Annotated in this window: 55 protein-coding genes and 1 riboswitch (2 of these 56 cut by a window edge); of the genes, 52 read left to right on the forward strand and 3 right to left on the reverse strand. The window is 45.5% G+C overall.

What is annotated here, in order from left to right; genetic code table 11:
* The 7 genes in view from V8G47_RS09275 to V8G47_RS09305 are tightly spaced (at most 38 nt apart) and all read left to right on the forward strand, a layout consistent with a single transcriptional unit that may run on beyond the window.
* A protein-coding gene (locus V8G47_RS09275) for an ABC transporter permease (RefSeq protein ID WP_336199860.1) crosses the window boundary here: on the forward strand, positions 1–796 show its 3' portion. It extends 110 nt beyond the left edge of the window; the window shows 796 of its 906 coding nt (coding positions 111–906); its start codon lies off the left edge, out of view; its stop codon occupies positions 794–796.
* A 19-nt stretch (positions 797–815) separates the two neighbouring features.
* On the forward strand, positions 816–2,348 hold the full coding sequence (locus V8G47_RS09280; protein ID WP_442970818.1) for a glutathione ABC transporter substrate-binding protein: 1,533 nt from the start codon (positions 816–818) through the stop codon (positions 2,346–2,348).
* A gap of 8 nt (positions 2,349–2,356) precedes the next feature.
* The gene (locus V8G47_RS09285) at positions 2,357–3,364 is read left to right on the forward strand and encodes an ABC transporter ATP-binding protein (protein WP_336199862.1); all 1,008 of its coding nucleotides are present in this window, start codon (positions 2,357–2,359) and stop codon (positions 3,362–3,364) included.
* Positions 3,330–4,331 (forward strand): ABC transporter ATP-binding protein, encoded by a 1,002-nt coding sequence (locus V8G47_RS09290; protein ID WP_336199863.1) that lies wholly within the window; start codon positions 3,330–3,332, stop codon positions 4,329–4,331. The genes V8G47_RS09285 and V8G47_RS09290 overlap by 35 nt, the downstream gene beginning before the upstream one ends.
* The gene (locus V8G47_RS09295) at positions 4,328–5,941 is read left to right on the forward strand and encodes a gamma-glutamyltransferase family protein (RefSeq protein WP_336199864.1); all 1,614 of its coding nucleotides are present in this window, start codon (positions 4,328–4,330) and stop codon (positions 5,939–5,941) included. Before V8G47_RS09290 ends, V8G47_RS09295 begins: the two co-directional genes overlap by 4 nt.
* Positions 5,942–5,979: 38 nt before the next feature.
* Entirely contained in the window at positions 5,980–6,540 is a 561-nt protein-coding gene (locus tag V8G47_RS09300; RefSeq protein ID WP_336199865.1) for a chromate transporter, read from the forward strand.
* Entirely contained in the window at positions 6,537–7,070 is a 534-nt protein-coding gene (locus tag V8G47_RS09305; RefSeq protein WP_336199866.1) for a chromate transporter, read from the forward strand. The genes V8G47_RS09300 and V8G47_RS09305 overlap by 4 nt, the downstream gene beginning before the upstream one ends.
* Positions 7,071–7,203: 133 nt before the next feature.
* Here V8G47_RS09305 and V8G47_RS09310 read toward each other — a convergent pair whose 3' ends face one another.
* Positions 7,204–8,061 (reverse strand): DUF1206 domain-containing protein, encoded by an 858-nt coding sequence (locus tag V8G47_RS09310; RefSeq protein ID WP_336199867.1) that lies wholly within the window; start codon positions 8,059–8,061, stop codon positions 7,204–7,206.
* Positions 8,062–8,262: 201 nt separating this feature from the next.
* A riboswitch (cyclic di-AMP (ydaO/yuaA leader) is annotated at positions 8,263–8,400 on the forward strand.
* A gap of 120 nt (positions 8,401–8,520) precedes the next feature.
* On the opposite strand from V8G47_RS09310, the gene V8G47_RS09315 reads away from it, so the two are divergent.
* The 6 genes from V8G47_RS09315 to V8G47_RS09340 all read left to right on the forward strand — a co-directional run bounded on the left by V8G47_RS09315 (position 8,521) and on the right by V8G47_RS09340 (position 14,318).
* The gene (locus V8G47_RS09315) at positions 8,521–9,177 is read left to right on the forward strand and encodes a potassium channel family protein (protein ID WP_336199868.1); all 657 of its coding nucleotides are present in this window, start codon (positions 8,521–8,523) and stop codon (positions 9,175–9,177) included.
* A gap of 2 nt (positions 9,178–9,179) precedes the next feature.
* A complete protein-coding gene (locus V8G47_RS09320; RefSeq protein WP_336199869.1) occupies positions 9,180–10,502 on the forward strand; it encodes a TrkH family potassium uptake protein in 1,323 nt (440 codons plus the stop codon).
* Between the two features lie 207 nt (positions 10,503–10,709).
* Entirely contained in the window at positions 10,710–11,789 is a 1,080-nt protein-coding gene (gene serC / locus V8G47_RS09325; RefSeq protein ID WP_336199912.1) for a 3-phosphoserine/phosphohydroxythreonine transaminase, read from the forward strand.
* 2 nt (positions 11,790–11,791) lie between these two features.
* Positions 11,792–12,967, forward strand: a complete 1,176-nt coding sequence (locus tag V8G47_RS09330; RefSeq protein ID WP_336199870.1) for a phosphoglycerate dehydrogenase — start codon at positions 11,792–11,794, stop codon at positions 12,965–12,967.
* 406 nt (positions 12,968–13,373) lie between these two features.
* On the forward strand, positions 13,374–14,015 hold the full coding sequence (locus V8G47_RS09335; protein WP_336199871.1) for an HD domain-containing protein: 642 nt from the start codon (positions 13,374–13,376) through the stop codon (positions 14,013–14,015).
* A gap of 72 nt (positions 14,016–14,087) precedes the next feature.
* Positions 14,088–14,318, forward strand: coding sequence for a CsbA family protein (locus tag V8G47_RS09340; RefSeq protein WP_034764322.1), 231 nt, complete (start codon positions 14,088–14,090; stop codon positions 14,316–14,318).
* A 44-nt stretch (positions 14,319–14,362) separates the two neighbouring features.
* Here the strand turns inward: V8G47_RS09340 and V8G47_RS09345 are convergent, their stop codons facing one another.
* On the reverse strand, positions 14,363–16,378 hold the full coding sequence (locus tag V8G47_RS09345; RefSeq protein ID WP_336199872.1) for an N-acetylmuramoyl-L-alanine amidase: 2,016 nt from the start codon (positions 16,376–16,378) through the stop codon (positions 14,363–14,365).
* A gap of 591 nt (positions 16,379–16,969) precedes the next feature.
* Here V8G47_RS09345 and uvrB point away from each other — a divergent pair.
* The 21 genes from uvrB to trxB all read left to right on the forward strand — a co-directional run bounded on the left by uvrB (position 16,970) and on the right by trxB (position 38,160).
* Positions 16,970–18,952, forward strand: a complete 1,983-nt coding sequence (gene uvrB / locus V8G47_RS09350; RefSeq protein ID WP_224521925.1) for an excinuclease ABC subunit UvrB — start codon at positions 16,970–16,972, stop codon at positions 18,950–18,952.
* 7 nt (positions 18,953–18,959) lie between these two features.
* Positions 18,960–21,833: an excinuclease ABC subunit UvrA gene (gene uvrA / locus V8G47_RS09355; protein ID WP_336199873.1), complete on the forward strand. Its 2,874-nt coding sequence runs from the start codon at positions 18,960–18,962 to the stop codon at positions 21,831–21,833.
* A gap of 411 nt (positions 21,834–22,244) precedes the next feature.
* Positions 22,245–22,559: a DUF4870 domain-containing protein gene (locus V8G47_RS09360; protein WP_336199874.1), complete on the forward strand. Its 315-nt coding sequence runs from the start codon at positions 22,245–22,247 to the stop codon at positions 22,557–22,559.
* Positions 22,560–22,581: 22 nt separating this feature from the next.
* A complete protein-coding gene (locus tag V8G47_RS09365; protein ID WP_336199875.1) occupies positions 22,582–23,712 on the forward strand; it encodes a DUF4097 domain-containing protein in 1,131 nt (376 codons plus the stop codon).
* Positions 23,713–23,733: 21 nt separating this feature from the next.
* Positions 23,734–23,937, forward strand: a complete 204-nt coding sequence (locus V8G47_RS09370; RefSeq protein WP_061810172.1) for a PspC domain-containing protein — start codon at positions 23,734–23,736, stop codon at positions 23,935–23,937.
* Positions 23,937–24,293: a phage holin family protein gene (locus tag V8G47_RS09375; RefSeq protein WP_034764302.1), complete on the forward strand. Its 357-nt coding sequence runs from the start codon at positions 23,937–23,939 to the stop codon at positions 24,291–24,293. Before V8G47_RS09370 ends, V8G47_RS09375 begins: the two co-directional genes overlap by 1 nt.
* 151 nt (positions 24,294–24,444) lie before the next feature.
* On the forward strand, positions 24,445–25,380 hold the full coding sequence (gene hprK, locus V8G47_RS09380; protein WP_336199876.1) for an HPr(Ser) kinase/phosphatase: 936 nt from the start codon (positions 24,445–24,447) through the stop codon (positions 25,378–25,380).
* Between the two features lie 31 nt (positions 25,381–25,411).
* On the forward strand, positions 25,412–26,248 hold the full coding sequence (gene lgt, locus V8G47_RS09385; RefSeq protein WP_336199877.1) for a prolipoprotein diacylglyceryl transferase: 837 nt from the start codon (positions 25,412–25,414) through the stop codon (positions 26,246–26,248).
* Between the two features lie 19 nt (positions 26,249–26,267).
* Complete coding sequence (locus V8G47_RS09390; protein WP_336199878.1) at positions 26,268–27,233, forward strand: nucleoside recognition domain-containing protein; 966 nt, start codon at positions 26,268–26,270, stop codon at positions 27,231–27,233.
* Positions 27,205–27,855, forward strand: a complete 651-nt coding sequence (gene ppaX / locus V8G47_RS09395) for a pyrophosphatase PpaX (protein ID WP_336199879.1) — start codon at positions 27,205–27,207, stop codon at positions 27,853–27,855. Before V8G47_RS09390 ends, ppaX begins: the two co-directional genes overlap by 29 nt.
* The gene (locus V8G47_RS09400; RefSeq protein WP_336199880.1) at positions 27,852–28,391 is read left to right on the forward strand and encodes an acyltransferase; all 540 of its coding nucleotides are present in this window, start codon (positions 27,852–27,854) and stop codon (positions 28,389–28,391) included. The genes ppaX and V8G47_RS09400 overlap by 4 nt, the downstream gene beginning before the upstream one ends.
* A gap of 390 nt (positions 28,392–28,781) precedes the next feature.
* Entirely contained in the window at positions 28,782–29,969 is a 1,188-nt protein-coding gene (locus tag V8G47_RS09405; protein ID WP_336199881.1) for an ATP phosphoribosyltransferase regulatory subunit, read from the forward strand.
* Positions 29,966–30,589, forward strand: coding sequence for an ATP phosphoribosyltransferase (hisG, locus tag V8G47_RS09410; RefSeq protein WP_034764282.1), 624 nt, complete (start codon positions 29,966–29,968; stop codon positions 30,587–30,589). Before V8G47_RS09405 ends, hisG begins: the two co-directional genes overlap by 4 nt.
* 169 nt (positions 30,590–30,758) lie before the next feature.
* On the forward strand, positions 30,759–32,033 hold the full coding sequence (gene hisD, locus V8G47_RS09415; RefSeq protein ID WP_336199882.1) for a histidinol dehydrogenase: 1,275 nt from the start codon (positions 30,759–30,761) through the stop codon (positions 32,031–32,033).
* A 58-nt stretch (positions 32,034–32,091) separates the two neighbouring features.
* On the forward strand, positions 32,092–32,676 hold the full coding sequence (gene hisB / locus V8G47_RS09420; RefSeq protein WP_201449617.1) for an imidazoleglycerol-phosphate dehydratase HisB: 585 nt from the start codon (positions 32,092–32,094) through the stop codon (positions 32,674–32,676).
* A 3-nt stretch (positions 32,677–32,679) separates the two neighbouring features.
* Entirely contained in the window at positions 32,680–33,315 is a 636-nt protein-coding gene (gene hisH / locus V8G47_RS09425) for an imidazole glycerol phosphate synthase subunit HisH (protein WP_336199884.1), read from the forward strand.
* Entirely contained in the window at positions 33,312–34,046 is a 735-nt protein-coding gene (gene hisA, locus V8G47_RS09430) for a 1-(5-phosphoribosyl)-5-[(5-phosphoribosylamino)methylideneamino]imidazole-4-carboxamide isomerase (protein ID WP_336199885.1), read from the forward strand. The genes hisH and hisA overlap by 4 nt, the downstream gene beginning before the upstream one ends.
* Positions 34,040–34,798, forward strand: a complete 759-nt coding sequence (hisF, locus tag V8G47_RS09435; RefSeq protein ID WP_336199886.1) for an imidazole glycerol phosphate synthase subunit HisF — start codon at positions 34,040–34,042, stop codon at positions 34,796–34,798. The genes hisA and hisF overlap by 7 nt, the downstream gene beginning before the upstream one ends.
* Entirely contained in the window at positions 34,795–35,424 is a 630-nt protein-coding gene (gene hisIE / locus V8G47_RS09440; RefSeq protein WP_336199887.1) for a bifunctional phosphoribosyl-AMP cyclohydrolase/phosphoribosyl-ATP diphosphatase HisIE, read from the forward strand. The genes hisF and hisIE overlap by 4 nt, the downstream gene beginning before the upstream one ends.
* Positions 35,425–35,548: 124 nt before the next feature.
* Positions 35,549–37,060 (forward strand): tetratricopeptide repeat protein, encoded by a 1,512-nt coding sequence (locus V8G47_RS09445; RefSeq protein WP_336199888.1) that lies wholly within the window; start codon positions 35,549–35,551, stop codon positions 37,058–37,060.
* A gap of 152 nt (positions 37,061–37,212) precedes the next feature.
* Positions 37,213–38,160, forward strand: coding sequence for a thioredoxin-disulfide reductase (gene trxB / locus V8G47_RS09450; RefSeq protein WP_034764251.1), 948 nt, complete (start codon positions 37,213–37,215; stop codon positions 38,158–38,160).
* 52 nt (positions 38,161–38,212) lie between these two features.
* Here trxB and fbpA read toward each other — a convergent pair whose 3' ends face one another.
* Positions 38,213–38,365, reverse strand: coding sequence for a Fur-regulated basic protein FbpA (gene fbpA, locus V8G47_RS09455; RefSeq protein ID WP_336199889.1), 153 nt, complete (start codon positions 38,363–38,365; stop codon positions 38,213–38,215).
* Between the two features lie 187 nt (positions 38,366–38,552).
* Between fbpA and V8G47_RS09460 the strand changes: the two genes are divergently transcribed.
* The 18 genes from V8G47_RS09460 to V8G47_RS09545 all read left to right on the forward strand — a co-directional run.
* Positions 38,553–38,876: a DUF3870 domain-containing protein gene (locus V8G47_RS09460; RefSeq protein ID WP_336199913.1), complete on the forward strand. Its 324-nt coding sequence runs from the start codon at positions 38,553–38,555 to the stop codon at positions 38,874–38,876.
* 242 nt (positions 38,877–39,118) lie between these two features.
* Positions 39,119–40,054 carry a glutarate dioxygenase GlaH gene (glaH, locus tag V8G47_RS09465; RefSeq protein WP_336199890.1) on the forward strand — a complete coding sequence of 312 codons (936 nt, stop codon included), beginning with the start codon at positions 39,119–39,121 and terminating at the stop codon, positions 40,052–40,054.
* A 27-nt stretch (positions 40,055–40,081) separates the two neighbouring features.
* On the forward strand, positions 40,082–41,299 hold the full coding sequence (gene lhgO / locus V8G47_RS09470) for an L-2-hydroxyglutarate oxidase (RefSeq protein ID WP_336199891.1): 1,218 nt from the start codon (positions 40,082–40,084) through the stop codon (positions 41,297–41,299).
* A 603-nt stretch (positions 41,300–41,902) separates the two neighbouring features.
* Positions 41,903–43,159 carry a group II intron reverse transcriptase/maturase gene (gene ltrA / locus V8G47_RS09475; protein ID WP_336199892.1) on the forward strand — a complete coding sequence of 419 codons (1,257 nt, stop codon included), beginning with the start codon at positions 41,903–41,905 and terminating at the stop codon, positions 43,157–43,159.
* A 217-nt stretch (positions 43,160–43,376) separates the two neighbouring features.
* Entirely contained in the window at positions 43,377–44,807 is a 1,431-nt protein-coding gene (locus V8G47_RS09480; protein ID WP_336199893.1) for a sigma-54 interaction domain-containing protein, read from the forward strand.
* Positions 44,808–45,189: 382 nt separating this feature from the next.
* Positions 45,190–46,338: an acyl-CoA dehydrogenase family protein gene (locus tag V8G47_RS09485; protein ID WP_226676206.1), complete on the forward strand. Its 1,149-nt coding sequence runs from the start codon at positions 45,190–45,192 to the stop codon at positions 46,336–46,338.
* A gap of 55 nt (positions 46,339–46,393) precedes the next feature.
* A complete protein-coding gene (locus tag V8G47_RS09490; RefSeq protein ID WP_336199894.1) occupies positions 46,394–48,022 on the forward strand; it encodes a long-chain-fatty-acid--CoA ligase in 1,629 nt (542 codons plus the stop codon).
* On the forward strand, positions 48,009–48,890 hold the full coding sequence (locus tag V8G47_RS09495) for a 3-hydroxyacyl-CoA dehydrogenase family protein (protein ID WP_336199895.1): 882 nt from the start codon (positions 48,009–48,011) through the stop codon (positions 48,888–48,890). The genes V8G47_RS09490 and V8G47_RS09495 overlap by 14 nt, the downstream gene beginning before the upstream one ends.
* Positions 48,891–48,931: 41 nt before the next feature.
* On the forward strand, positions 48,932–49,783 hold the full coding sequence (locus tag V8G47_RS09500) for a 3-hydroxyacyl-CoA dehydrogenase family protein (protein ID WP_336199914.1): 852 nt from the start codon (positions 48,932–48,934) through the stop codon (positions 49,781–49,783).
* Between the two features lie 17 nt (positions 49,784–49,800).
* Entirely contained in the window at positions 49,801–50,949 is a 1,149-nt protein-coding gene (locus V8G47_RS09505; protein WP_336199896.1) for an acyl-CoA dehydrogenase family protein, read from the forward strand.
* Positions 50,950–50,971: 22 nt separating this feature from the next.
* Entirely contained in the window at positions 50,972–52,159 is a 1,188-nt protein-coding gene (locus V8G47_RS09510; protein WP_336199897.1) for a thiolase family protein, read from the forward strand.
* A gap of 22 nt (positions 52,160–52,181) precedes the next feature.
* Positions 52,182–53,345 (forward strand): thiolase family protein, encoded by a 1,164-nt coding sequence (locus V8G47_RS09515; protein WP_336199898.1) that lies wholly within the window; start codon positions 52,182–52,184, stop codon positions 53,343–53,345.
* A 27-nt stretch (positions 53,346–53,372) separates the two neighbouring features.
* Positions 53,373–54,155: an enoyl-CoA hydratase/isomerase family protein gene (locus V8G47_RS09520; RefSeq protein ID WP_336199899.1), complete on the forward strand. Its 783-nt coding sequence runs from the start codon at positions 53,373–53,375 to the stop codon at positions 54,153–54,155.
* A 17-nt stretch (positions 54,156–54,172) separates the two neighbouring features.
* A complete protein-coding gene (locus V8G47_RS09525; protein ID WP_336199900.1) occupies positions 54,173–54,577 on the forward strand; it encodes a PaaI family thioesterase in 405 nt (134 codons plus the stop codon).
* Positions 54,578–54,684: 107 nt separating this feature from the next.
* On the forward strand, positions 54,685–55,947 hold the full coding sequence (locus V8G47_RS09530; protein WP_336199901.1) for an MFS transporter: 1,263 nt from the start codon (positions 54,685–54,687) through the stop codon (positions 55,945–55,947).
* A 30-nt stretch (positions 55,948–55,977) separates the two neighbouring features.
* On the forward strand, positions 55,978–56,970 hold the full coding sequence (locus V8G47_RS09535; RefSeq protein WP_336199902.1) for an NAD(P)H-dependent flavin oxidoreductase: 993 nt from the start codon (positions 55,978–55,980) through the stop codon (positions 56,968–56,970).
* Positions 56,971–57,094: 124 nt separating this feature from the next.
* On the forward strand, positions 57,095–57,409 hold the full coding sequence (locus tag V8G47_RS09540; RefSeq protein ID WP_336199903.1) for a MerR family transcriptional regulator: 315 nt from the start codon (positions 57,095–57,097) through the stop codon (positions 57,407–57,409).
* A 258-nt stretch (positions 57,410–57,667) separates the two neighbouring features.
* On the forward strand, positions 57,668–57,671 hold the 5' portion of the coding sequence (locus V8G47_RS09545) for a hypothetical protein (RefSeq protein ID WP_336199904.1). Its footprint extends 131 nt past the window's final position; the window shows 4 of its 135 coding nt (coding positions 1–4); the start codon lies at positions 57,668–57,670; its stop codon lies beyond the right edge, outside the window.

The raw sequence follows: 57,671 nt of genomic DNA on the forward strand, positions 1-57,671 counted from the left end.
AGTAATGGGATTGATCATTATTACTCTACAAATATTCCTGGCTCTAGCAGCACCACTTATTACGATCCACGGACCGCTTAAACAGAATCTGGCGGCAAGTGAATTGCCGTTATTCTCGGAAGGACACTGGTTGGGAACAGATAACTACGGCCGTGATATGTGGAGCAGGATCGTTTATGGGGCGAGAATCTCCCTTGTTGTAGGGATCACGGCTGTAAGTCTGGGTCTGATTGGAGGGGTAACTCTTGGTCTCCTCTCGGGTTATTACCGCAAGCTGGATGGGTTCATCATGAGGATTGTGGATTTACTCTTTGCTTTTCCTGGAATCCTCCTCGCTATGCTTATCATCGCCGTTCTTGGAACAAGTCTAGTGAACGTGGCGATTGCGATTAGTATTTGGTCCATACCTACATGTGCCCGTATCGTAAGGGGATCAGTATTATCGGTGAAGAAGCAAGAGTATATTCTAGCGATGAAATCACTTGGGGCGAGCGATCTCCGTATCATGGTGAAACATATTCTGCCTAACTGTATAGCCCCCATCATTGTTTTCGCGACCATGAGAATGGCAACGGCCATCTTATCAACGGCTGCCCTCAGCTATCTGGGGTTAGGGGCACAGCCGCCAACACCCGAATGGGGCGCAATGATTGCCCAAGGACAGAATTTCATGTGGACATCACCGCATATGACGATCGTACCGGGAATTGCCATCATGCTGATCGTATTCGCATTTAATGTGGTCGGAGACGGTTTAAGAGATGCACTTGATCCAAATATGAATATAAATCAATAAAAATAGAGGGGGAAATATGATGAAGAAGTGGCTTATTACATTGGTAGGATTATTAGTAGTTTTTACGACAGCATGTTCAAGCAGTTCAAGTGGAAGTGGTGACAAAAGTAGCGGGGAAGTCTCTCAGGAGTTGACGTACGCAACAACCTCTGATGTTGTGGGTCTTTCGCCAATATTAACAAACGATTCGGTTTCCTCAAACGTCATTGAACAAGTCTATGAAACTCTCTTTACGAGGAATCCGGAGACAATGGAAATGGAGCCGCTGCTGGCTGAATCCTATGAAACACCTGACGATAAAACGTGGGTTATTAAACTAAAAGAAAATATTAAATTCCATGATGGAACGGACTTTAATGCAGAAGCAGTTAAATATACATTCGATAAATTTATGGATCCTGAAACAGCTGCACCCCGTGCGTCACTCTTGGAGCCCATTGAATCAGTGAATGTTGTAGATGAATATACAGTTGAAATTAAAACCAAATATCCATATGGCCCATTATTGGCAGCGTTGTCACATACAAATTCATCAATTGTCAGTCCGGCAGCAGATGAATCTCAAGATTTAATGAAGGAACCTGTCGGAACCGGCCCCTTTAAATTCGTAAGTTGGACACCGGGAGATCAGGTTGTAATCGAGAAAAATGAAAATTATTGGCAGGATGCACCAAAGCTTAAGAAAGTCGTTTTCAAAGTGGTACCGGAAGTGACGACGGCAATTTCTATGCTCCAAACAGGGAAGGTTCAATTTATTGATGCCATTCCTACAGAGCAATTGCAACGTGTTGAGTCTTTAAAAAATGTAGAGGTCTCGAAACAGGAAGGGACACCTGTTTACTATATGGGATTCAATATGGAAAAAGAGCCGATGAACAATCCCGAGTTTCGCCAAGCGGTTGCCTATGCACTCGATCGTGAAGCATACGTAAAAAAGTTGAATGGACTTGGCATTGCAGGGAACAGTGTAATCGGTCCAAAGGTCTTCGGATATGATGAGTCAGCAAACGAAGCAGGGTATCAACATGATTTGGAAAAAGCGAAGGAGCTCGTGAAAAAGAATAACTTTGGAGATAAAGAGTTTACGATATTAGTAGCAAATCGTGATAGTTATATGCTAATGGCAGAGATTGCCCAATCTCAGCTCCAGGAGGCTGGTTTAAAAGTATCTATTGAGACAATGGAATGGGGAACGTTCTTAGATACAGCCCGTGATGGTAAATATGATATGACGTTCCTGGGCTGGTCTAATACAACGTCAGATGGAAGTGAGCTGTTGTATCCAAACTTTCATTCGGATAATGTAGGTTCGTCCAATCGAGTCCGATACAGTAATCCTGAGTTCGATAAACTCGTTAATGAATCGAGAGAAAATGTTGATCAAGATGTACGTGCTGAGAAACTCGACGAAGCAAATAAATTAATTGTCAAGGATGCACCGGTCATCGTCATGAATCATGGAGTGGTAACGGCAGCGACGGATCAATCAGTAAAAGGTCTTACATTAGATCCGACTGGTCAATGGTCGTTATACAACGTTTACAGAGAGTAGGGGTAAGGATGACAACAGATCTATTATCTGTAAAGAACCTGGTCACAGCTTTTCGAACATCAGAAGGTGAAGTGTCTGCAGTTCGGGGGGTATCGTTTTCGATTAAAAAAGGGGAGACCCTGTGTGTCGTAGGGGAGTCTGGATGTGGAAAGAGCATTACCTCACTTTCCGTAATGGGTCTCCTGCCAAGCAACGGTTTCATCAAGGAAGGGAGCATTGAATTTAAGGATCGCCATTTAAACAGGCTGTCTCCAGAGGAGTTAAGGAAAGTTCGGGGTAAAGAAATATCGATGATTTTCCAGGAACCGATGACGGCTCTTAATCCTGTGTTAACAATTGGATATCAATTGAGAGAACCGCTCATTTTACATCATAAGCTAAATAAATCAAAGGCTCATATACAGGGCATTGAATTGTTGAAACAAGTAGGAATCCCTTATCCTGAAAAAAGAATGAAACAATATCCCCATGAGCTGAGCGGGGGTATGAGGCAGAGAGTCATGATTGCCATTTCACTCGCTTGTCATCCCCAGTTACTCATAGCGGATGAACCTACTACTGCGCTGGACGTTACCATTCAAGCTCAAATCCTGGACTTGATACAGGACTTGAAAGATAAGCTTGGCATGGGTGTCATGATGATTACCCATGATATGGGGGTAGTGGCAGAGGTTGCAGATCGTGTGATGGTCATGTATGCGGGGGGAAAAGTAGAGGAGGGATCAGTAGAATCCATCTTTGAAAACCCGCAGCACCCCTATACAAAAGGATTATTGAATTCTGTACCCAATTTGGATGAACCCGACTTTGAACTTGAGGCGATCCCCGGTTCACTACCAAATATTAATGAAGAAATCAATGGATGTCGCTTTCATCCTAGATGTCCTTATGCGATGGAAAAGTGTGCCGTCCAAATTCCGAATGATGTTGAATTGCCCGGAGACCACAGAGTGAAATGCTGGCTACAGGAGGTAGACGAAGGTGCCGACAACCGTCAAAAAATCGTCCATACTTAAGTTAGAAAGTGTAAAAAAATATTATCCCATCAAAGGTGGATTACTCAAAAAAGTTCAAGGCCATGTCAAAGCAGTAGAAGATGTCAGTTTAGAAATGTTTGAGGGTGAGAGTTTAGGTGTAGTCGGGGAATCAGGCTGTGGAAAATCTACATTAGGCCGAACTGTCCTGGGATTGGAGCCTGTGACGGAAGGGAAGGTGATTTTTCGCGAACAGGAGCTTCAGCATTTATCTGACCGTAACCGGCTGCCCTTCAAGAGGCAAATGCAAATGATTTTTCAGGACCCATATGCTTCCCTCAATCCAAGGCAGCGTATAGGGGATGCTCTTGAAGAAGTGTTTATCATGCATACGAAGTTGTCCAGCAAGAGTCGTAAAGAAAAGGTAACCGAGTTGCTTAAAGAGGTAGGGTTGAAAGAAGAGCATTATGATCGATATCCACATGAATTCAGTGGGGGACAGCGCCAAAGGATAGGAATCGCGCGTGCCATAGCATTGAATCCTTCTGTTGTTATTTGTGATGAAGCCGTTTCTGCCCTGGATGTATCCGTACAGGCGCAAGTTCTGAAACTATTAAAGACTCTTCAGTCCAAATACGGGCTGACCTATTTATTCATCTCTCATGATCTCGGGGTGGTACGTTATTTCTGTGATCGGGTAATGGTCATGTATTTAGGGAACACTGCTGAACTGGCGACTGCCAAACAGCTTTATGAAAACCCATTGCATCCTTATACGAAAGCACTCTTATCATCCATCCCCCGACCCTCGATCGAGAGGAACCGGAAGAGGATCCGTTTGGAAGGGGAAATCCCGAATCCTGCAAATCCTCCTACTGGATGTACATTCCATACACGTTGTCCGATTGCCTCAGAGATATGTAAGCAAAAGAAACCCGTTTGGCGTGATATGGGAGATCAACATTATGTAGCATGTCATCATGTCGAAAAAGGAAGGGAAGTTCTATGAAAATGGATCATTTATATCAACCGTATTCTTCTATACGGAATACCGTTTTTGCAAAGAAGGGAATGGTGGCAACTTCTCAGCCGCTTGCATCTCAGGCAGGACTGGAAATCTTACAAAATGGCGGAAATGCGATAGATGCTGCGATTGCAACTGCGGCTGCGCTGACAGTCGTTGAACCTACATCCAATGGAATTGGCGGTGATGCCTTTGCATTGGTTTGGGTAAAGGGAAAACTTCATGGTTTAAATGCAAGCGGACCTTCTCCAAAAGGTATTTCCATTGAAGATGTTAAGAGGAAAGGGCATGACGGAATGCCTGTCCATGGAGCTGTCCCTATAACCGTTCCAGGTGCCCCTTCAGCATGGGCGGAGCTTTCAAGCAAATTTGGTAAGCTTCCATTAAATGAGGTGCTGGCACCAGCGATTCGATATGCTGAAGAAGGGTATCCAATCAGTCCTGTGCTAGGGAAGTATTGGGGGTTGGCTTATAAGAAATTCAGGGAACTGTTTAAAGATGATCAAAAATTCCAGCCCTGGTTCGATACATTTGCCCCTAATGAGAGGGCTCCTCATATTGGAGAGGTATGGTCATCACCAGGTCATGCCCGGACTCTCAGGTTGATTGCAGAGTCGAATGGAGAGAGTTTCTATAAGGGAGAGCTCGCTGAAAAGATTTCTTCCTATGTCGAGAGGTGTGGCGGTTACCTTTCCAAGGAAGATCTTTCCGACTATAAAGCCGAATGGGTGACTCCGATATCGACCAACTACAAAGGCTACGATGTTTGGGAGATTCCTCCTAACGGTCAAGGGCTTGTGACCTTAATGGGACTAAATATCGTGCAGGGTTTCCATTTATCAGAAAAAGACGCCGTTGATACATATCACAAACAAATCGAATCCATGAAACTTGCCTTTACTGATGGAAAAGCCTTTATCACAGAAGAAAAAGAAATGCCGGTTTCTGTGGAACACTTGTTATCTGAAGACTACGCAAGCTCGCGGCGGGAAATGATTCAAGAAAATGCGATCACCCCAAAAGAATATCAGCCCCAAAAAGGCGGAACGGTCTACCTGGCTACAGCTGATGAGGAGGGAAATATGGTTTCTTTCATTCAAAGTAACTATATGGGGTTTGGTTCAGGTATTGTGATTCCGGGTACCGGTATTTCCATGCAGAACAGGGGGCATGACTTCTCATTGGATGAAGAACATCCCAATGCACTCAAACCCGGAAAGAAAACATATCATACGATCATTCCAGGATTTCTGACGAAAGGAGAAGCGGCGATAGGCCCATTCGGTGTAATGGGTGGATATATGCAGCCCCAAGGACATTTCCAAGTAGTGATGAATACGGTTGATTTCCACTTGAATCCGCAAGCTGCACTGGATGCACCGAGGTGGCAATGGGTAAAGGATAAGGAAGTAATCGTTGAACCGGATTTCCCAAATCACATTGCACAGGCATTAGCGAGGAGGGGGCATCACATTCAAGTGGCGACAGATTCAGGGGCTTTCGGGAGGGGGCAAATCATTTGGAGAAATCCCGTTTCAGGGGTTCTGATGGGTGGTACCGAGTCGAGAACAGATGGAGCGATTTCAGCTTGGTGATTAATAATTATTGATTGAGTGGAAGAGGGGGTGGCATCATGAAGCAATTGCATATATTCCTTGCTTTTTTTCGAGTGGGAATGTTGGGATTCGGAGGGGGACCTTCCTCCATTCCTCTTGTACACAAAGAAGTGGTGGAGAAGTACAAATGGATGAATGATGATGAATTCTCGGATGTTCTGGCACTGGGAAATGCACTACCGGGTCCGATTGCAACCAAGATGGCGGGGTATATCGGATTTCGGGTCGGTGGGTACCTGGGGATGTTGAATGCCGTGTTAGCAACGATCATTCCCACCATTGTATTGATGGTTTTACTCCTTACGGTTCTGAACACCTATAAAAACAAGAACTGGGTGCAAGGGATGGCAAGTGCTGTGGTTCCAGTGGTAGGTGTGATGCTTGGAGTATTGACGTGGGAATTTGTGAAAAAATCTCAACAAAATATGGGGTGGAAAGTGACCATTGTTCTGCTGGCGGGAAGTGTACTATTACTCTCTATTTTAGGAGTTCACCCGGCTATCGTGATTGGTTCACTACTTGGATTTGCCCTGCTTGCCAGAAATCCAAGTAAGGAAAAGCAGGTGAAAGCATCATGATTTATATTCATATTTTCTTGGCCTTTTTCATTCCTGGAATATTGGGGTATGGAGGGGGACCAGCCTCCATTCCACTTGTGGAAAATGAGGTAGTCGATCGCTACGAATGGCTGACTGTTAACGAATTCAGTGAAGTCCTTGCGCTTGGAAATGCGCTTCCTGGACCTATAGCGACTAAAATGGCAGGTTATATCGGCTATCAGCAAGGGGGGATTCTTGGCGCAGGTATAGGGGTGTTTGCGACTGTTGCCCCATCCTTGATATTGATGATCATGCTTCTTGGATTATTAATGAAATACAAGGATTCACCAAAGGTAAAGCGGATGACAAGTTTGGTTCGTCCAACCATTGCCGTTTTGTTAGGAATCATGATGATTGGATTTTTCATGAATGCCTATGAGGGGATTGGAATTGTGCAAACCGGGTTGATAGCAGTCTGCAGTTATGTTCTGCTTCAGAAAATGAAAGTGAGTCCTGCTTATGTAATTGCAGGAGCATTACTTTACGGGGCATGCTTTCTCGGTGTTTAGAACAGACCGAACCACACTAATATATAAGAAGGAGCTCGGACATTTTCTTACACCAGGGCTGTTAGGTACCTGGAGTAAGTTGATAAAATGAATAGAGAAAAGGAGCTGCCAAATCGGCCGCTCCTTTTTAATCTTAATAAATCGTCATATGACGGTTTTTTCCCAATAATATTTGAAAGACTCCATAGAAGATGAGTCCGACTGCGACGATTCCCAGTAACCACTGACCGAAAGGCTGCTGCGCGAGTTTGGATAATGCCCCGTCGAGACCGTGGGTTTTATCAGGGTCTGCCGTGATGGCCGTCTGGATAAAAAAGTATCCAATCAGTAAGAAGACGAGGCCACGTGAAAATATTCCGAGTTTCCCCGTTTTTCTTCCTAGTTCCCATTCTTTATTGTTCATTTCATTGCGCTTGAACTTGTTGGTGTACTTCTCGGTATAGGCTTTATGAATTTCAAAGAGTGCGAATCCAATGATAATGAGTCCGACAATCCCGACGACCCATTGTCCAAATGGTTGTGCCAATAGTTTGGCTGACAAAGTCTGTTCGGAACCCGATCCTGAACTTTTAGCGTGTATGGCGATGGCAAAGGCGTTATACGCCAAGGACCCATAGGCAATTGCACTGATTGCATTTGTCAGTCTCCTAAATAGGGACTTCCCGCCGTTTTTCACATGATCGGGATCTTGGATGACCAGAATGAGACACCATAGGACAATCCCTATCAGCCCTATTCCAAGTAACCAGAGAAGGACTTCCCCAAACGGTTTGCTCGCCACGGCCGCAAAGGCACCGCTCGAGTCCGATGTACTCCCCCCTATCCCGAGTGCCGCCATCACAGCTAATGCCCCGATGAGCATATAGACAATCCCTCTTGAGATATAACCGATTCGTGCAAATCCCTTGATCCAGGGCTTTATATCATTAGATGAAACGGATGAACTTTCATTGCTTTCCGTTGATGAAGTAATGGATGAAATTCCTGCCATAAACGCTTCTTCCTTTCTGATTCAAATTTCGTATGACTTATGTATGCTATTCCCTCGATAACGAAAGAGCAAACCTATTTAACGAACAGTAAATGTTGGATGAATGAAGATAATTTTGCCTGTTTTTCCGGTAAGGATTTTTTACAAAAAACCTATTTACAACCCCTGTGTTGAGGAGTAATATATCTATCATCAAATGAATATTCTTTATCGCTTAATTCATTTATTGAAGCGGGGGACCCACAAGTTTCAGGGGTGAATCCTTTCCATTGAAAGGTAGGGCTACTTCCATGACCCGAATCCGTCAGCTAACTCCGTAAGCGTATTGGGAGAGGATGATACTTGTGATCTGGACGACCACAGGCTTAGTTCCTGGTGGTCTTTTTGCGTTGTTTAATATGGTAGTAAAGTCAGGCAGTAATTGGTTAAGCTATAAAAAAGGTTTTGGAGGATTTCATCATGAAAAAGCAGTTTGCCGTTATTGGATTAGGGAGATTTGGAGGGAATCTGGTTCAGGAATTGGCTGATCTGGATGTGGAAGTGCTGGCCATCGATATTCATCATGATGTCGTACAGCACTACATCGACATCGCCACACATGCGGTGCAGGCCAATGCCATGGATGAGTCGGTTTTGAAATCACTTGGTTTAAGGAACTTCGATCACGTGATCGTATCCTTCGGCGATAATATCGAAGCAAGTATCCTCACCACGCTCCTTCTCAAGGAACTGGGAGTCAAGGAAGTGTGGGTGAAAGCATCGAATTCTTACCATCAGAAAGTACTGGACCGGATCGGTGCCGATAAGGTCATTCATCCGGAACGGGACATGGCAAGAAGGATCGCCCACCATATCACGTCTGAAAAGATCATCGATTATATCGAGCTGTCGAAAGAACACAGCATCGTAGAGGTCTATGCTTCAAAGAAGGTAGCGAATAAAACGTTGAATGATCTCGACGTCCGGGCCAAGTTCGGCTGTAATATCATCGCCATCCATCGCGGGGAGGAAGTGATCGTCTCCCCTTCTGCCGATGAGGTGGTTGAAATAGAGGATCTTCTGATCGTCATAGGACACAACCGGGATATTAATCGATTTGAAAAAGAAGGTGTATAGGGATGAAGCAAAAGGTCATCCGGTTAAGTCCGCCGCAACTTCTTGTTGTGACCTTTCTATTTTTCATCATATTGGGAATGGGGCTGTTAAAGCTTCCGTTTGCCACCACTGAACATATCTCATGGCTCGACGCATTGTTCACGACCACATCCGCCATGACGGTGACGGGTCTTGCCGTGGTGGATACGGGAGGGGCTTTCACTCTGTTCGGGGAAGTGGTTGTCATGAGCCTGATCCAGATCGGGGGACTCGGCATCATGTCCTTTGCGGTATTAATCTTTCTGATGCTCGGTAAGAAGATCGGATTCAAAGAACGGTTGCTCCTGCAGCAGGCACTGAATCAGACTTCCGTAGGCGGGGTCATCAAGCTTGTGAAATATTTATTTCTCTTTTCCTTTATTGTGGAAGGGGTTGCCGTCATTCTTCTGGCTGCGGAATGGGTACCGGAGTATGGATGGAAAAAAGGCTTGTACGTCAGCGTATTCCATTCGATTTCGGCATTTAATAATGCAGGATTTTCCCTTTGGTCGGACAGTTTAACGGGGTATGTGGGAAATCCCGTCGTCAATTTGACGATTTCGTTTCTCTTCATCCTGGGAGGGATCGGTTTCACCGTTTTGGTGGATCTGTGGAAGTCGAAAACAATACGGAAATTGTCTCTCCATACGAAAATTATGGTGCTTGGGACCTTTTTCATCAACATCTTTGCCTTTATCATGATATTCATCATGGAGTATAATAACCCGAATACCCTGGCGCAGCTGCCCCTTCCGGATAAACTATTTGCTTCTTATTTTCAGGCGGTCACTCCCCGGACGGCAGGGTTCAACTCCCTTGATTATGGAAGTATGGAGCGGTCCACGCTTCTGCTGACGATCCTGCTCATGTTCATCGGGGCCGGGAGTGCTTCGACAGGTGGGGGGATCAAGCTGACCACCTTTGTTGTGATTTCATTAAGCGTGTTTGCATTTCTAAAAGAGAAAAAAGAGATTCGTATTTTCAGGCGTACGATTGATCAGACGTATATTTTTAAAGCACTGGCCGTATCGATGATCAGTGTACTCCTGGTGTTTACGGCTCTGTTTTTCCTCGACATGACGGAAAAGCACGCCTCATTCCTGTCCCTGCTCTTTGAAGTGGTCTCCGCTTTCGGTACGGTGGGTCTTTCCATGGGGATAACGGCCTCCCTTTCCGTGATCGGAAAATGGATCATCATCATTGTCATGTTCGTCGGGAAACTCGGCCCCCTCACCCTGGCGTTTTCCCTATCACGACCTGACAAAGAAAAAATCCGCTATCCAAAGGAAGATATATTAACAGGTTAATAGCTGTGTCATCGGCTTTCGTGCTTTGCCTTAAAGGTGAAGCGGGGAAGTCGATTTTTTTATAAAACCAGCAAGAATTCATCCATGACCACGCATGAGGCTAAAAACCATCTTATTAAGCGTTTTCATCATGGGTTACTGATATTGACGAAAGTCTTGCCCGGGATTATACTGTTGAAAAATTCTGAACTTTTGGTGGTGCTGTTGTTGAAGCGTGTGTATAACTTTTCTGCTGGTCCTGCTGTGTTGCCTGAGCCCGTATTGAAGAAGGTTCAAGACGAGTTATTGAATTACCGTGAAACGGGTATGTCTGTGATGGAATTGAGTCATCGGTCTGCCCCTTTCCAAAATATAATAGAAGAAGCACAAAGTTTATTGCGTGAACTGCTTTCGATTCCTGAGGATTATAGAGTGGTTTTCATGCAGGGGGGAGCTTCCCTTCAGTTCTCAATGATCCCTCTTAATCTTCTTGGTGAAGGAAAGGGAGCGGATTACATCGTGACAGGAAGCTGGTCGAAGAAAGCCGTTAAAGAGGGGGAGAAAGTCGGGAAGGTCCGAACGCTGTCTCTTACAGAACCCTTTGAAATCCCGACCTATACACCAGAAGATTTTTCACCGGAATCAAGCTATGTACATATCACCTCCAATAATACGATCGAGGGAACCCGGTTCGATCAGTATCCCGATACAGGAGGCATTCCCCTTGTGGCTGACATGTCATCCCACATCCTGTCTGAGAAAATAGACGTTTCCTCTTTCGGGTTCATTTATGCCGGTGCCCAGAAGAACCTGGGCCCATCCGGTGTGACCGTGGCCATCATTCACGACAGTCTGATCGGGAAAGCACCTGATTCTTGTCCGACCATGCTGAACTACGAAACGTATGTGAAGCATGATTCCCTATTCAATACGCCACCGACCTTTTCCATCTACGTTCTGAAACTTGTGCTGGAATGGGTGAAGAAGAACGGCGGAGTGGAAGGGATGCAGGAGCATAATGAGAGGAAAGCCGCTCTTCTTTACGACTGTATTGATGAATCATCATTATTCCACAATCCCGTTACGGAGAAAAATCGTTCCTTGATGAACATTCCTTTTTCGACGGGCAGTGATGAACTGGATGCGGATTTTTTAAAGGGAGCCAAAGCGGAGGGGTTTGAATTTTTAAAAGGTCACCGTTCCGTGGGAGGAATGAGGGCGAGTCTATACAATGCCATGCCACTTGAAGGAGTGGAATCGCTGGTCGATTTCATGAGGAAATTTGAATCTGATCGAGGAGGATGTTGAGAATGATTTCAATCAATACGTACAACGCCATCAGTCAAAGCGGATTATCACTGATCGAGGACGACCTGAACTATCATCTTAATGGGAACGGGGACCCGGATGGAATCCTCGTCAGATCGAAAAACCTTCATGATTACGATTTTCCCGCTTCCGTCAAGGCCATTGCCCGTGCAGGAGCAGGTGTCAATAATATCCCCATCGATCTCTGTACGGAAAAGGGGATTGTCGTCTTTAATACACCGGGGGCCAATGCCAATGCCGTCAAGGAGCTGGTCCTCGCCAATTTGATCGCTTCCTCCCGTAACCTGTATTCCGCAGTCGGCTGGACAAACTCGTTAAAGGAGTCGGAAGGAGATGTCCCGGGTGTCGTAGAAGCGAAGAAAAAGGAATTCGTAGGAAGTGAGATCAAAGGGAAGAAGCTCGGGGTCGTCGGCTTGGGGGCGATCGGTGTCCTCGTCGCAAACGATGCCCTTGCCCTCGGGATGGATGTAGTCGCCTACGATCCATTTATCTCCGTCGACGCTGCATGGCGTTTATCCCAGGATGTGAAGCGGGCCCATCACATTGAAGAGGTGTGGGCAGAGTGTGATTTTGTCACATTGCACATCCCTCTGACGGACAAAACGGCAAGCTTTGTAAGCGAAGAGGCCTTCGGGAAAATGAAAAAAGGTATGACGATCCTGAACTTTTCAAGGGGTGAGCTGGTGGAAGAGGATGCCATGGGCGGGGCGCTGGAATCAGAAGTCGTCCGGAAATACGTGACGGACTTTCCGAATAAAAGGGTCCTCGCCATGAAAAATGTCGTGCCGGTCCCTCATCTCGGTGCTTCTACCATCGAATCGGAAGAAAACTGTGCCATCATGGCCACCAAGCAGCTGAAAACCTATCTTGAAACAGGGAATATCAAGCATGCCGTCAACCTCCCGGACGTCGAGCTTCCGTACAGCGGGAAGATGAGAGTGACGGTCATGCATCAAAATATCCCGAACATGGTGGGACAAATCGCCACGGTCCTCTCAGGTTACGCCGTCAACATCGCCGATATGATCAATCGCAGTAAAAACACGTGGGCGTATACCATGATTGACCTTGACCAGAAACTGGCGGACGATGAACAGGCCGAAGTGAAACAAAAAATGAAAAACATCACCGGCGTCGTTTCCGTCCGTCTCATATAAAGTCACAAACACTCCCTCATGAGATGAGGGGGTGTTTTTATCACCCCATACTATCCTGAAAAAATGTGGACAAGCAATCCGCACGTATCATTCCACCGTAAAATACCATATTAGTAAGAGAAGTAGAACATCATACTGTAGAAAATAAGGTGGAATTATACGAATAGAATATCTACCTTGGATATAGTAAAATACTTACACTTAGAAAGTTGATTGAGGCGGAAGGGGCTCACCGCCAGCCCCGCGGAAAGCGAGCACCTGGAGCGGAAATCAACCACTACTCGCTTCATTATAAGCAACACTACATATGAAAAGAGCCATAGGATAAGCCACCAATCTTTGCATCGGCCGACTCTCCTTGATACTATTTTCATAAAGTAAACATAATCAGTGAGAGGAGAATACCATGGGAATTCATCATTATTTTAAAAGCCTATCAGATCTCGAGACCCTCATCCGGTGTCCGGGTCGCTTCAAATATCACGAGCATAATGTGGCCAGCCATTCCTTTAAAGTAACGAAAATCGCCCAGTTTCTTGGGACGGTGGAGGAACAGAACGGAAAAGAACTGGATTGGAAAGCCCTCTATGAAAAAGCATTGAATCATGATTACGCAGAACTGTTCACCGGAGATATCAAGACACCCGTGAAGTATGCTTCGGGGAAATTACGGGAGCTCTTCAGCCAGGTGGAGGATCAGATGGTGAATAAATTCATCACAACGGAGTTTCCTCCGCAATTCCAGGAAGTGTACCGGGAACGCTTTAAAGAGGGGAAGGATGAGACCCTGGAAGGAAGGATTTTATCCGTCGCAGATAAAATCGACCTTTTATACGAATCCTTCGGGGAAATCCAAAAAGGAAATCCTGAACCGTTGTTTATTGAAATCTACCAGGAGGCACTGACCACCATCGTCAAATTTAAGGACATGGAATGCGTCCGATACTTCCTTGAATACATCCTTCCTGATATGCTGTCCGAAAAATTCATCCCCCATCATGAGCTGAAAGAACGGACACAGAAACTGATCCGGGAGGCTGAAGAATAAGAACCCCCTTTCCAGATAGGGGAAACTTCGGTAGAATATGTGTTATTCCCTTATTTACAAGGAGAGTTGAACGTGTCCAAAATTATTTTAGGCTTATTTTTACCGGGATTGCTTGTCGTTCTGTTCACACGGGTGACGTATAATCATTATGTCGGCTTGATCCTGACCGTTGCCCTCATAGCGGCTTCGGTGTCGAAGGGATATACGGATTCCTGGTTGCTCATAGTCATAGACGCGGCATCGCTCACCGCCGGATTCTGGTATAGTGACCGGATGATGAAAAAAGCGAAGAGAAGTGCATAGGCACGACAAAAAACAAGGCCATCCTTTGGGACGGCCTTGTTTTTTTATCGTTTATGGTGATGCTGATGCTTGGAATTATCCACAACATCCACGTCTTCAGCTCTTACAAAGGCAAGGCGGTGATTCAGGTGAATCAGGTAAAATTCGTCGTCTCCCCAGACGATCTTGTGGGTCGTCTCAGGATTGTACGTATAAACAGGTGCGCTGTAGTAGCTTCCTTTCACCTTCTCGGTTGCGACATATTTCTGGCCCGGGGTGAGTTTATATTGAAGTACATCCATCCCTCTAACCGGAATGCCTTCAGGAAATGCTTCTGCTTCGGGATAAGCCAAACCGTAAACTGGGATTTCCGTTTTCCCTTCTTTCGGGGTGATGACGATCCCTGAACCTTTTGTGGTGTTTTTTCCTTTTGGATTATAGAACCACGCTTTTTGTGCTCCATACCAGATCGCTGTCCAGTCCCCTTGGTTTTCTGCCTTATAAAACGTTTGACCTGTCACTGCTTTATTTCCCCAATTCGACGCATCTAAAGGATGGGCATTTGGCAGTGCCGCGTCTTTGATAAGGGGAGCATCAAAGCTTGGCGCACTATACAGGTAGACGAAGTTTGCCGGTTGCTTTGGAACGGGTTCACCGGTCGGTGTCTGAAGATCCGGCATGTTCTTGTTGAAATTCGGATTGATCTGGACTACGTCTTTTTGCTTCTTGCCCGACTCTAGGGGTGCCCCCAAAATCTTCATATAGTGTGCCCAATCCCAGAATGGGCCCGGATCCCAGTGCATGGTGGACTGTCTGGCTGCGGATGTACCCGGCACTTCATCATGGGCGATGATATGGTCGCGGTCCAACGGGATATTGTACTCCCTTGATAGATGCTTCACTAAGCGTGCGGAGGCATGATACAGCTGCTCGTTGTACCAGTCTGCCCCTTCAATGGCGATTCCTTCATGTTCGATCCCGATACTCTTGGAATTGAAATACCAGTTGCCCGCATGCCATGCTACATCTTTATTATCGATCATTTGAGTAATATCGCCATCTGCAGAGCGGATCACATAGTGGGCGGAAGCCTGGGTGGTTTCCCGCTGAAACACGGTTTTGGTTAGATCATAGCTGATTTCTGTATCGTGGAGGACGATGTACTTGATCTCCTGGTTATCATGTGGACGATTGGCTTTGTCATAGTTGCCGTAAGACCACTCATAGAATGTCCCGTCATGATTGATTTTCTTGTAGGCTGCAGGGACATAATGGCAGGCAAGGCCTTTCGGACAATCGGCCTTGTTTTCTCCGTCATCTGATTTTAAGTGTAATGGCTTGATGGTTTCTTTATCCGGGGTGATCTGTTTTGGAGCGAGATGGATGGAAGAGCCATCTTCTGTCTGTTTCGCTGCTCCATTGTTGATCGTTTCAAACACTCGATCGGCAAAATCCCTTGCTCCTGTCTTGTCAGAAGAACCACTGTATTTGGCAACGGCCCCGTACCAATCGTCAAGGCCCGTCGGCGTTTTACCGACCGTCTGATCCGCATACTTTGCAAGTAATGCCGCAGCTCCGCGGATGTTTTGTTTTTTATCTTTTTTTAGATCCCCGGATGGGAGGGAGAGCAGGTCCGCCGCCGCAGTTAATGTGTGAAGGTTAGGATCTGAAAGAGAAATATCTGATTGCTTTTCAGTGTGTACAACACCCTGCATGGGAACGTCTTCTTTTCCTGAGAGAAACATATGAAGCGGAGCGTCCGTTGTGTCAGGGTCTTCCATACTATCAACATTGACATCCGTCAGATGCATCAGCCCGTATCCACCGGAAGCGCTTGGCTTTCCGTCATGATGCTCCCATAACGACATGTTATAACCCACTGCAAGGAGTATTTCAACGGGTACGTCAAATTCTTGCGCGGCTTGTTGGAATGCTTCCTGTAACTCGGACGAATCCACCGTGGCAGCACGTGCAATTCCTTGAGAAGAAAGGGATGGGGACAATAGTGTCATGGCGGATCCTAGTAAGAACCCCGTTAAACTGAGACTGCCTGCAACTTTTAACCATTTTGATTTTTTCATACATTCCTCCTGTGCTTATGTAGTTTTGCTGAATCTATTAAAAAGCTTATAGAATAATAGACTGAATAGTCAATCAATTATTGGATATATGCCTAGATGAATAATTCACGAAAAGGAAATGTGGGGAGAAATGATTGAATTGTGGATAAAGGGTGAATTATGTGAATAACACAACATCTCCAATGGTTATTCACAGTTTGAAATCGAATGCATAGGATTTGTTCACAAGAAATTTGACGAAATGTGTATAAGTTTACGTATTTTCCACAACTAATGATGACTTATGCACATAGTTATACACAGGTTGTGCATAGAAATGTTCGAATGATGTCGAAAAAAGACGGTCAAACTTCTTAGCTTTGTCGAATGTAAAATCATTTACTGTTTCTTGCTCAAAACGGAGAGTTATCCACAGTGTTGATAGATTTGGAGGTCCGTCCCTCAAAAAGGGAAAACGAACTTTTGTTCGCTTATTGTTGGTTAATAAGGAGGGAAATGTGGTAGAATGTGTATAAATGAATGTGCAGTGTTTAAGATGGGTATAAGTAGGTAAATACAAGGTAGCAGTCCTTTATTATAGGAGGTTTCACGGTGAAAGATCAATTCGAGCTCAAATCCAAATATAAACCAGAAGGGGACCAGCCCCTTGCCATAGAGAAGCTGGTACAGGGAATCAATGAAGGGAAACGGCATCAAACGTTACTTGGGGCGACAGGGACAGGAAAAACCTTCACCGTCTCCAATGTGATCAAGCAGGTTGAAAAGCCGACCCTCATCATTGCCCATAATAAGACATTGGCGGGACAGCTCTACAGTGAGTTCAAAGAGTTTTTCCCCGATAATGCCGTTGAATATTTTGTAAGTTACTATGATTATTATCAGCCGGAAGCATATGTTCCGCAAACGGATACCTTCATTGAAAAGGATGCCAGCATCAATGATGAAATCGATAAATTGAGACACTCTGCCACATCTTCCCTGTTTGAACGGAAAGATGTCATCATCATTGCCAGCGTGTCCTGTATTTACGGTTTAGGTAATCCGGAAGAGTATCGTGAGCTCGTCCTTTCCCTCAGGACAGGGATGGAAATTGAACGGAACCAATTGCTTCGTAAGCTTGTGGATATCCAATATGAACGAAATGATATAGACTTTCAGCGCGGGACTTTCCGTGTGCGCGGAGACGTGGTGGAAATTTTTCCTGCTTCCCGTGATGAACACTGTATGCGTGTAGAATTTTTCGGGGATGAAATTGACCGGATCCGTGAAGTGGATGCCCTCACCGGTGAAATCATGGGTGATCGTGACCATATCGCAATCTTCCCGGCTTCCCACTTCGTAACCCGTGAAGAGAAATTACAGGTTGCCATCAAGAATATTGAAAAAGAACTGGAAGAACAGCTGGCGATCATGAAGGAAGAGAACAAGCTGCTCGAAGCTCAGCGGCTGGAACAGCGAACCCGGTATGACCTGGAAATGATGAGGGAAATGGGGTTCTGCTCAGGAATCGAGAACTATTCCCGCCACCTGACATTGCGACCGGCAGGATCGACACCCTATACGCTTCTGGACTATTTCCCGGATGACTTCCTGATCGTAGTGGATGAGTCCCATGTGACGCTTCCTCAGATCAGGGGGATGTTTAACGGGGATCAGGCACGTAAAAAAGTGCTCGTGGACCATGGATTCCGTCTGCCTTCAGCCATGGACAATCGTCCTCTTCGTTTTGAAGAGTTCGAAAAGAAAACCCAGCAGCTTCTCTATGTTTCAGCAACTCCCGGACCATATGAGTTGGAGCATAGCCCTGAGATGGTCGAGCAGATCATCCGGCCGACGGGACTTCTTGACCCGGTCATCGAAGTGCGGCCGATCGAAGGCCAAATAGACGATCTATTAGGTGAGATCAATGAACGGATCGAGAAAAACGAACGTGTTCTCGTTACGACGCTCACGAAGAAAATGTCAGAGGATCTCTCTGCCTATCTGAAGGAAATCGGAATCAAAGTCCAATACCTCCACTCCGAAATCAAGACGTTGGAGCGTATTGAAATTATCCGGGATCTTCGTTTGGGAAAATACGACGTTTTAGTCGGGATCAACTTACTCCGTGAAGGTCTGGACATACCTGAAGTGTCACTTGTCACCATATTGGATGCTGACAAAGAAGGCTTCCTGCGTTCGGAACGTTCCCTGATCCAGACGATCGGACGTGCAGCACGTAACAGTAACGGAAGAGTCATCATGTACGCAGACAAAATCACCGACTCCATGCAAAAGGCACTGGATGAAACCGAACGTCGCCGGACGATCCAACAGGAATATAACGAAAAACACGGCGTGACCCCGACGACCATACAAAAAGAAATCAGGGATGTCATCAGGGCGACTCATGCCGCTGAAGAAGCAGGGGTTTATGAAGGAGAACAGACAAAGGTTTCGAAAATGTCTAAACCGGAGCGACAAAAACTTATTGCTAGCCTGGAAGTGGAAATGAAGGAAGCGGCCAAGGCACTGGACTTCGAACGTGCAGCACAGCTTCGTGATACCATTCTTGAGCTCAAGGCGGAAGGATGAACGAATTATGGCGCAGGATAAAATCATCGTACAAGGAGCAAGGGCTCATAATTTAAAAAATATAGATATCAACATCCCGAGGGATCAACTGGTCGTTTTGACCGGCCTGTCTGGTTCGGGGAAATCTTCCCTTGCCTTTGATACCATTTATGCAGAGGGACAAAGACGATATGTCGAATCCCTTTCTGCTTATGCCCGTCAATTCCTCGGTCAGATGGATAAGCCCGATGTCGACGCCATCGAAGGGTTATCACCGGCGATTTCCATTGATCAAAAAACGACGAGCCGCAATCCCCGTTCAACAGTTGGAACCGTAACGGAGATTTATGATTATCTTCGTCTGCTGTTTGCGAGGGTCGGAAAACCGATCTGTCCGAATCACGGGATCGAAATCACCTCCCAAACGATTGAACAGATGGTGGACAGGGTCCTTGAGTATCCTGAAAGAACGAAGCTGCAAGTACTTGCACCCGTTGTTTCGGGACGGAAAGGCACCCATGTAAAGACACTGGAAGACATCAAGAAGCAAGGGTTCGTACGTGTTCGCATCAATGGCGAAGTACAGGACCTTGGTGAAGAAATCTCATTGGAGAAAAATAAAAAGCACTCCATCGAAGTCATCATCGATCGGATCGTTGTGAAGGAAGGAGTGGCAGCCCGCCTCTCGGACTCCCTTGAAACGGCACTGAGACTGGCAGATGGTCAGGTGATCATCGATGTCATCGGGAAAGATGAGCTTCTATTCAGTGAACATCATGCCTGTCCATACTGTGGATTTTCCATCACGGAACTTGAACCAAGGATGTTTTCTTTCAATAGTCCATTCGGGGCATGCCCAAGTTGTGACGGATTGGGAACGAAGCTTGAGGTGGATAAAGAACTCGTCATCCCCAATTGGGACCGTACCCTCGATGAGCATGCGATCGCCCCGTGGGAACCGACAAGTTCTCAATATTATCCATCCCTGCTGAAAGCGGTCTGTGACCATTATGAGATTCCCGTGGATATCCCAGTAAAGGACATCCCGAAGCATCAAATGGATAAGATCCTATACGGATCGGGTAAGGATGAAATCTATTTCCGTTACGAGAACGATTTCGGCCAGGTCCGGGAAAACTATCTTCGCTTTGAGGGGGTTATTCCGAATGTGGAACGCCGCTACCGTGAAACGAGCTCGGATTATATCAGGGAGCAGATGGAAAAGTACATGGCGCAGCAGGATTGTCCTGCCTGCAAGGGCCATCGCTTGAAAGAAGAGAGCCTCGCCGTGAAAGTGGATTCCCTTCATATCGGCGAAGTTACGGCTTTTTCGATTGAAGAAGCCGAGCAGTTCTTCCATAAACTTGAGCTATCTGAAAAAGATATGAAGATAGCCAACCTGATACTCAGGGAAATTCGTGAACGCCTTGGTTTCCTTGTGAATGTAGGTCTTGAATACCTGACACTCAGCCGTGCGGCAGGGACGCTTTCAGGCGGGGAGGCACAGCGTATTCGCCTGGCCACTCAAATCGGTTCCCGTCTGACCGGGGTTCTTTATATCCTGGATGAACCGTCCATAGGCCTGCACCAGCGGGATAATGATAGACTGATTGATACGTTAAAGAATATGCGTGAAATCGGTAATACGTTGATCGTTGTAGAGCATGATGAAGATACGATGATGGCGGCAGATTATCTGATTGATATTGGTCCTGGAGCGGGGGTCCACGGTGGAGAAGTTGTTTCAGCCGGAACGCCACAGGAAGTGATGGATGATTCGAACTCATTGACCGGTCAGTATTTATCAGGGAAGAAATTCATCCCCCTTCCACAAGAAAGACGCAAGCCCGACGGCCGTTACCTGGAAATTGTGGGTGCGAAGGAAAATAACTTGCACAACGTCAAAGTCAAGCTTCCTTTAGGGATCTTCTCCGCAGTGACCGGGGTATCAGGATCAGGGAAGAGTACGCTGATCAATGAAATCCTTCACAAATCACTGGCTCAAAAGCTTCATAATGCAAAATCAAAGCCTGGTGAGCATAAAGAAGTGAAGGGCATAGAGCATCTGGATAAAGTCATTGATATCGATCAATCACCGATCGGACGTACGCCGAGGTCCAATCCGGCTACGTACACAGGTGTGTTCGACGATATCCGCGATGTCTTTGCCACCACAAACGAAGCAAAAGTTCGTGGTTATAAAAAAGGTCGCTTCAGCTTTAACGTCAAGGGTGGCCGCTGTGAAGCGTGTCGCGGAGACGGGATCATCAAGATCGAAATGCACTTCCTGCCGGATGTATATGTTCCGTGTGAAGTTTGCCACGGGAAACGGTATAACCGGGAAACACTTGAAGTGAAATACAAAGATAAAAATATCTCCGATGTCCTTGGAATGACCGTCGAAGATGCAGTGAAATTCTTTGAAAACATCCCTAAGATCAAACGTAAGCTACAGACCATCTTTGACGTAGGTCTTGGCTACATCACATTGGGTCAGCCGGCCACTACGTTATCGGGTGGGGAAGCTCAGCGTGTGAAACTGGCGTCTGAATTGCATCGCCGTTCGACAGGCCGCTCTCTCTACATCCTCGATGAGCCGACGACAGGACTTCATGTCGATGACATCGCCCGTCTCCTTGTCGTCCTTCAACGACTCGTTGAAAACGGGGACACGGTTCTTGTCATCGAGCACAATCTCGATGTTATCAAGGCAGCCGATTACCTTGTGGACCTTGGTCCGGAAGGCGGGGACAAAGGAGGTAAAATCGTCGCAACCGGCACCCCTGAAAAAGTGGCTGAAGTACAAGGTTCCTACACAGGTAAATACCTGAAACCCGTCCTCGAACGCGACCGTGAACGAATGAAAAAGAAAATCCGAGAAAAAGAAGAAGTCACCAATTAATCAAAAAGAGAGATGCACCGAGCATCTCTCTTTTTTTGAAAGAATGAATAGGGCAGTGTGTTTACTTCGTTTTTATTTTAGCAGGAAAGGGGATGCGGTCTTGTTAGATGGTGGTATATGACTGAGTTTAGGTTGGAGAAACAAGCTTGCAAGTTGATTGAAGCGGAAGGGGCTCAACTCACGCCCCACGGAAAGCGAGCACCTACAGCGGAAATCAACAACCACTCACTTCATTAAAAGTATCTGAATTTGTATCATCTTAAATAAAGAAAACACCTCCCTATACCTACCCAAACTCAGCCTCCAGATGGAGTCTAGACACACTTCCCATATGAGAAAATAAGATTATAACAAATGCATTGAAACTTTTTGCCCAGCGTATCGTAAATAATAGTAGAGGAGATGATGAAGATGGAGACCAATAAGGTACTGTCAGCTCTATGCTATTTTAGTATATTTTTTGCCGGCTTCCTTTTTCCCCTGATCGTCTATTTTGTATCCGATCATCCATACGTGAAAAAGGACGCCAAATCAGCGTTTTTATCTCACTTGTTACCGGTCATAGCGGTTCCCCTTGTGTTCGCAGGTTTGGTGATGGATATGGGGGTTTTCGCAAGTGGTGCAGGATTGCCTTTCTTTACCGTCATCATGATCGGTTTAGCCATATTACTTAGTGTTGTTGTAGTCATTTGGAATGTGTATAAGGGCATCAAAGTACTTTTATAATCAATGAAGGGGATGAAAGAGTATGAATGAAGAACGTAAACGCATTTTGGATATGTTGGAAAATGGAACGATTTCGGCACAGGAAGCTGTGGCATTATTGGAAGCACTTGAAGAAAAGCCGCATACATCGAAGCCCAAAAAAGAGAAGGATTTCCTTGATGAGTTTGTGTCGATTTTTCAAGATGAAAAAAAGGGTGAAAAAGAGCACTCATCCCATTCAGGGAATCCGAAAGATAAGCTCCTTGATTTCATGAATTCGGCACTCCATAAGATCAAGAGTTTCGACTTCGACTTTCAATGGAATCAATCGGTGGAGTTGTCCCATGTCTACCAACAGCCGAATACGGAGTTTGAAAAAATTGATATCGATGTGGCCAATGGGAAGGTGGAATTGATTCCATGGGATGGTGAAGAAGTCCGGGTGGAATGTGAAGCCAAGGTGTATCGCACGGAAGACAATGAAGAAGCGAGAAAGCAGTTCATGGAGAATACGTCCTTTGCCATCGACGGGGATACACTCTATTACTCGACGCAATTAAAGTGGATGAAGGTGGACTCCAAGCTATACATCCCGAAACATCAGTATAAAAGGATTTCTGTCCGTTTATTCAATGGTGGGTTAAAAGCGGGGGATCTAGAGGTTCAGGACCTCCGTGCCAAGGCAGCCAATGGGAAGATCCACATCGACCGCCTGACTGCTAAGAAAGCGGAAGTCGAAACATCCAACGGTGCGATTTCCATTTTGAACGCAAAAGCAGATCATGTGGAGGCGGAATCCATTAACGGCAAGGTGCATGTTGAAGGGGACATCTCCTACTCAGATGTTCAGTCCTTGAATGGGAATATCGTATGTGCCCTGACCGGGGAGAAATCCGATACGGTACATGCAAAAACAGTGACGGGCAATATCGATTTGTTTGTTCCTGAAAACATCAACATTTCCGGAGAAGCCAAATCGAATTTCGGTAGTTTCAAGGTGGAACTGCAGGGTATTGAAGTATTAGAAGAAAAAAATGAAGTGGTGCAGAAATCGATCCGTTTCAGCCGTAAGACTGATTCAGCCGATAAGCTTCATCTTTTTGCGGAAACAAAAGCGGGATCTGTCCTCATAAAAAAACATGAACGGAAGAATGTTAATAAGGACAACGCATAAGATGAGAAAGAAGGAATAACGATGAAAAAACGATTAGCACGATCAAGGTCTGACCGTAAGCTTGCCGGGGTGATTGGAGGATTGTCCCGTTATGTAGGGATTGATTCAACGATCCTTAGGGTGATCTTCATCATCCTGCTCATTCCAACGGGGTTTTTCCCACTGGCTGTCGTGTATGGTTTACTGGCCTTCGTGCTGCCACATGAGGAGGAAGCCATCAGATAATGAGATGGATTATTGGAATTTTAATCAATGCAGTGATCTTTATTGCGTTAGCCGGCTTTTTTGACGGGTTTGAGGTGTCGGGGATCGGAGCGGCGATTGGAGCGAGCTTTATCCTCTCGATTCTGAATGTGCTCGTGAAACCGATTTTGATCATCCTGACATTGCCGGTCACAATTTTATCACTGGGACTGTTTCTATTCGTCATCAACGCCATCACGTTATTATTGACGGATGGACTGATGGGAAGCAGTTTTGAACTATCAGGTTTCGGCATGGCCTTTCTGGCATCGATCATTTTATCACTTGCCAATTTGGTGATCCAGAAAGCGGTGCTCGACCCGATGAAAGAGAAATGAATATAAAAAGGACTCCGGTTTTCTCTAACCGGGGTTTTTTTATAGTTATTCCTCTAAGCAAGCCTCCTTGCGCTTTTCTCCATTATTGCTAAAATAGGTTAGAGTACGCTTATAAATATGAAGCGAGTGTAACGTGAAGGAGGAGCTACTTTTGGCTAAAGTTCGCACAAAAGATATCGTCGAGAAGTTTAAATTGGACCTTGTCGGCGGAGAAGAGGGTTTACATAGACCGATTACGACGAGTGATATTTCCCGTCCAGGACTTGAAATGGCCGGATATTTTAACTACTATCCCGCCGAACGCATTCAATTACTGGGGAAGACCGAATTGTCCTTCCTGGAATTGTTGGATGAAGCAGAACGCAAGCGCAGGATGGAAGCGCTTTGTACAGATATCACCCCTGGCATCATTATTTCGAGAGACCTGGAGATACCGGATGAACTGGTGGAAGCGGCGAATCGATTTGATGTCCCTGTCATGCGTTCATCCATGAAAACGACACGATTTTCTTCAAGACTGACGAATTACTTGGAAAGTAAGCTTGCTCCTACTACGGCCATCCACGGTGTATTGGTCGACATCTATGGTGTCGGTGTATTGATCACTGGAAAAAGCGGCGTCGGGAAAAGTGAAACCGCCCTTGAGCTTGTGAAAAGAGGGCACCGCCTTGTGGCCGATGATTGTGTGGAAATCAGACAGGAAGACATGGATACGTTGATCGGCAGCTCTCCTGAGTTAATCGAACATCTCCTTGAGATCCGTGGACTCGGCATCATCAATGTGATGACGTTGTTCGGTGCCGGAGCAGTGCGAAGCTACAAACGTATTACCCTGTGCATCAATCTTGAGCTGTGGGATAAAACGAAACAGTACGACCGTTTAGGGCTGGAAGAAGAGAAAATGAGAATCATCGATACGGATATTACGAAATATACCGTGCCGGTCCGTCCGGGACGAAATCTTGCCGTCATCATCGAGGTGGCTGCCATGAACTTCCGCCTCAAACGAATGGGCGTCAATGCAGCCGAACAGTTTACAAACCGTCTGGCTGATGTGATTGAAGACGGGGAGAATGAAGATATCTAAGCTTTACATATAATAAAAAAGGAGAGACACAATGAACGAGAATATTACGCCAATCGATCCTATTGCCATTTCCCTCGGCCCGATCCAGGTACACTGGTACGGAGTCATCATCGGACTTGGAATTGCACTGGGACTTTACTTAGTCATTCGTGAAAGCAAGCGTTTAGGTCTTCATCCCGATACCTTCATCGATTTGCTCGTCTGGGCGATTCCCATCGCCATTATTTGTGCCAGGATTTATTACGTTGCCTTTGAGTGGGACAATTATTATGCCGATCACCCGGGGGATATCATCAAAGTATGGAATGGCGGGATCGCCATCCATGGTGCGCTGATCGGATCGGTCATTACGACTCTTGTTTTTGCGAAAATCAAAGGTTTGTCTTTCTGGAAGCTGACGGATATCGCGGCACCAAGCATCATCCTCGGTCAAGCGATCGGACGCTGGGGAAACTTTGTGAATCAGGAGGCACATGGTGGTGAAGTGTCCCGTGCATTCCTTGAAAGTTTGAAGCTCCCTGAATTCATCATCAATCAAATGTACATCGACGGGGCGTATTACCAGCCTACCTTCTTATATGAATCTCTTTGGAGCTTCGCAGGGTTGATCCTGCTTCTTGTCCTGAGAAGAAAAGCCGACTGGCTGCGTCGGGGAGAATTGTTCCTCGTATATGTGATCTGGTATTCAATCGGGCGATTCTATGTAGAGGGGCTGAGGACGGATAGTCTGATGCTCGGGTCTTTACGGTTCGCCCAAGTGATTTCGATTATCCTGATCATTGCCGCGATTGCTGTGTTCTTTTACAGAAGAAAAGCGGGCCTTGCCCAAAAGGCATACGATGAAAAGACAGATACAGTGAACGCATAACAAAAAGGGAGAGGGAACTATGTGGATGTCATCTTTGAAAAATGGCGGACTCACAGGATTGAAAACAACGTGGTCCCTGGGGAAAGTCATTTTTCCTATCACGCTGATCGTCTTTTTGCTGCAATACACACCGGTCCTGCCGTGGATCATGGAGAAGATCTCGCCTTTCATGAGGCTTCTCGGTCTTTCGGGTAATGCGGCGATTCCACTGGTCCTTGGGAATTTCCTTAACCTTTACGCGGGGATCGGTGGGATTTTGTCTCTTGATTTAACGGTGAAGGAAGTATTCATCATTGCGGTGATGCTGTCTTTCTCACATAATCTGTTCATTGAATCGACGGTGGCGTCAAAAGTGGGCGTGAAGATCTGGCTGATTGTCACGGTGAGGATCGGACTCGCTCTCCTGTCCGCCGTCATCATCAATCTCGTATGGAGCGGGGGATCTGATATTGCCAAGTATGGGATGATGCCCCCGCAGCAGGCTGAGCCCGATGGATGGGGAGAGATCGTCTTGCTTGGCCTTGAAAAAGCAGGGTTCGGTGTCCTGCAATTGGCCCTTATCGTCATTCCTCTGATGATCATCATTCAGGTTATGAAAGACTTGAAATGGATGGACGCATTTTCCCGCTGGATGTCCCCAGCTACACGGGCCCTCGGGATGAATGAAAATACGTCGACCACGATGGTGGCAGGACTCGTCATCGGTCTCGCCTACGGGGCGGGTGTCATGATCCAGGCGGTCAAGGAAGATGGGGTCAGTAAGAAAGATGTCACGATCGCTTTCCTCTTTTTAGTGGCATGTCACGCAGTGGTGGAGGATACAGTGATCTTCATCCCCCTTGGCATACCTGTACTGCCGCTTCTTTTGATCAGGCTGGTGACTGCGATCCTGTTAACCATGCTGGTCGCTTATATTTGGAATAAAGTTGATGCTAAGAAAGAAAAGGAGCTGCATTATGAGCAGGATTACAACAATTCTATTTGACTTGGATGGGACATTGATCAACACGAATGATCTGATCATTTCATCCTTTTTGCATACATTGAATCATTATTATCCGGGGCAATACGGGGAAGAAGACGTTCACCCATTTATGGGCCCGCCTCTTGAAGAGTCCTTCGGCGGGTTGGATTCCGATAAGATGGAAGAAATGTGCGCTCACTACCGTGCCTACAATCACGAGCATCATGATTCCCTCGTGACAGAGTTTGAGGGAGTCTATGAAACCGTCAAGACCCTTTACGACAATGGATACAAATTAGCGATCGTGTCGACGAAGGTGCGTGATGTGGTATTGAAAGGATTGGACCTGATGAATCTTCGTCCGTTCTTTGACGTCATCATCACCCTGGATGAGGTGGAGAACGCGAAGCCCCATCCGGAACCGATCGAGAAAGCATTGGTGGCATTGGGATCTTCCCCTGGTGAAGCCATCATGATCGGAGACAACCACCACGACATTCTAGCCGGGAAAAATGCAGGCGTCCTGTCGGCAGGCGTTGCCTGGAGTGCCAAGGGAAGAGAACATCTGGCCCATTATGAACCGGATTTCATGCTTGAAAACATGAGGGATTTATTAGCGATCGTGGGAGTCCCGACTGCATGAGAAGGACGACCCGCTATCCTGTTGAAGGAGCAAATTCCCTCTGGCACGTATACAAAACCGTACCATTCGGGAAGGTCGTCAAGAATTTCATCGTCATCCAGCTCGCCCGTTACACACCGTTTTTAGGGATGAAGAATTGGCTGTATAAGACGTTTCTCGGAATGAAGATCGGGGAACACACGTCATTCGCCCTGATGGTGATGCTGGATGTGATGTTTCCAGAGAAGATTTCCGTGGGACGGAATACGGTCATCGGCTATAATACGACGATCCTTGCCCATGAGTATTTGATCAAAGAGTACCGCCTGGGTGATGTCGAGATCGGATCGGAAGTGATGATCGGTGCCAACACGACGGTTTTACCGGGCGTGAAGATCGGTGACGGTGCCATCGTTTCGGCAGGCACCCTTGTACATAAAGACGTGCCGGCAGGGGCGTTCGTCGGTGGGAACCCGATGAAAGTCATCTATACGAAAGACGAGCTGGCCGAACGATGGCGGGAAGATAGCATCTATGGATTGAAGAAAGAAGAATAAGGGAAAAGGCAAAGATAGAGTGGATTCTGTCTTTGCCTTTTTTTATTTTTGTGAAAGGGAGGGAGGAAGTGTGGCGGAATTTGTCGAATGGCAGATATATTGGATATTTGGCAGGTAAATGAAATTTTCCGCCGATATATTTCGGGAATGGCAGATATATTATGAAAACGGCAGATAAAACCGAGTAACGGCAGATAACCCAGCCACCGACCTCCCTCGACCATTCCCCCCTCAAAAACGGTTGACGAATAAAAAAAGAAACGCTACACTACAAATAACTTTATTTTATTAGCACATTAGCGAACTAAAGGATTTCTGAATAATCGAGAAGTAGTAACAATCCCTCATTAAGGGAAAAATAGATGAATTAATACGCCAAAGGTGGTTCTTATGACTAATTTATTTATGTTCGAGAAGCCATTGGGAATGAGAGATACATTTCCTGATTTATATGAGATCAAAGATCAGACGAGGAAGAAGATGGAACAGGCCATGAAGCTGTGGGGTTACCGGTTCATTGAAACCCCGAGCCTGGAATATTATGAGACCGTCGGGGAAGCATCGGCCATCCTCGATCAACAATTATTCAAGCTATTGGATCAACAGGGGCATACACTCGTGTTGAGGCCGGATATGACAGCTCCGATCGCGCGGATTGCAGCGTCAAAATTATTGAAAGAAGAAGCGCCTCTCAGACTAGCCTATTCCAATTCAGTCTTCAGGGCCCAGCAGCGGGAAGGCGGGCGGCCGGCAGAATTTGAACAGGTGGGGATCGAGTGCATCGGGGATGATTCCGTCAGTGCCGATGCCGAAGTGATTGCCCTTATGGTATCGGTCCTCAAAGAAGCAGGCTTGGAGCATTTCAAGATTTCCATCGGGCATATCGGGTTCGTTCAGGAACTGTTCACTCAAATCGTCGGAACCGAAGAACGGGCAGATACGCTAAGACGATATTTATATGAAAAAAATTATGTCGGCTATCGTCAGCATGTGAACGAACTGGCCCTGTCATCCATCGATAAAGAACGGCTGTTCAGATTCCTGCAATTACGGGGATCGGAGGATGTACTCGGTGAAGCCCATAGCCTCCTTGAAGGAGGAAAAGGACTCGGAGCACTTGAACAGCTGAAAGATCTGTGGAGTATTTTAAAAGATTATGAAGTGGAGAAATATGTGAAATTCGACTTGAGCCTTGTCAGTCATATGAGCTATTATTCCGGGATTTTATTTGAAGTGTACGGGGAGAATGTCGGGTTTGCCATTGGAAATGGCGGTAGATATAATAAGCTCCTCGAAAAGTTCGGTAAGAATTCCGGGGCGACAGGCTTCGGGTTGCGCCTTGACTATGTACTGGAAGCCATGCAGGTTGAATTATGTTCCACCCTTCAGCAGTGTGTACTGTTCAGTGATGAGCGCAGGAAGGAAGCCATCGGCCTGGCGCGTGACTTGAGGAAGGAAGGGGTCGAGGTTGTACTGCAAAACTGGAAGGGTGTAGGAGATGTGGACGAGTTCACGAAGGGGTTCAGCAACGTCCACTTCGTCGTGGGACAGGACCGGAAAGGCGGTGAGACATCATGAGTTCGTTAACCATTGCCATGCCTAAAGGCAGGATATTCGAAGAAGCAGTGGAACTATTAAGGAAGGCCGATTACAACCTTCCACCTGAATTCGATGATTCACGAAAGCTTATCATCGAAGTGCCCGAAGAGGATCTGCGTTTCATCCTAGCGAAACCGATGGATGTCCCGACCTATGTGGAACATGGTGTCGCTGACCTGGGGATTGCGGGGAAAGACGTCATGCTTGAAGAAGAAAGGGACGTATACGAGCTCCTCGATTTGCGGATCAGCGGATGCTATCTGGCGGTAGCGGGACTGCCGAACACGAAGATGAGTGATGTGGCGCCGAAGATCGCGACAAAATATCCGAATGTCGCTTCATCTTATTTCCGGGAGCAGGGGGAGCAGGTGGAAATCATTAAATTGAACGGTTCCATCGAACTCGCCCCATTGATCGGGCTTGCCGACCGCATCGTCGATATCGTATCAACGGGTCGGACCCTGAAAGAAAACGGCCTGGTCGAATACGAAACCATCGTCGGCATCACCTCACGACTCATCGTCAACCCCGTCAGCTACCGGATGAAAGACGAAAAAATCGAAGACCTCGTCACCCGGCTGACACGCATCATCGGGTGAGAGGGACGGACCTCTCTTGTTCGAGTCCGGAATGTAGCGTTGGCAGGAATTTAAGAAGCTTTTGGGACGGAATACCGCTGAAAATCGAGGTCCGTCCCTCTAAATAGAGATTACATATGGAGACTGGTCCTGATAACAGGTCCGTCCCTCATAAAGGTTGGTGAGTTCTGTGAAGATTATTAGGGATATAAGCGGGGCGTCGATTAAGCGTTCTGTGGATAGTGGTACGGAGGAGCAGCGCAGGGCGGTCCGGGGAATCATTGCTTCTGTTAAACAGGATGGAGACAGAGCCGTACGTGAGTATACAGAGAGATTTGATGGAATCCATTTGGAGAACTATAAAGTCACCGAGAAGGAGATAGAGGAAGCATTCTCCACTCTCGATCCGGAAATGGTCTCCATCATTGAAGAAGCGGCGGATAATATACGTGCCTTCCATGCAGAGCAAAAGAGGTCATCATGGTTCACAACGGATGAGGATGGAACGATGTTAGGTCAAAAGCTCACACCCCTTGATTCGGTTGGTGTGTACGTTCCCGGTGGGACTGCAGCCTATCCATCATCCGTCTTGATGAATGTACTGCCGGCACAGGTGGCAGGGGTAAAGAGAATTACAATGGTTTCACCTCCAGGCAAGGATGGAACATTATCTCCGGGGGTTCTCGTGGCCGCGAAGGTAGCAGGAGTGGAGGAAATCTTTAAGGTCGGTGGTGCTCAAGCCGTTGCCGCACTTGCATACGGGACGGAATCCATCTCGCCTGTGGATAAAATCACGGGACCGGGGAACATTTACGTTGCCCTGGCAAAACGGGAAGTGTTCGGTGATGTGGATATTGATATGATCGCCGGACCGAGTGAAATCGTGATCCTGGCTGACGGAAATCAGCGGGCAAATGAAATCGCTGCAGACCTTCTTTCTCAGGCAGAGCATGATGCGCTTGCTTCAGCAGTTCTGGTGACCAATTCTTCGGCTCTTGCGGAAGAGGTATCCGCAGAGGTTGAGCGTCAATTGGCTACTCTTCCTCGTGAAGAGATTGCCCGTCAATCCATCCTCGATTTCGGTGCCATTTATGTGACGAGAGATTTAGAGGAAGGAATTGAGCTCGTCAATGAGCTCGCCGCCGAGCATCTGGAAATCTTGACGGATAAGCCCTTTGAAACGATGGCGAAAATCCGCCACGCCGGAGCGATTTTCCTAGGAAGATACAGCTCTGAACCTGTCGGGGATTATTTTGCAGGACCGAATCATGTTCTGCCGACGAACGGGACAGCCCGTTTCTCAAGTCCGTTGAATGTGGATGAATTTATGAAGAAGACAAGTGTCATATCCTATAGTGAAACGGCACTGGAGAAAAACTACGGAAAAATCGCGAAACTTGCCCGATTAGAGGGCCTCGAAGCCCATGCGAGGGCAGTGGAGATTCGATTCGATAAAGAAAAATAGGGAAGAGGGACAAGCCTCCCACGGGAGGTCCGTCCCTCCAAAAAAGGAGGACATCATGGTGAGAAGTGCAGAGATTGTGCGTAAGACGAATGAGACAGATATCCGGTTGAGTTTTGGAATCGATGGGGAAGGGAATTCGAGGATCGAGACAGGGGTCCCGTTCATGAGTCATATGATGGATCTGTTCACGAAGCATGGACAATTCGATTGTACGATTGAGGCAAGCGGGGACACGGAGGTCGACGATCATCACACGACAGAGGATATCGGCATCTGCCTCGGACAGGCATTGCTTGAATCACTCGGAGATAAGAAAGGCATCAAGCGTTATGGATCGGCCATGGTCCCGATGGATGAAGCCCTGGCTCAAGTCGTGGTGGATCTGAGTAACCGCCCCCATCTTGAATTCCGCGCAGAACTTCCGAGTCAGAAAGTGGGGACATTCGATACGGAGCTTGTTCATGAATTCCTTTGGAAGCTCGCCCTTGAAGCAAGGATGAACCTTCATGTCATCGTGCATTACGGTCACAATACCCACCATATCATCGAAGCGATCTTCAAAGCACTGGGACGCGCCCTTGATGAAGCGACCACAATCGATCCCCGTGTAAAAGGGGTACCATCAACGAAGGGAATGTTATGATTCATGATTGGAATTGTGGATTATGGAATGGGAAATCTGTTCAGTGTAAGTAAAGCGCTGGAACGATTGAACGTCCCTTACTTTATAAGTGATGTACAAGAAGAGTTATTGAGGGCCGATGGGTTGATACTGCCCGGTGTAGGTGCCTTTAAGGATGCCATGAGTCTTCTTGAAACCACCCACCTGAAAGAAACCATCCTGACCTTTGCGGCAAGCGGCAAGCCCCTCCTTGGCATATGTCTGGGCATGCAGCTCCTTTTTGAGGAAAGTAAGGAAAATGGAGCGACGAAGGGGTTGGCTCTGCTGCCAGGGGAAGTGCTTCGCATTCCGAAAGAGGATAGGGAAGGGAATGCCTATAAAGTGCCTCACATGGGCTGGAATCTTCTTCGTTTCCAGAAAAACTCCACCCTTTTAGAAGGGTTAACGGAAGGCTATGTTTACTTCGTGCATTCTTATTATGTGCATGAAGGATCCAAAGACGTGATTGTGGCAAGCGCTGATTATGCGGGAGTGGAGATTCCTGCCGTCGTGAGCCGTGGCAATATTTTCGGCATGCAGTTCCATCCTGAGAAAAGCGGCGAACTTGGCATGCAGCTGTTAGAAAACTTTACAAAGCGAGTGAAGGAGAGGGTCTCATGAGTTTTACGATTTATCCAGCCATCGATATGCGGGGCGGGAAATGCGTACGATTGGTGCAAGGGGATTATAATCAGGAAACGGTTTACGGAGACTCCCCGTTCGATATGGCAAAGAAATTCGCCGATGAAGGGGCAGAGTGGATCCATATGGTGGATCTTGACGGGGCAAAGGAAGGCTCACGGATCAATGATGAATTCGTGATTGCCGTTGCAGAAAAACTCGATGCCAAGGTTCAAATCGGAGGAGGCATCCGATCTAAAGAGGATATCGAACACTATTTGAACAGGGGTGTTGATCGGGTCATCATTGGCAGCATTGCTGTTTCCAACACGGAATTAGTAAAAGAATGGCTAATGGAATTTGGTGATAAGATTGCCATCGGACTTGACGCGAAGGATGGCTATGTGGCGACCCATGGGTGGCTGGAAACCTCTGCTCTTAAAGCCGTCGATCTTGGAAAGGAACTCGCTGAAGCCGGTGCAGAAACATTCATATTCACCGATATTGCCACAGACGGAATGCTATCTGGTCCCAATGTTGAAGCAGTTGTGGATCTTGCCGAACAAACGGGGAAATCAGTGATTGCGTCTGGAGGCATTAGCTCACTGAAAGATCTTAAGGTATTAAAGGAATATGAATCCCGGGGCGTAACAGGTGCCATTTGCGGGAAATCCCTTTACACAGGGAAGTTCACTGTCAGTGAGGCTGTAAACGAGGTGAGTTCATGTTAACGAAACGTATCGTCCCTTGTCTGGACGTAAAGGATGGCCGGGTGGTAAAAGGTATTCAGTTCGTGGAATTGCGGGATGCGGGGGACCCTGTTGAACTTGCAAAGGTATACGATGAGCAAGGTGCGGATGAACTGGTGTTCCTGGATATATCCGCCTCCCACGAAGGTCGTAAAACCATGGTCGAGGTCGTTCAACATGTGGCAGCCGAATTAGCGATTCCTTTTACAGTGGGTGGAGGGATCAATTCGGTGGAGGATATGAAAGCGATCCTCCGGGCTGGGGCGGACAAGGTTTCCCTGAACACAGCAGCCGTACTTCGGCCTGAGCTGGTCCGGGAAGGGGCCGATTACTTCGGCTCCCAATGTATCGTAGTGGCGATTGATGCCAAATATGACGAAGAAACCAAGGGGTGGAAGGTTTACACCCACGGAGGCAGGAAGCTGAAAGACCTTGATGCCGTTGAATGGGCAAAGGAAGTAGAAGCTCTCGGAGCGGGGGAAATCCTACTGACGAGCATGGACAGCGACGGAGAGAAGAAAGGTTTTAACCTGGCTCTTACAAAGGCAGTCAGCGAAGCGGTGTCGATTCCCGTGATTGCTTCCGGCGGTGCCGGGAATGCTGCCCACTTTAAAGACGTGTTCACAGAAGGAAAAGCCGATGCGGCCCTGGCAGCTTCCATTTTTCATTATAAAGAAACGAGTGTAGAAGAAGTAAAAAGCTACTTAAGGAAAGAAGAGGTGCACGTACGATGACAAACACTGATTGGATCACATCCGTGAAGTATGACGACAAAGGCCTTGTGCCCGCCATCGTACAGGATGCTGCAACGAAGGATGTACTGACATTAGCCTATATGAATGAAACCTCACTTAGAAAAACCGTTGAGACCGGGGAAACATGGTTCTATTCCCGGTCACGTCAAGAACTTTGGCATAAGGGTGAAACGAGCGGTAATACACAAACGGTGGAGAATATCACGTGGGATTGCGACCGGGATGCCCTTCTGGTCCTCGTCTCGAAGAAAGGTCCTGCATGCCATAAAGGGGAGGACAGCTGTTTCCATGAAGAAGTCTTTGGTGAGGAGAGGCCATCAAAAGAAAATATCCTTCTCACCCTGGAAAAACTTATCGAAAATCGTGAAATCGAGCGTCCGGAAGGAGCATACACAACCTACCTTTTTGAAGAAGGGGTGGACAAAATCCTTAAAAAAGTAGGGGAAGAAGCATCAGAAGTGATCATTGCCGCGAAAAACAGGGACAGTGAAGAACTCAAATGGGAAGTCGCCGACCTTTTCTACCACGTCCTTGTCTTACTAAGGGAACAAAAACTTCCACTCGAAGCAGTCTTGGATGTCCTCGTGGAACGTCATAATAAATAACATCTTGAGGGACGGACCTTTGCGCATGGCGCGAAGGTCCGTCCCTCAAAATATGGTAGTTTAGTACGGGTGTATTGTATGATATACTACTGTAGTTATACTATGAACGTTTCGGAGGACTTTGATGAGAAAAGGGTCAAAATTAAGTAGTGATGAAGCGAAAGTGTTGTCTTTTGTCCCGACTGGTGAGTATTACTACAATAAAGGGATGAAAGCTTATCAACGTCGTGAGCTCAAGAAATCGTTAAAATATTTAAATAGAGCGTTTCAATTAGAACCGATTGAACCGATGATTGCCTGTCAATTATCGATTGTGTATACAGAACTGGGCGAATACAAGCGTTCCAATGATTTATTGCATAATATACTGGAGGATCTCGATCCCCATATGTCGGAATGCCATTATTTCTTGGCCAATAACTATGCCCACCTGGGTTTATTTAAAGAGGCGTACGAACAGGTCTCTACTTACCTGGATAAGGAAGAGTACGGTGAATTCGTCGAGGATGCCGAAGATTTACTGGAGCTTCTGGAACTCGATTCCGACTTGATTGTGGATGATCTGTATGAGCATGATGAGCTCATCGTCCAGCAGGAAAAAGCAAGGGAACTCCTCGAATCCGGTCACTTCCAGAAAGCCGTGGATACCTTACAGGGAGTCATCCGGGACTATCCGGAATTCTGGTCCGCTTATAATAATCTGGCCCTTGCTTACTTCTATCTGGGTGAAGTGGATAAAGCGTCCGCCACCCTGGAAGAGGTGCTTGAGAAGAATCCGGGGAATCTTCATGCACTATGCAATACGGCTGTCTTTTATTTCTATCAAAAACGCCATGACGAGCTGGAGGAATTGATCCACGGTCTCGAGAAGGTCCGTCCCCTTCTCCATGAACACCGTTACAAGCTTGGCGCAACGTTTGCTCTTGTGGGGCATTCAAAGCGCGCGTATGATTGGTTGAAGTCCCTTCAGAAGATCGGCTTCGAAGGCGACGCGAGCTTCTATTACTGGTTGTCCTATTCCGCTTATGAAACGGGTCATGAAGATACGGCCCGCAATGCGTGGAAAAAAGTACTTGATATCAATCCGGAAAAAGAAGGGCTCGAGCCGTGGAACGACCAAAAACAGGCAGAAGGCTTTGAAAATCATGTCACATCCATTTTAAAAAAGCTTCAAAGTGAGTATACGGAAGAGAAATTATTCGGCCTATTCCTGACGTCCATCTCTGATAATCAAAGGGCCATCCTCACTCACGCAGATTTTTGTGATGTAGAGGATCTGTCGATCGTCGAGAAGGTGTATTTGGCGCAGGTACTGAATAGTAACGGCAACAGCTCGATCAAAGTGAACCAGGAAATCAAGAATATGCATCAGGTTGCCCTTCATCTTTATGGCGATCATCACCCGATTACGAGCGTGGAATCAGGCTTATTCCTTACGTGGTTCACGATTGCCTACCGGGGCATCAAGGAACGGGAAACCTTCAAGAATGCCAAAGCATTTGCAGCGGCAACGGAATTCGTCTGGAATCGCCTGCGGAATGAAAAGGTGACGAAGAAGCAGCTTTGCGACCGGTTCGACTTATCCACAAGCACCCTGACAAAATATATAGCAGTCGTGGAAAGTTACCTTCCATGAGCATATTTTTGGACGATGTGAACCCATTTTTTATAGGATAGGTGTAGGAAGTTCATACTATGGAGGGAAGGCCTCTTGGCACCATTGCAACGTATGGCCATAGTATTAAATAAAGAATGTGCTTACGACTGTTTCGGAAGGAGAATGTCATTATGTCTGAAGAAAAAATTTATGATGTAATCATTGTAGGTGCAGGCCCTGCAGGAATGACTGCAGCCGTTTATACGTCACGTGCAAGTCTTTCAACGCTTATGCTTGAAAGAGGAGTGCCGGGCGGACAAATGGCGAATACGGAAGAAGTGGAGAACTACCCTGGCTTCGACCATATTCTTGGACCTGATCTTTCTAATAAAATGTTTGACCATGCAAAAAAATTCGGTGCGGAATACGCATACGGAGACATCAAGGAAATCGTGGACGGCGAGGATTTCAAAATCGTCAAAACCGGTTCGAAAGAATTCAAGGCACGTGCCGTGATCATCACAACGGGTGCAGAATACAAGAAAATCGGTGTCCCTGGTGAAAAAGAACTTGGGGGACGCGGAGTCTCTTACTGTGCCGTATGTGACGGAGCATTCTTCAAAGGAAAAGACCTTGTTGTCGTAGGTGGAGGGGACTCTGCCGTCGAGGAAGGTGTTTACCTGACAAGATTCGCTAACAAAGTGACAATCGTTCACCGCCGCGACGAGCTCCGTGCTCAAAAGATCCTGCAACAGCGTGCCTTTGATAACGAGAAAGTGGATTTCATCTGGAACCATACAATAAAAGAAATCAACGATAAAGACGGTAAAGTCGGAAGCGTGACCCTTGTATCCACTGAAAATGGAGAAGAAACAGACTTCCAGGCGGATGGAGTCTTTATCTATATCGGAATGCTTCCATTGACGAAGCCATTCGCGAACCTCGGAATCATCAACTCTGAAGGATACATCGAAACAAACGAACAAATGGAAACAAAGGTACCTGGTATCTTTGCAGCCGGCGATGTCCGTGAAAAACAACTTCGCCAAATCGTAACAGCAACAGGTGACGGCAGTATCGCCGCGCAAACGGCTCAGCACTATATCGAAGAGCTGAAAGAAAAAGTCAAAAACGGTTAATGTAACGAAGCCTTACGGAAGGGGATTCCTCTCGTAAGGCTTTTTTTATAGGTCAATTCTTCTTATGCTTATTGAACACATACACCAACTCCGAAAGGATCAACTTCTGTAATCCTTCATCACATGGCTTGTAAACACCAGCTTCCACCAACCGACGAATAAATTGCTGTCTCTGTCGTTCAACGGCTTCACGTAAAAATGGCATGCGTGTTCACTCCTTTTGGGTTCTTATTGGTAGTGTAAGGGGAGCGAAAAGGGAAATCATCTACTTTGTTAAGTTTTCTACCAGAGATAAAGGGATTAAGAATACAGTGCCGAATCCTTTAATAAGGAAAGTTTACATACGTTTATTAGCATACTAACAAGGAGGTCTCACATTGAAAAAAACAGTCATGCTGGCTGGTCATGCCAAGCTGCCGCAGGGGATGGCCGCAAGTGATATTCATCAGACTTTAACGGTTACTTTAGAGACAGATTTAAAGTATTGGGTGATTTTAGATGCGTCTTGTACACTTGCAACCGGGCATGCCCAAAAGTTTCTGGATCAATTATTAAAGGGACATAGTTTGCTCGATGGTCTTGCGCCTATTATCGAAGAAATTGAAGGACAATATTATGGTAAAGCTCAATCGGCATTAGTTGCTGCTGTAAAAGATGCTTACAAACAATACCAATCCATCAATCAAAAAGAAAAGTTAGAATTTTCAAAAATATAATTGACAAATCATCAGCAATTTTATATGCTATTACTATCAAATTACTCCTAGGAAGGATACCCTTCCATGATCAGTAATTTATTTCTCTAACATTATCTAAAATAACTGTTAAGCCTATCGGACTTCCTGCCAGAAGCCGTAAGTAGGCCGTAGCCAGTTATATCATATTCTTTGCATACATGTGTGCAAGGATTGATATAGCTGGCTATTTTTATTGCTTAAATGAAAAAGGAGGAGAAAACATGAACGTGATTCAAGAGGGTTTAAAATCTTTTACAGGTAAATACGATACATTTGAGGTGAAGGAGCATCCTTATCATCATCGGCTTTACTCCATCGAAGTGAGTAACGGAGTACTTCGCACATTTTTGGAACAGAATGAGGATGTTAATGCACAACAGTTGGAGTATGTCCCATATATGCGACTGGTGTTAGCTGAACGGCTACAGAAAATTGCAGGGGAAACCTTTGCGGAGACGATCCGCTCCATTTTACATGATCGAACATCCGGAGGATTTACAATTGGGATGCAGGACCAAACGGTGTCTGATCAAGATTATGTTAAATTCTCCACAGCCCTTACCCATCTGGTAGGGGGAGTCAACTTCGATGCCATGTCCAGCACCTACTATGCAAGGTTTAATGTAAAAGACACCGACAGCAGCGATTCGTACCTGCGTCAGGCTTATCGTTTATTCACATTACATACAGATGGTACGTTTGTGGATGAGCCGACGGACTGGCTGTTGATGATGAAATTCGCTGAAGAAAATGCCGTTGGAGGAGAATCCCGGTTGCTTCATTTAGACGATTGGGAGGACTTAGATAGATTCTCAAACCATCCCTTGGCGACGGCGCGTATTGAATATAAAGCACCTTCAAGTAAAAACGTGAGTCAAACGGTATACAATCAAACCTTCTATGAACAAAATGGGAAGCCCTGCATCTGCTTCATTGATCAGTTCGCTTATCCTGCAACATTAGAACAAGCAACGTATTTAAAAGAACTTTCCGACTCCATGGAGAACAGTGCTGCTACGATCGCACTGCCACTGCCGATAGGTGACATCGTGATGATCAACAATCATTTCTGGCTCCATGGAAGGGCAGCATTTGAAAAAAATCCAAGCTTATACCGTGAATTATTAAGACAAAGAGGTTACTTTGCAAAAGTCTAAAAGTGGCTGTCACTAGGAGGGAAAAGGATGAAAGATATCATTGTCATTGGAGGAGGCATTGTTGGTTTATCAACGGCTTTCTCATTAAGCAGGCGTTTCCCTCAAGCGAATCTTGCTGTGTTAGAAAAAGAAAGCGGCTGGGCAAAGCATCAAACTGGAAATAACAGCGGCGTGATCCACTCAGGGATCTATTACAAACCAGGGAGTTTAAAGGCGAAGTTTGCAACTGAGGGAAGCAGACAAATGATTCAGTTCTGTCGGGAACATGGGGTGGATTATGATCAATGTGGAAAGGTGATTGTGGCTACGAAACAATCTGAACTGCCACTGCTGGAAAATTTGTTCCAACGCGGGATGGCAAATGGACTGGACATTTCGCTGATTGGTGAAGAACAGATTAAAGAAGAAGAACCTTATGTGAAAGGAATAAAAGCGATAAAGGTACCCCAAGCGGGTATTGTTGATTATAAACAAGTCTGTGAGAGGATGGTTCATGATTTAACTCAGCGTGGAGCAGAGCTACATTTAAATACAGAAGTCAAACAAGTGATGCAGCATGACCATAACGTTGAGATCGTAACAGACAAAAAAACTTTTCAGTCAAAATATGTAGTCAATTGCACGGGGCTGCACAGCGACCGGGTGACAAAAATGGCTGGAGTCGAAATTGATTTGCAAATAATCCCGTTTCGCGGGGAATATTACGAGTTGAAACCTGAAAAGCATCACCTGGTAAAAAATCTGATATACCCTGTGCCAAATCCGGATTTTCCATTCTTGGGTGTCCATTTTACAAGAATGATCGGGGGAGGGATCGAAGCGGGTCCGAACGCCGTACTCAGTTTGAAAAGGGAAGGGTATAAAAAGACAGATTTCGATGTGAAGGACCTTTCTGAAGTGATGAAATATAAAGGATTCTGGAAACTTGCCTCAAAGTATTGGAAAGAAGGCGCTAAAGAAATGTGGCGTTCTTACAGTAAAAAGGCATTTGTCAAAAGTCTTCAGGAACTGATTCCTTCCGTTCAGGAAGCAGACCTTGTGCCGGCTTCATCAGGTGTCAGAGCTCAGGCACTTCAATCAGATGGAACATTGGTCGATGATTTCTTCATTGTCCCGAGCAAACGAAGTATTCACGTCTGCAATGCCCCCTCACCGGCAGCTACTGCGTGTTTTCCTATAGGCAAAGCTATTGCTGATAAAGTTCCTGAACTTGAAATGAGTCCACGGATATATATCCATTCTTAATACATGACTCCTACATGCAGGTCCCTGTTCATATAAAGGGATCCTGCTTTTTTGGTGTGCCCGGCATGTGCATACGCTTTAGGGTTCAAGTCCCGAACGGCGAAGGTCGATGTAGCCGTTAGCTGAAGGCAAGGGTGTCCAGGGTGACCTGGAATCTGAAGGAAGCTGGAAGCAAATTTTCGACCCGAGGAACACGAATCTCATATTAGGCTGCATTTCTTGAATGAGACTGCCAAACAAGTCAAAGTTCAGCGACCAAAGGGGAATGTAGTAAATGAGGCGGGTACATGAAAAGGAAGTTTATGCACTTACCCGGGGAGGTCTGACGGATACGCCAAGTACACTTGGCAACCTGTTTAGTGATAAATAGCTGAACCGTCAGAAGTCAGCAGAAGTCATAGTACCACCTGATCTCGAGAAAGGTGGGAAGGACCGAATCTTTAAGAAAGAGCGATGCCTAGGGAGGCACTTTCTATTATGAAACAGACAACTCAATTTGAGGCTACTCAAAGGAGGAAATGGTGAAGTCCATGGGGGACTTTGAGAGTGTGGAGTAGAAAGTGGAAGAAATAGAGACATTCGCTCGCGTAGGAGAGATATCTAATGATGAATCAAATACTATCACGGGAAAACCTCATACAAGCAATCAAGCGTGTTGAACGAAATAAAGGGAGTCACGGAGTGGACGATATGCCCGTACAAAACCTGCGAGGTCATATCATGAAACATTGGGATTCTTTACGTCAACAGTTAGAGGAGGGAACGTACAAACCTTCTCCAGTTCGTCGAGTCGAAATCCCGAAACCAGACGGTGGAGTGAGGTTACTGGGTATCCCTACCGTGATAGACCGATTTATCCAACAAGCGATTGCCCAAGTACTAACGAGTGTATATGATCCTTGTTTTTCCAAATATAGTTTTGGTTTTAGGCCGAATAAACAGGCTCATCAAGCAATAAGACAAGCCAAACAATATTTGCGAGAAGGATATAGATGGGTAATTGATATGGACTTAGAAAAGTTCTTTGATAAAGTAAACCATGATAAATTGATGGGGATTTTAGCGGAGAAAATAAAGGACAAAACCCTTCTAAAGATCATCTATCGATATTTACAATCAGGTGTAATGGAAAATGGGATATCTGTAAGAACAGAAATGGGCACTCCACAAGGTGGTCCGTTAAGTCCTCTCTTAGCTAACATCCTTCTAGATGAACTAGACAAAGAACTAGAAAAACGGGGACATCGATTCGTCCGCTATGCGGACGACTTTCATATCTATGTAAAGTCAAAGAAAGCTGGCTATCGGGTCAAGAATTCAATATCAGAATTCATTGAGAAGAAGTTAAAACTAAAAGTGAACCAAGAGAAGTCAGCGGTAGACAGACCATGGAAGAGAAAGTTCCTAGGCTTTTCTTTCACACAACATAAAATACCGAAAGTTCGAGTCCATAATAAGAGTCTAAAGAAATTGAAAGAGAAAATTCGAGCATTGACCTCAAGGTCAAAGGGCTGGTCGATGGCGCACCGCATAAAACGACTCAATCAATATCTGATGGGTTGGTGCGGATACTTCGCCTTAGCGGACACAGAAAGTATCTTTCGAAAATTAGATGGATGGATAAGAAGAAGGTTAAGAATGTGCATGTGGAAGGGCTGGAAAGTGCCTAAAGCGAGGAAGCGGAACCTTATCAGACTCGGAGTTCCTGAAGGAAAAGCTCACGAATGGGCAAATTCCAGGAAGGGACTTTGGCGAGTAACAAAAAGTCCTATATTAGAAAGAACCCTAAACAATTCCTTTTGGAATCGTCTAGGGCTCCTAAGCTTGTACCAAAGATATTCAACGATACGTCAATCTTAAAGAAACCGCCGTATACGGGTCCGTACGTACGGTGGTGTGAGAGGTCGGGGGTTAGTCACCCCCTCCTACTCGATTTCCCGCCATCATTTAAAATCCCTATAAGCCATTTCTCATAGATTGATATGTACAGAAGGTATTTTGGGGTTTGTGGAGAAATAAGAAGAAATACAACTAAATTTATCGAAACTTGGTTGCTAATAGAAAGGTGGGGGTTGTCGTGGGTACGGAGTTATCCGAATTAGAACAAGTCACACAGGAACTAAAAGAGCTAAGGACGTTGAACCGTGAATTGGAAGCCATCATTGAAAGCTCATACGATGTCATCTATATCACGGATAAAAATGGAGTGACCCTTAAAACGAACTCTGCAATAGAACGGATTACAGGTATCCCAAAAGAATACTATATAGGAAAAAGTGTAGATGCTCTGATGAAAAGAGGGATTTTAAAGAGTTCCGTCACACAGAAGGTAATAGAAGAAAAAAGGTCTGTATCTACGATTCAATATAATTACTCAGGAAAAGAAACCTTGATCACGGGAAATCCAGTCATAAATGATGATGGAGAAATAGAAAAAGTCGTCACCAACATCCGGGATTTATCTGAACTGAATGAATTGCAAACGGCATTAAAAAAAGCAAATGAATTAAATGATAGCTATAAAAAGGAGATTGAGAGATTAAAAGGGGCAACAAATAGGAACGGAGATGTCGTAATTGCAAGTCATCAAATGAAACTCATTTATGAAATGGCAGAACGCATTGCCAATGTAGATGCGACAGTATTGATTTTAGGAGAAACGGGAGTGGGGAAAGATGTGTTGGCTAAATTTATCTATAGCCAAAGCACGAGGGCTAAGCAGGGGGATTTTATTAAACTAAACTGTGGGGCCATTCCCCCCGACCTTTTAGAATCAGAGCTATTTGGATACGAAGGTGGAGCGTTTACAGGGGCGAATGCCAATGGAAAACCGGGAATGCTCGAGCTTGCAGATAACGGGATTCTCTTCCTGGATGAAGTGGGTGAATTATCGCTAGCATTGCAAGTGAAACTCTTGAGGACACTACAAGAAAAAGAGATACGACGTGTGGGCGCGACCAAATCAAAGAAAGTAAACGTACGGATCATTGCTGCCACAAATCGTAATTTAATAGAGATGGTGCAAAATGGTGAGTTTCGTGAAGACTTATATTATCGATTAAACGTGATTCCTATCGCAATTCCCCCACTGAAGGGAAGAAGAGACGATATATTGCCTCTGGTTCAACTGTTCTTACATCAGACGAATTGCAAATACGAAAAAGATAAAAAAATCGATGTCAAACTGAACGAGTTTTTTTACCGCTACAATTGGCCTGGAAATGTCAGGGAACTATCCAATTTGATCGAACGAATGGTACTCATGACTCAAGAGCAGGAGTTAACCGTAAGAAACCTTCCTAAAGAATATAAGGAGTCTCATAATTCAAGTTTGGCATTTACTGAACTGATGACACTAAAAGAAGCGGTGGAAATAGCGGAAGAAAAAGTATTGTCACTTGCGGTTAAAAATTGTCATACCACATACGAAATAGCAGAGGCTTTAGGAACAAGTCAACCTACAATAGTAAGGAAGTTAAAAAAATATAGATTGAATGTAGGAGAATAAAACATTCCGTAAACCTCAGTTTTCCGTTTGCGTCCTCAATGATATAACAGAACCGCATTGGGCATTAGTGAGAGCCAGGATAACAGTCAGAACTGGCTAACCATCTTTTTAAAAGGTAAAAGACCAATCAAAGACCGGGTAGGTCCTTTGAATTGGTCTATTTTTTATAAGTGGCAACTCCTTGATTCAAAACTAAATCACTTGATTCAAATTTGAATCAAAAAAAACGGCAACATTCCCTTGATATTGGACATTTTGATTCAAAAATGAATGCTCTCTCTTCTGTACATTCAGAGAAACCGCCCGGCACAACGATTTCATAAGTTGGCACACTTCTTGCAATAACATTTAGTGAAAACTTGTTGAGGAAGGAAGATGACCAATGACGGTAGCATTAACAGAAGAAATGCAGCAAATGAAAAGTATGATTCGTAATTTTGTAGAAAAAGAAGTGGAACCTTATGCACAGCAAATCGAAGAAGAAGACGCGATTCCCGATCATTTAGTAGAAAAGGCAAAAGAATTGGGCCTGTTTGGGATCAGTATTCCCGAGGAGTACGGTGGAATCGGATTAAATACAGTAGAAAAGGCCAATGTACTTGAGCAATTGGGAAGGACTCATAACGGGTTTGTTTCCTTAATAAGCGCGCATACAGGTATCGGAAGCACGGGACTTGTAAAATTAGCATCAGAATATTTGAAGAATAAATATTTACCTGATATGGCTGCGGGCAATAAGATCGGTGCATTTGCCTTATCAGAACCCGGTGCGGGATCCGATGCGACGAATTTGGCGACGAGGGCAGAGAAGAAAGGCGATTATTGGGTAATGAACGGCACCAAACATTTCATTACCAACGGTCCGATTGCCGATGTATTTACCGTATTTGCTCTAACGGACAAAGATAAGGGAGCGAAAGGCGGAATAACCGCTTTCTTGTTGGAAAAGGACTTCCCTGGGTTGATCATTGGGAAAAAAGACAAAAAGATGGGTTTGAGAGGTTCATATACGTCTCAAATCATCTTTGAAGATTGTATCATCCCCGAAGAAAATGTCATCGGCGAAGTCGGAATGGGATATATGTCCGCGCTTAAAATATTGGGAGAAGGCCGTGTTGGTTTAGCTGCCAGAGCAGTCGGATCATGTGATAAGTTAATTGAATTATCAGCGGGGTATGCCAAAGAGCGTATTCAATTTGGTAAGCCGATTGCTGATAATCAAGCGATTCAATGGATGCTCGCAGACATGGCAACAGAAACGGAAGCGGCAAGGACGTTGACCATGATGGCAGCCCAAAAGATTGATGAAGGTAAAAAAGTGGTGAAAGAGGCCTCGATGGCAAAACTATTTGCATCGGACGTATTTAACAGAGTAGCCGACAAAGCCGTTCAGATCCACGGTGGGATGGGATATGTATCCGACTATCCGGTCGAACGTTTTTATAGAGATGCACGGATTACAAAAATTTATGAAGGAACAAATGAAATTCAACGTTTGATCATCGCCCGAAACGTTTTACAGGAGTGCTAAAAAAGCCAGCCTCTATGTGATATAGAGCTGAATGAAAGAGGAAGGTGAAATCTCTTTGCAAAACTTATTAGATCGGCCGTGGAGTAAATTTTATCCAACCAATAAGGAGTTTAAAGTGCCGGAAATTCCCCTGTATAGCATTTTGGAGAAATCAGCTGAACAATACGGAGAGCGTACAGCCATCATCTATGAACATCAAAAGATGACCTATCGTGAATTAAAGGATGGAGTGGATCGCTTGGCGGCATCCTGGAGAAGTCTCGGTGCAAGCAAAGGGGAACGGATTGGCCTCATGCTCTCGAATCATCCTGATTATATCATTTCCTATTATGCTGCTCAGGCACTTGGACTGGTTGTCGTGCAGATTAATCCAATGTACACGGCCAGAGAACTCCTCCAGCTGGTAAGCGATTCTCATGTAACCTATCTTGTCGTGGATCCGGGGGCAATCCAAGCTGTCAAGGAAGTATCCGGAATCTATACATTCCAGCATGTCTTTGTCTCACAAGCGGGTAAAGGTGACGAAGGTTCTGAGTTTCACAGCTTAGAAGAGTTAAAACATTCTTCCCATTCCCTGGATAAGCCCGCTCCTGTATCTGTACATGAAGATGTAGCGGTTATCCAGTACACCGGAGGGACGACCGGTAAGATGAAGGGAGCGGTTCTGACCCACTACAACCTGATTGCCAATGTCGTTCAAAGTCAATATATGTACGGGGGGAATATGCTCCTGGGAGAGGAAGTCGTATTGACTGCGACACCACTTTACCATGTGTATGCTATGACAAGCGCCATGAACCTTGGGTTGTACATCGGGGGGACACTGCTGCTGGTCAAGAAATTTGAAATAGAGAATGTGTTGGACAATATTCGTGAATACCGCCCCACTTACTTTCCCGGGGTCCCCAAAATGTACAGTGCATTTGTGAATCATCCTGGAGTAGAGGACTACGGGCTGGATTGTATAAAAATGTGTTCCTGTGGGTCGGCCCCTCTTCCAATTGAAATTATTAAACGTTTTGAGTATTTAACGGGATCAGCCATATTAGAAGGATTTGGCTTATCTGAAGCGTCTCCATCCACTCACCGCAATCCTACTACCGGTGTAAGGAAGATAGGGAGTATCGGAATCCCGGTGCCAGGGACAGATTGTATGATCGTGGATCAGAATGGGCAGGAATTGCCGGCCAATTGTGTGGGGGAATTGCTCATTAAAGGACCCCAAATCATGAAAGGCTATTGGAACAATGAGAAGGAAACGAGTCGCTCCTTACGGGACGGATGGCTCTTCACAGGGGATCTGGCCACAATGGATCAAGAGGGTTACTTTTACATTGTTGGAAGAAAGAAAGAAATGGTGATTGTAGGCGGGTTCAACATTTATCCCCAGGAAGTAGAGAGTATCCTGTATGAACATCCCCATGTGAAGGAAGCGGCTGTAGTCGGAATTCCAGATCAAGCAAACGGAGAAATTGTAAAGGCATACATCGTTCCCAAAGATAATTGTCAAGTAGATCTAGAAGAAATCAAAGGGCATTGTTATATGAAGCTCACACGTTATAAAGTACCAAAGGAGTTTGAAATAAGGGAGTCGCTCCCCCGGAATACAGTCGGGAAGCTGTTAAAGAGGCTGTTGGTTCAAGAGGAACGGAACAAGGAGGAGAATAAGCGTGAAAATGAATGAGATTAAAACAATAGGTATCGTCGGATCTGGCGCAATGGGCTCACAAATTGCCATGGTGTGTGCCTTGGGCGGGTATTCGGTTATTCTGCATGACGTTAGTGAGGAGAGTCTTACAAAGGCAAAACACTCTCTGCAAGGACATATGGATAGAAGGATCCAAAAAGGTAGATTAACAGAAAAAGAGGTGGGGGAAGCCTTTAGCCGAATGATGTTTTCCTCTTCTTTGGAAGATCTTCAGCAGGCTGATTTCGTGATTGAAGCAATCGTCGAGAAATTAGAGGCTAAGCGGGAACTCTTTGCAAAACTGGATCAGATTGTTCCAAAGCATGCCATTTTGGCAACGAACAGCTCCACCATTGTCAGTTCGAAGATTGCCGATGTGACGGACAGACCTGAAAAGGTATGCAACGTACATTTTTTCAATCCGGCCCTTGTGATGGAACTGGTCGAAGTGGTACGGGGACCTCATACATCAGATGAGACAGCGGAGCGTGCAGTGGAGGTAGTCAAAAAAATTCAAAAAGTACCTGTTCTTTTGAAAAAAGAGATTTCAGGATTTATCGCCAACCGGATCCTGGGAAAATTAATGGATGAAGCCGTGTATTTACTGGAAAACGGATATGCAGATCATGAAGAAATCGATTTGGTATGCACAAAAGCGTTAAACCATCCCATTGGCCCTTTTGCCCTCATGGATTTAACAGGAATAGATGTAAATTACTTTGTGCGGATGCAACGATATCAAGAAAGTGGAAATGAAGCCGACAAGCCGGCTCAGATCGTGCAGGATAAAGTCCAAAAAGGGGAATTGGGACGGAAAACAGGAAAAGGCTTTTACACCTACGATCATTCTAACGTCCGGGTATAAGCCCTAAGAAGAATTCAAATCGGGAAGGGGGCGTATACATGATCAAGCACGTAGCCATCATCGGTGCGGGAACGATGGGGCGGGGGATAGCTTACACGTGCGCAGCAGCCGGACTAAAGGTTGCCGTACAGGATATTCATTCTCATACCCTTCAAGCATGCAAAGAGTATATAGTCAGCCAATTTCAAAAAGCAGTACAAAAAGAATTCCTGACAGCCGAACAGGCAAACGCGTATGTCCGAAACATTAGCTATACGACTCATCTTAAGGAAGCGGCTGAGCAAGCTGATCTAGTCATTGAAGCGGTTCTTGAAGTAATGGAATTGAAGGTTGGGATTTTTAAGCAATTGGATGAATACGCGCCTAAGCATGCCATCCTGGCAACCAATACTTCTACCATGAGTCCGACAGAGATTGGAGCTCAAACGAACAGACCTCCTCAATGTATCGCCCTACACTTTTTTAACCCCGTTCCAAAAATGAAATTAATTGAAGTAATCTGTGGATTAGAAACATCCGAAGAAACGGTGGCAAAAAGTTTTCAGTTCGGAGTAACCATCGGGAAAGAATGTGTCAGGATCAACGAATTTCCAGGCTTTGCCGTCAGTCGCATGAATTGCTTGATCGGCAATGAAGCGATGAGAATGGTAATGGAAGGCGTCGGAAGTATCGAGGACATCGATAAAGCGATGAAGCTGGGACTGAACCACCCCATGGGCCCTTTGGAGTTAGCTGATTTAGTCGGATTGGATACGAGGCTCCGTAATATGGAGTATCTCTATAAAACACTGGGTGAAACCTATCGTCCCTGCCCTATCCTTACAAAGTACGTGAAAGCGGGAAGACTAGGCAGGAAAACGGGCAGAGGTTTCTACGAATATAGCAAACAATAGTGAAAGAGGTGAACAGGATGGACTTTCGTCTAAGCGAAGACATTCACTTTTTGAAAAAAAATGTACGTGATTTTGTCCAAACAGAAGTAGAGGCTGTGGCAATGCAGATTGAACAAGAGGATAAGATCCCCGACCGGATTAAAGAAATGTCAAAAGAACTGGGCCTGTTCGGATTAAGCATTCCAGAAGCCTATGAAGGGCTTGGAATCGGGATGGTAGGAAAATGTGCACTGTATGAGGAAATCGGAGCTACGCACAACGGTTATACAACTCTTATTGGGGCCCATACGGGGATTGGTACGGTCGGTATTGTAGAAATGGGCAATGAGGAGCAAAAGCGTAAATATTTGCCTGCCATGGCAAGGGGTGAAAAAATCGGCGCGTTTGCGTTGACTGAGCCTGGTGCAGGTTCTCATGCCACGAATCTTAAAACATCGGCTGTAAAAAAGGGAGACAAATACATTTTAAACGGGACGAAGCATTATATTACCAACGCGACAGAAGCAGATATATTCACGGTGATGGCTGTGACAGATCCGGATAAGGGTGCGAAGGGCATTACATCCTTCATTGTAGAAAAAGATTTCCCGGGGTTTCATGTCGGGGCAGTGGAGCGGAAGATGGGGCTCAGGGGATCCCATTCAGCTGAAATCATTTTAGAAGATTGTGAAGTGCCTGTTGAAAACGTATTGGGAGAAGAAGGACAGGGATATGTGAACGCACTAAAGATTCTGGCAAATGGGCGTGCCGGATTGGCAGCCCGCAATCTTGGTTCGTGTCAGAAACTTCTGGATTTAACTGCAACGTATGCGCAGGAACGGATTCAATTTGATGTTCCCATTTTTGAACATCAAGCCGTATCTCATATGATAGCGGAAATGGCGGTGGATGTTGAGTCACTGCGATCATTTACATATCGGGTAGCCTGGATGGTCGATGAAGGGATGAAAGTGATAAAGGAAGCGGCCATGCTGAAACTCTTTGGTTCAGAAGTATACAACCGCGTGGCCGATAAAGCTGTTCAAGTTCACGGAGGGATCGGGTATATCGCAGATTATCCGATTGAGCGTTTTTTCAGGGATGCCAGGATTACAAGGATATATGAAGGAACTTCTGAAATTCAGAAAAACATCATAGCTGGACAATTAAAGAAAGAGTATAGCTGACGACAGCAGAGGGAGAGAGAAGATGGGGGAAGAGATCGTCATTGTAAGTGCTGTCCGGACACCGATCGGACGCTATGGAGGCGCCCTGAAAGATATCAGCTCGGGCCATCTAGCGAGTCTTGTGATAGAAGAGGCGGTAAGAAAAGCCGATATCGCGGCTGAGCAGGTCAGTGAAGTGATTCTGGGTGAGGTAAGACAATCAACGGAATCCTCCAATGTTGCGAGAGTAGCGGCATTAAGGGCAGGGATACCGGACACTTCACCGGCCTTCACGGTCAACCGATTATGTGCATCCGGCATGCAGGCCATCGTCTCTGCTGTCCAACAACTGGAATTCAACCAGGGGACCATCGTTGTAGCAGGCGGAACAGAGAGTATGAGTCGTGCACCTCTATATCTAAGAAATACCCGCTTCGGAGGAGACCGAACCATCTTGGTAGATTCCAATACAGAAAATGGGCAGCAGCCACAAGAAATCTATGGACACAGACTCGGGATGGGAATCACAGCGGAAAATGTTGCGGAAAGATATCATGTTTCAAGAGAAGATCAGGATAGCTTTGCAGTAGAAAGTCAAAAAAGAACGGCTAAATCGATGGAAAGAGGAGCTTTTGAAGAGGAAATTGTCCCGGTTACGACCCAGCATAAAAAAGGACCGATCACAATCGATCGCGACGAGCATCCCCGTCCCGAAACAACGATGGAGAAGTTGTCTGGTTTAAAGCCCGCTTTCAAAGAAAATGGAACGGTCACAGCCGGTAATGCCTGCGGTCGAAATGACGGTGCTTCGGCATTGGTGTTAATGAAGAGAACTGAAGCCTCACGATTAAATATCAAACCGCTTGTAAAGGTAGTAGATTGGGCAACGACAGGAGTTTCTCCTGAAGTAATGGGGATCGGTCCGGTACCGGCCGTGAGGAAACTTCTGCAACGGACAGGTAAGAAAGTAGAGGATATCGGGCTTTTTGAGCTGAATGAAGCTTTTGCTTCTCAAGCATTGGCTGTCATTCGAGAGCTGAATCTGAATGTGAATAAAGTGAATGTAAATGGAGGAGCAATTGCTCTTGGTCACCCTGTTGGAGCAACGGGAGCCAGGATCGTCACTACCTTATTACACGAGATGGTACGCAGACAAGAAAGGTATGGGATTGCTACCCTTTGTGTGGGTGGTGGGCAAGGCATGGCGATTATGCTTGAAACCATTTTATAGATTTAAATAAGGAGAGGATGTTATGAAACAGCCTGTTATTGTATCCGCCGTCCGGACCGCCATTGCCAAACAAGGAGGGACTCTTGCTAATATGGACCCTTCCATGTATGGAGCTGCTGTGATGAAAGAAGCGATTCAGCGTGCACATATAAGAGCAGAGGACATTGATGATGTAATCTTTGGAAACTGTCTGGCTGGGGGAGGGAATATGGCCAGACTGACACTGCTTGAAGCTGATTTACCTCTGTCCATACCCGGCATGACCATCGATCGTCAATGTGGTTCAGGACTTAATAGTGTAGGTCTTGCAGCTGATCAAATCCGGGCAGGGCGTGGAGAGGTCTTCCTTGCAGGGGGAACGGAAAGCATGTCACGGTCACCATATTTACTTGCACCTCAAAGTAGATCCTATGATCGAATGCCTCCTCAATTTGTAAAAAGAAAACTTTCACCAGATCGTATCGGTGATCCTCCTATGGGAATAACAGCGGAAAACTTAGCTGAAAAGTATGAAGTAACGAGGGAGGAACAGGATTCATTTGCATACGAAAGCCAACAAAAGATGGCCAAAGCGATTGATAGTGGATATTTCAAGGAACAGATTGTCCCAATTTCTATTACGAATAGAAAAGGAGAATCCTATTTTTTCAATCAAGATGAACATGTTCGTCCGAATACGACATTAGAAGATTTATCAAAGCTTTCTCCCGTATTTAAAAAAGGGGGAAGTGTAACGGCGGGGAATTCTTCCGGTGTCAATGACGGGGCATCCGCAGTTGTTCTTATGTCAGAGGATCGGGCAAATGAAAAGGGAATAGCCGTATTAGCGAAAGTGAAGGAGTGGGCAGTTGCGGGAGTAGACCCAAATACAATGGGAATTGGTCCAGTCCCTGCTGTTCAAAAAGTACTTCGAAGAACAGGTTTATCTCTTGAGGATTTTGATTTAATTGAGTTTAATGAGGCGTTTGCTGCCCAGGTGCTTGCTTGTCAGCGGGAGCTATCCATGGACATGAAAAAGGTTAATGTAAATGGAGGGGCTATTGCTCACGGTCATCCCATCGCAGCAACCGGAACCATGCTCATTACAAAGTTAGTATATGAAATGGAAAGACGTGATGCAAAACGTGCTCTTGCAGCAGCTTGTATCGGCGGAGGACAAGGCATTGCTTTAATACTTGAACGCTAAAGAAATGAAGAATGGAGGGATATAGGTATGATTGCATTTGCAAATTTAGCCGTGATTAAAAAAGGACAGCTCGCTTATATCGTAATCAATCGTCCTGAACAGAGAAATGCTCTGACGAAAGAAACATTAGGAGAAATAACAGAGGCTTTAGAAGATATAAGGAAAGATGAAACGGTAGCATGCCTGATCTTTACAGGGAAAGGAAATAAATCGTTCGCTGCAGGAGCTGATATTGGCCAACTGCGTGAAAAATCGACGCTTGATGCGTTAAGTCCAACCGGAATGCAAGATGTTTACAATTTAATAGAGTCTTTCGAGAAGCCTACTATTGCAATGATTAATGGGTATGCTTTGGGAGGCGGATGTGAATTAGCCATGGCATGTGACATACGGGTAGCCTCAACAACTGCCAAGCTTGGTTTGCCCGAACTTAATTTATCCATCATCCCCAGTGCGGGAGGAACGCAGCGCCTAGTCAGGATCGTCGGCAAAGGAAAGGCACTGGAAATGATATTGATGGGCAAGGTGATAGACGCTGAAGAGGCGCATCGGATCGGTCTTGTATCAGAAGTAACCAAGCCCGAAGACCTTGAAGAAAAGGTAGAAGAGGTGGCGGGTCAAATCCTTTCAAAGGGCCCTTTAGCTGTAAAGTTAGCTAAAATTGCTGTAAACCTGGGGTCCGACGTAGACATGAAGACGGGGCTGATGATTGAAAAGCTTGCTCAGGCTGTCCTCTTTTCTTCAGAAGATAAAAGAGAGGGGACAACGGCATTCCTGGAAAAACGAAAACCAGAGTATCAAGGCAGATAAGAAGGGGGAGGCGAAGGTTGCCAATTACAATAGAAGATATTCGCGAGAAATTTAAAGATAACCCGTTTTTTTCCCATATAGGGTTTGAAATTGTACATTTCGAAGAAGGGAATGTAAAGATCAAGCTGGATATTAAAGAATATTTGCTTAATATAAACGGAACCCTCCATGGGGGTGTTCATGCCACTATGCTGGATTATATTCTCGGCATGGTCACGCGGTCCGTCACGAAGGCAAAGGTAGTGACAACGAGTTTAACCGTTCATTATCTTTCCAGTATTTCAGAAGGTGAAATCTTCGCAGAGGCCAAAGTTCTTCAGCAAGGATATAAACTTGCTTTTACTGAAGGGGAAATTAAGGATAGTCACGGTAATATTCTGGCAAAGGGAATTGGAACGTTCAAACTGGTTCGGGAGAAGTGATTTTTGTTAATGATACGAGTAAGCGTTTACACTCCTAACTCCTTTTTTAACCTAAAGAAATAATAACCAAGAAAAGAGGGATTCATATGCGGTGGTTTGTTCTTCTTATGTTATTTTTCGGTGCAGTGATTAATTTCGCTGATAAATCAATCATTGGGCTTGCGGCACTTCCCATCATGAAAGAACTGGATTTATCCTATGCAGAGTGGGGGCTTGTAGGAAGCAGTTATTACTGGCTTTACCCTGTAACAGGAATTTTTGGAGCTGCATGGGCAGATCGAATCGGAGCAAAAAAAGTCCTTGGATTATTAATGTTAACATGGGCCATCCTGCAATTTGGTGTCTTAGCGATTGCTGCTTTACCTCTATTGGTTGTATACCGGGTTTTATTGGGAGCATTTGAAGGCCCATTTAGTCCAGTTGCCTACAACCATGCAGATAAATGGTTCCCGGCAAAACAAAGAGGATTTGCAAACTCTGTTGTAGTTGCTGGTGGAACTGTCGGAGCAATGATTGCGGCACCGCTGCTGGTGGCATTGATTACTATATTAGGATGGAAGGCAGCCTTTGCCTGTCTAGGTCTGGCAAGTATCATATGGTTCTTTTTATTTCAATTCTTCACGAAGGAAAGTCCTGTAAAAAAATATCAGGAGGTTCAGAAGAAAAAGAAAGAAAAGCTGGGAAAAATAAACGTAAAAGATTTTTTAAAGCTTCTTGGTTCTCCTTCAGCTTTATTTACGACATTAGCATATTTTTCCACATATATCCTTGTTGTCTGGTTTTCTGTCTGGCTACCTATTTATCTAGTAGAATCAGTGAAAATGTCTCCAGGAGAAATGGGATACAGTGTGGCGGTTATCGGAATTGTTTCAGTCCTTATTTATACAGGGGTTTCAATGCTATCTGATTATTTATTTAAGAAAAGCGAAAACTGGCGTGTATCAAGAATTTTTGTAGTTGCTGGAGCGATGATACTGGGATCACTCTTACTGGCATCCATTACTATTTTTCAAAATCCGTTATGGGTCATCATCGCCATGTGTTTAGCTAAAGGATTAACTTATTCTATTTTACCGATTGGACCAACCATTATGATTAATGAGTGGCCAGAACGCGGTGCTTTGATGACAAGTATTTTAACTTCTTCAGGTAATGTCGCAGGAATCATTGCTCCGATTTTAACTGGTTATATAGTTGGGTTGGCTGGAGCAAACAAAATTGCAGGTTATAACTTATCCATAATGTCAATGGCAATCCTTGTTCTGGTTTTTGGTATCTTATTTGCTCTTTTTGTTAAACCGTCTATTGCCAAAAATAAGGTTGAACTGCATGATAATTTATCTGAAAATTCTAATATTAAGTATTCATAATCTTTGTGTCCAAATCAGAGGAGTGAAAAGATGAATACACGCATTACAGAACTGCTGGAAATTCAATACCCCGTTATTTGCGGAGGGTTATACAGAATTGGCCGTGCTCCTTTAGCAGCTGCTATATCAGAGGCGGGAGGGCTTGGCATAATGACCTCTGCCACTTTTGAAACGGCGGAGGAACTTCGTCAGGAAATAAGAAAAGCCAAAGAATTAACCAAAAAGCCGATCGGCGTGAATATCAACCTATTTCCCAGCGTGAAAAAAATGCCAAACGAGGCATATATAGATGTATTGCTGGATGAAGGGATTCGGATAGTGGAGACCTCGGGTAGAAATCCTGAACCTTTTATGAAGGTATTAAAAGATAATAACGTAATCGTTATCCATAAAGTCGCAGGAGTAAAATATGCCAAGACAGCTGAGAGGGTAGGATGCGATGCTGTAACTATAGTGGGATTTGAAGCTGGGGGGCATCCAGGGATGGAGGATGTGGGGAATATCGTTTTAGTTCCCCAGACAGTGGATGCAGTATCTATTCCTGTTCTTGCAGGTGGTGGGATTGCAGATGGCCGCGGCTTGGCTGCGATGCTTGCTTTAGGGGCAGAAGGCATCGTAATGGGTACGAGATTTTTAGCTTCTCAAGAAGCAATGGTCCACGACAATTTGAAAAGATGGATGGTACAGGCATCAGAAATAGATACGGCATTGATTCAGAAATCAATCGGTTCAACTTCGAGAGTGGGCAGAAATGCGATTGCTCTTAAAGTGCTGGATGCAGAAAGTAGAGGAGCAACATTGGAGGAACTCTTACCTTTCATTTCTGGCCAGAGGTCTGCAAAGGTGTTCAACGAAGGAGACCTCGATGCGGGTGTTTTTTCATGTGGTCAATCTGTAGCAAGAATCCGGCAAATTCAAACTGTAAAAGAAATCATTTCAGAGGTCGTAGGAGAAGGAAGACAAGTAACGGACAGAATGAGAAAGATTTGGAGTGATACTAATCAAATGGAGACAACCCAATAGTTCGTTCCTCTATTTTTTTCTTGCAATTTAGAATTCTTTGTAAGGTTTTCTAACATAATAGTCCAAATCCCCTGGCAGGGCATGTATAATCATGATATTCCCTGCTTAGGAGGATGAGGCAGCCGTGGTTAATGAACCTTCCTATAAAGAAAAGAAAGTGATTTCCATCGGAGTCGTGAGCGAATTGACGGGTTTGACCGAGAGGAAGATCCGTTATTACGAAGAGAAGAATTTGATCTTTCCACAGCGCTCAAACAGGGGATATCGCAAATACTCCTTTTCCGATGTGGAACGATTGATGGATATCGCCGACCAGCGTGAAGAAGGGGTCACGACGAAAGAAATAAAACATGAGCTAACCATAAAAGAGAGAAAAGAAGCTAAGAAAAAAATGATCAAAGGTCAGCTGAATGCACAATTTGGGGTTCAAAAGAAGTGATGAGGGACGGACCTCTGGATGTTTATGTGAATCTCTACGTAAATGTAACGGGGTATTAAATGGGTTTCTTGTGGTAAAAAAAGTAAATCGGCTGGATTACTCCTGATTATGGCTGGATTAAGCTCAATAACGGCTGGATTTTCTCCCTTTTCGGCTCCATTTCCGTCCAAAACGGCCGGATTTATTAAGCTATCCTCCTCTAAATACCCTACTACGCATAACGGAATAGCCCCTCAACACGCAAATCCATAGAAAAGCATGC

Source organism: Rossellomorea sp. LJF3 (genome assembly GCF_037046045.1).
In the GTDB taxonomy this organism is placed as follows: Bacteria; Bacillota; Bacilli; order Bacillales; family Bacillaceae_B; genus Rossellomorea.

Coding starts and splice junctions, on each gene's coding strand:
- V8G47_RS09375 (WP_034764302.1), top strand. CDS start 23,937: ATGAGATGGATTATTGGAATTTTAATCAATGCAGTGATCTTTATTGCG.
- V8G47_RS09295 (WP_336199864.1), top strand. CDS start 4,328: ATGAAAATGGATCATTTATATCAACCGTATTCTTCTATACGGAATACC.
- hisA (WP_336199885.1), top strand. CDS start 33,312: ATGAGTTTTACGATTTATCCAGCCATCGATATGCGGGGCGGGAAATGC.
- V8G47_RS09280 (WP_442970818.1), top strand. CDS start 816: ATGAAGAAGTGGCTTATTACATTGGTAGGATTATTAGTAGTTTTTACG.
- uvrA (WP_336199873.1), top strand. CDS start 18,960: ATGGCGCAGGATAAAATCATCGTACAAGGAGCAAGGGCTCATAATTTA.
- V8G47_RS09510 (WP_336199897.1), top strand. CDS start 50,972: ATGGGGGAAGAGATCGTCATTGTAAGTGCTGTCCGGACACCGATCGGA.
- V8G47_RS09300 (WP_336199865.1), top strand. CDS start 5,980: ATGAAGCAATTGCATATATTCCTTGCTTTTTTTCGAGTGGGAATGTTG.
- ppaX (WP_336199879.1), top strand. CDS start 27,205: ATGAGCAGGATTACAACAATTCTATTTGACTTGGATGGGACATTGATC.
- lhgO (WP_336199891.1), top strand. CDS start 40,082: ATGAAAGATATCATTGTCATTGGAGGAGGCATTGTTGGTTTATCAACG.
- V8G47_RS09345 (WP_336199872.1), bottom strand. CDS start 16,378: ATGAAAAAATCAAAATGGTTAAAAGTTGCAGGCAGTCTCAGTTTAACG.
- V8G47_RS09390 (WP_336199878.1), top strand. CDS start 26,268: ATGTGGATGTCATCTTTGAAAAATGGCGGACTCACAGGATTGAAAACA.
- V8G47_RS09365 (WP_336199875.1), top strand. CDS start 22,582: ATGAATGAAGAACGTAAACGCATTTTGGATATGTTGGAAAATGGAACG.
- V8G47_RS09445 (WP_336199888.1), top strand. CDS start 35,549: ATGAGAAAAGGGTCAAAATTAAGTAGTGATGAAGCGAAAGTGTTGTCT.
- V8G47_RS09305 (WP_336199866.1), top strand. CDS start 6,537: ATGATTTATATTCATATTTTCTTGGCCTTTTTCATTCCTGGAATATTG.
- V8G47_RS09530 (WP_336199901.1), top strand. CDS start 54,685: ATGTTATTTTTCGGTGCAGTGATTAATTTCGCTGATAAATCAATCATT.
- trxB (WP_034764251.1), top strand. CDS start 37,213: ATGTCTGAAGAAAAAATTTATGATGTAATCATTGTAGGTGCAGGCCCT.
- V8G47_RS09405 (WP_336199881.1), top strand. CDS start 28,782: ATGACTAATTTATTTATGTTCGAGAAGCCATTGGGAATGAGAGATACA.
- V8G47_RS09515 (WP_336199898.1), top strand. CDS start 52,182: ATGAAACAGCCTGTTATTGTATCCGCCGTCCGGACCGCCATTGCCAAA.
- V8G47_RS09485 (WP_226676206.1), top strand. CDS start 45,190: ATGACGGTAGCATTAACAGAAGAAATGCAGCAAATGAAAAGTATGATT.
- V8G47_RS09535 (WP_336199902.1), top strand. CDS start 55,978: ATGAATACACGCATTACAGAACTGCTGGAAATTCAATACCCCGTTATT.
- hisIE (WP_336199887.1), top strand. CDS start 34,795: ATGACAAACACTGATTGGATCACATCCGTGAAGTATGACGACAAAGGC.
- V8G47_RS09370 (WP_061810172.1), top strand. CDS start 23,734: ATGAAAAAACGATTAGCACGATCAAGGTCTGACCGTAAGCTTGCCGGG.
- V8G47_RS09320 (WP_336199869.1), top strand. CDS start 9,180: ATGAAGCAAAAGGTCATCCGGTTAAGTCCGCCGCAACTTCTTGTTGTG.
- hisG (WP_034764282.1), top strand. CDS start 29,966: ATGAGTTCGTTAACCATTGCCATGCCTAAAGGCAGGATATTCGAAGAA.
- V8G47_RS09285 (WP_336199862.1), top strand. CDS start 2,357: ATGACAACAGATCTATTATCTGTAAAGAACCTGGTCACAGCTTTTCGA.
- hisF (WP_336199886.1), top strand. CDS start 34,040: ATGTTAACGAAACGTATCGTCCCTTGTCTGGACGTAAAGGATGGCCGG.
- V8G47_RS09335 (WP_336199871.1), top strand. CDS start 13,374: ATGGGAATTCATCATTATTTTAAAAGCCTATCAGATCTCGAGACCCTC.
- V8G47_RS09460 (WP_336199913.1), top strand. CDS start 38,553: ATGCTGGCTGGTCATGCCAAGCTGCCGCAGGGGATGGCCGCAAGTGAT.
- hisH (WP_336199884.1), top strand. CDS start 32,680: ATGATTGGAATTGTGGATTATGGAATGGGAAATCTGTTCAGTGTAAGT.
- V8G47_RS09505 (WP_336199896.1), top strand. CDS start 49,801: ATGGACTTTCGTCTAAGCGAAGACATTCACTTTTTGAAAAAAAATGTA.
- fbpA (WP_336199889.1), bottom strand. CDS start 38,365: ATGCCATTTTTACGTGAAGCCGTTGAACGACAGAGACAGCAATTTATT.
- glaH (WP_336199890.1), top strand. CDS start 39,119: ATGAACGTGATTCAAGAGGGTTTAAAATCTTTTACAGGTAAATACGAT.
- V8G47_RS09330 (WP_336199870.1), top strand. CDS start 11,792: ATGATTTCAATCAATACGTACAACGCCATCAGTCAAAGCGGATTATCA.
- V8G47_RS09315 (WP_336199868.1), top strand. CDS start 8,521: ATGAAAAAGCAGTTTGCCGTTATTGGATTAGGGAGATTTGGAGGGAAT.
- V8G47_RS09400 (WP_336199880.1), top strand. CDS start 27,852: ATGAGAAGGACGACCCGCTATCCTGTTGAAGGAGCAAATTCCCTCTGG.
- V8G47_RS09310 (WP_336199867.1), bottom strand. CDS start 8,061: ATGGCAGGAATTTCATCCATTACTTCATCAACGGAAAGCAATGAAAGT.
- V8G47_RS09360 (WP_336199874.1), top strand. CDS start 22,245: ATGGAGACCAATAAGGTACTGTCAGCTCTATGCTATTTTAGTATATTT.
- lgt (WP_336199877.1), top strand. CDS start 25,412: ATGAACGAGAATATTACGCCAATCGATCCTATTGCCATTTCCCTCGGC.
- V8G47_RS09520 (WP_336199899.1), top strand. CDS start 53,373: ATGATTGCATTTGCAAATTTAGCCGTGATTAAAAAAGGACAGCTCGCT.
- ltrA (WP_336199892.1), top strand. CDS start 41,903: ATGATGAATCAAATACTATCACGGGAAAACCTCATACAAGCAATCAAG.